Below are 43974 nucleotides of genomic sequence, written 5' to 3'. Positions count from 1 at the left end.
GATATTTTTATATTATCTTACAAAACATCATAAATTTGTTAAGAAATCCTTTTTTGTTTCATAAAAAGTATTATTTTTTTTGGTGCGGTAAAAATAATTTATACATTCGCAGAGTATTTATTGAAAAACACAAACAAAATGACTAATAACCGTTTTTATTTTAGCAACTCTTTTTATTTCTTCTTTAGTAGAAGTAAGGATTGTGCTATGGTTATTTGAGAAAATTAAAAGACAAATAAAACTAATATACAATCCTGATGCAAATCAGGATTTTTTTTTGAATATATGACAACGAAAATTGCAATACAAGGTATTAAAGGATCTTTTCACCATCAGGTAGTGAAGGAGTATTTCTCTGAAAACGTGGATATTGATGAGTGTTTATCTTTTGAAGAATTAATTGACAGTCTGCTTTCCGGAAAATCAGAGCAGGGAGTAATGGCTATCGAAAATTCGATTGCGGGACCAATTATTCCAAATTATGCCTTGATTGATAAGAATAATATTCACATTATCGGAGAGCATTATTTGAATATTCACCAAAATTTAATGGCTTTAAAAGGTCAGAAAATTGAGGACATAAAAGAGGTTCATTCGCATCCGATGGCCTTATTGCAGTGTATGGATTTTTTGAAACAATATCCAAATATTAAATTGGTTGAGGATAAAGATACGGCCGAAACAGCAAGAAGAATTCAGGAAAAACAATTGACCGGAATCGCAGCGATCGCAAGTAAAACGGCTTCAGAAATGTACAATTTAGAAATTATCGCTCCTGAAATCCAAACCATCAAAAACAATATGACCCGCTTTGTAATCATTAAAAAGCAGAATTCATTTTTGCCGGAAAATGAAATCAACAGAGCCTCAATTAAATTTGAACTGGATCATAAGAGAGGCAGTCTGGCAGCGGTTTTAAATGTAATGAGTGACTGCAAATTGAATTTGACGAAAATTCAGTCGCTTCCAAAAATTGAAACACCTTGGAAATATGCGTTTTTTGTAGACGTAACCTTTGAGAAATACGAGGATTTTGCAAAAGCCAAATCGTTATTAAACATTATGGCAGAATATTTTAAAGTATTGGGAGAATACAAAAACACAAAACCTTTAAGTGAGTCTTAAAGTTGAAAAGTTGAAAAGTTGAAAATCATAAAGTTAAAAAGAATAATACAACAAATTAAAAAGTTTAAATGAGCTTAAAGCATACAGCTTAAAGCCTAAAACCCAAAAAAATGATCACAACAGCAAAACGATTAGATACAGTTGAAGAATACTACTTCTCCTCAAAATTGAGAGAAGTTCGTCAACTGCAATCTGAAGGGAAACCTATCATCAATATGGGCATCGGAAGCCCTGATTTGAGTCCGTCTAAAGCAGTAATTGAAGCGGTAGCCACAGCAATTCAGGAGGAAAACGGGCATGGCTATCAAAGCTATCAGGGATTGCCGGAATTGAGAAAAGGAATGGCTGATTTTTATCAGAATCAGTTTGGTGTTGTGTTGAATCCGAACAATGAGATTTTACCGTTGATGGGTTCGAAAGAAGGAATTATGCACATTTCGTTAGCATTTTTAAATGAAGGCGATCAGGTTTTAATTCCGAATCCGGGTTACCCAACTTATACTTCGGTAACCAATTTGGTTGGAGCAGTTCCGGTTTATTATGATTTGAAAGAGGCTAACTCCTGGGAACCTGATTTTGAAGCTTTAGAGAAATTAGAGCTGGAGAAAGTAAAACTGATGTGGCTGGGTTATCCTCACATGCCTACGGGTGCAAGAGGAAGCTTGACGTTATTTGAAAAACTGGTTGCTTTTGCTAAAAAACACAACATACTATTGGTTAACGATAATCCGTATAGTTTTGTTTTGAATGATAATCCAATGAGTTTGCTGCAGGTTGAAGGCGCAAAGGATGTAGCTTTAGAATTGAATTCATTGAGTAAAACATTTAATATGGCCGGCTGGAGAGTGGGGATGGTTTTAGGGAAACCTGAAATTATTGATGCTGTTTTGAAAGTAAAAAGCAATATGGACAGCGGTATGTTTTACGGAATTCAGAAAGGCGCTGTAGCAGCTTTAAATTGTGATAAAAGTTGGTTCTATGATCAGAATGTAATTTACAGACGTCGTAGAGAATTAACGGAAAAATTAGCAGAGAAATTAGGCTGCGAAGTTTATAAAGAAGGTGTAGGTTTATTTGTCTGGGCAAAACTTCCGGAAGGAATAGCGTCAGCAGAGAAGTTTATTGATGAAATATTATACGAGAAACACATTTTTATCACGCCGGGAACTATTTTCGGAAGCAACGGTGAAGGATACATCAGATTCTCATTGTGTGTAAAAGAAGAAAAAGTACAAGAAGCAATAGAGCGATTTTAGGGATTAAGATTTTAGAATCAAGAATCAAGATTTTTATCCAGATGTCAGGCTTAGTGAAGTCGAAGCCCACGTTCTAATTGGAGCGACCTTCGACTTCGTTCAGGGAGACAAATAAGATCAAAAATTGGAAATTAAAAAAATAGTATGAAAATATACGTAATAGGAATAGGATTAATTGGCGGTTCGATGGTGTTGGACATCAAGGACCAACATCCAAATGCAGCTGTTTTTGGAATTGACAGTAACGAAAAACACCTGCAGGAAGCAATTGATTTAGGAGTTATTGATCAGGAAGGACATTTTGAAGATTTGTCAGGAGCTGATTTTGTAATTGTTTCGGTTCCTGTAGATGTGGCGCTAACGGTTTTACCAAAAGTATTGGATTTAGTGGGAGACAAAACAATTGTTTTTGAAGTTGGGTCGACTAAAAAACCAATTTGCGATGCAGTAGCGAGTCATCCGAAACGAAGAAATTTTATTGCTACACATCCAATTGCAGGTACAGAGTTCTCAGGGCCTTCGGCGGCGATAAGAGGGTTGTTTAAAGGGAAAACGAATATTATTTGTGAGGTGGAAAAAACCACTTTTAAATTGCAGGAAAAGGCATTGAAGCTTTTCAGCGAAATAGGAATGAGGATTCGATACATGGATCCGGTTTCGCACGACAAACATATTGCTTATGTGTCGCATTTATCTCACATCAGCTCATTTATGCTTGGGAAAACGGTAATGAACAAAGAAAAAGACGAACAGGATATTTTTGATATGGCGGGAAGCGGATTTGAAAGTACAGTGCGTCTGGCCAAAAGTTCTCCCGCGATGTGGACACCCATTTTTGAGCAGAATAAAGAATACGTTCTCGAAACTTTAGAAGCATACATTTCAAATCTCAGTCGGTTTAGGGATTTGCTGAAAGAAGAAGATTATAGCGCCATTTTTGAAGAAATGGAAAGCACCAATAAAATTAAAGAAATACTAAACGGATTAACAATTAAAAAATAAACTATAACAAAGATGGAAAATAAGAAAGAAATGAGAAAGTGGTTAGAAGATTTCAATTTAAATCACCCACTTGTGATAGCAGGACCATGCAGCGCAGAAACAGAAGATCAGGTATTGAAGATTGCACGTGAGTTGAAAGATTCAAAAGTTAGCGTATTCAGAGCGGGGATCTGGAAACCAAGAACGCGTCCGGGAGGATTTGAAGGTGTTGGAGAAATTGGTTTGAAATGGTTACAAAAAGCGAAAGCTGAAACCGGTTTATTAATGGGAACTGAAGTAGCAACTGCAGCACACTGTAAATTGGCTTTAGAACACGATATCGACGTTTTATGGGTGGGTGCCCGCACAACGGCAAACCCTTTTGCAGTTCAGGAAATTGCAGATACTTTGAAAGGAACAGATAAAATCGTTTTGGTTAAAAACCCGGTAAACCCTGATTTAGCTTTATGGTTAGGTGGTGTAGAGCGTTTGCACATGGCCGGAATCGAAAAATTAGGGGTGATTCACAGAGGATTTTCGACTTACGAAAAAACAAAATACAGAAACATTCCGGAATGGCAAATTGCAATCGAATTGCAAAATAAATTCCCTGATTTACCATTAATCATCGATCCGTCTCATATTACAGGAAACCGTAACATGATTTTCGAAGTGACTCAGGAAGCTTTGGATTTGAATTACGATGGTATGATTATCGAAACGCATTACGATCCGGACAATGCCTGGAGTGATGCCGCTCAACAAGTAACTCCGGATGCTTTGAAACAAATCATAAAAGATTTGACCATCAGAAAAACAGATGATACTACAGACGAGTACAACCAAAAAATGAAGAAATTAAGAGCAAACATTGACGTTTTGGATGCTAACTTATTAGAGTTGCTTGGAAAACGTATGAAAGTTGCTGATGAAATTGGACAGGTGAAAAAAGATGCAAACGTTGCGATTCTTCAAAACAATCGTTGGAATGAAATCTTAGGAAAAATGATTCTGGAAGGAGAGAAAAAAGGACTTACCGAAGAATTTGTTTTGAGAATGTTTAAAGCAATTCACCAGGAAAGTATTGGTCATCAGGAAAAAGTTTTCAATGCATAATTTTTTCTAAACGCATAAGTGATATAAGTGAATTGAAGCTTTTTAAACGTTGTTCTACGATTTTCTTATGTCACAATTTTAAAAACAGATTGTTTTTTTATATTAAATCTCCTTTGCTTTTGGGCTTTGGAGATTTTTTTTTGAAATAAATAGTATCTTCCCAACCTTTTGATGTTTTTTGTTCTCTATAAAAGTATAAACCTAAATTTTCGTATCATGAAGTCAAAATTGTTTTCGTCTGTGCCGGGCATTTTTCGGATGAATTTGCATGTATTGTTTTTCTTCTTTTTGCTTATTGGAATAGAAAGTTTCGCACAAAGTCCTGAACTAACGGTTAAAGGAGAGGATGCTGAAAAAGTGAGAATGAACAAACTTTTCGTCAATGTAAAAGTGGTAGGAAACATTGCTTATACTACTGTCGAAATGCACTTTTTTAATTCAGGAACCCGTCAGATGGAGGCAGAACTTATTTTTCCGTTACCGGAAAATGTTTCGGTTTCCAGATATGCTATTGATATTAGCGGAAAAATACGCGAAGCAGTTCCGGTTAATAAAAATAAAGGGAAACAGGTTTTTGAAGCGATTGAACATCGTCGTGTTGACCCGGGATTACTGGAGAAAGTAGATGGAAATAATTTTAGAACCAGAATTTATCCGTTACTGCCAAATGGAGAACGAACCGTGATTATTGGTTACGAAGAAGAACTTTCGGCTTTTGATAAAGACAATCTGGTGTATCAATTGATGAGTCGTTTTCCAAAAAAAACAGACCAGTTTGAAATTAATGTATCAGTTTTAGGAGCTTCAACGGCACCAACAGTTACTGAGAATTCAGGAAATGAGATTACTTTTTCAAAATGGAACCAATCTTTTCAGGCTTCGATCAAAAAAGAAAACTATCAGCCTGCAGAAAAAATAGTTTTTAAAATTCCATTACAGCAAAATCTTCCAAGTGTATTGATGCAGGATGTTGGAGGCCAACATTATTTTTACGGGAATACTTTTGTAGAAGGGAATAAAACAGCGAAAAAGACACCGGCTTCGATTGGTTTAATTTGGGATAACTCGCTTAGCTGTCAGAACAGAGATTTAAAAAAGGAACTGGATTTGTTAAATGCTTATTTCCAGAAAATACAAAACACAAAAGTTACCTTGTACTTTTTGAATTATACTTTCGAAAAACGAAAAGAGTTTGTAGTTTCTGATGGAAATTGGTCCGAATTAAAAACAGTTTTAGAGAACACAAAATACGATGGCGGAACTCGTTTTTCACAAATCAGTTTTGAAAACCAGGATGAATTTTTATTTTTCACAGATGGATTATCTTCTTTGAGTGAAAATCTTTTACCCAAAACGAAGAGACCTGCTTACATAATTAGCTCTTCAGTTTCTTCAGATTTTGCTTTTCTCAACTTTTCTTCAATGAAAACCGGCGGAAACTTCATCAATTTAAATCAGATAAATGCTGAAGCTGCTTTAGATAAATTGGTAAATACTAATTTAAAGTTTCTTGGAATAAAGGAGAATTTAACGGTAACTGATGTATTTCCGATAGAAGGGACTTCGGTTTCGGGAAATTTTAGTTTTTCGGGGATTTCTTTGAATCCGAAAAATGAGATTACACTTCTTTTTGGTTACGGAAACCAAGTAGTTTTGGAACGAAAAATTACGCTTGAAGCTACTATTCAAGATACCAAAGAAGTAAATATTGAAAAACTTTGGGCGCAGAAAAAAATTGCCAACCTCGATTTTCAATATGACAAAAATGCAGATGAAATCGAGCTTCTGGGCAAGAAATACGGAATCATAACAAAGAATACTTCATTAATTGTTCTGGAAGATATTCGCGATTATATTTCTTATGATATTATGCCGCCAGCAGAATTGCGTGCCGAATTTGACCGAATTAAAAAACAGGAACATGATGCTACACTGGCGCAGCAAAAAAATAATTGGGAAAGTATTGAAAATTATTTTAAGGAATTAAATATTTGGTGGAAAAAGAATGTTCAATACAAAGGGCAGAAAATTGCGTCTAAGTATAAATACAAAAGACAACTTCCGCCGCCTGGTTTAGGTAGAGATGAGGGCACAGTTTATCAAGAGACTATAAAAGGAGATCCTGATGCAGTCTTGACCGTAGATGAACCTGTTGGCGCAGGAACAGCTGCGACAGTAATTGAAGACAACAATGTATATAATACTGCTTCTGCACCAAAAGTAGATCAGGTTAAATTTGTTGCGCCAGTGTTAGCAAAAGCGGAAGAAGTTACTGGGGATATACCAAAAATTACTGAGATAAAAGATAAAAAAGTAGGAAGCGAAGAAATTAATAAAGTTTCAAACAGCGCAGAATTACAAGAAACAGTTGTAGTAGGGTATGGTACTCAAAAAAAACCAGATTTAACAGGTGCTCTTGAAAAAGGCACTTCAAAAAATAAAGATCTTTCAGAAGATTCAAATTTTAATGGAGGTTATTTAGCCGGAGATTCAAAAAAGCCTTTAATTATTGTTGATGGTCAGTTTTATGAGGGTGAATTAACCGATTTAAAGTCAGATGATATCGCTTCGGTAGAGGTGTTGAAAGATCCGTCGAGAATTTCTGCATATGGTAGCAGTGGGGCAAATGGAGTTATTATTGTAACAACGAAAAAGGACTCTTGGAATAGTGGAGTTGTAGAAACAAAAAGTTGGAATCCAGATCGATTGTATTTAAAAGCATTGGCCTCAGCTCCAAAAGAAAAACAATATGATTTGTACTTTGAATTACGAAAAGCACAGGAAAGGAACCCCAGTTTTTATTTTGATGTGGCTCATTTTTTCTACATTCATGGCGATGTAAAAAAAGCGTTGCTGATCCTTAGTAATATTGCTGATTTAGGGTTAGAGAATCACCAGCTTTATAAAACTTTGACTTATACTTTGCGTCAGTGGAAAGATTATAATGATGCAGTATTTACTGCAAAACAAGTCGTGAAATGGAGAGAGCATGAACCACAGAGTCTCAGAGATTATGCGTTAACACTAGAAGATGCAGGAAAATATCAAGAAGCTTTTGATCAATTAATTAAAGCGCTTGAAGTGAATTATTATGGAGAAATGAGTGGCCAGTATGAAGGTGTAGAGGATATTATTCTAATGGATGTTAATCGAATGATAACAGAACATTCTGGCATAAAAACGGGTAAGCTTGATAAAAAGTACCTTGCAAAAATGCCGGTTGATATTAGAGTTATTATGAACTGGAACCAAATGGATGTTGATTTGGATTTACATGTAATTGAGCCAACAAATGAAGAATGTTATTACAGCCATACTTCTACACAAATTGGAGGAAGATTTTCTAAAGATTTTACAGAAGGTTATGGGCCGGAGCAATATATAATTCGAAATGCAATAAAGGGGAAATATAAAATTAAAACCGATTATTTTGGAGAAACTGAATTAACTGAAAATGGTCCGGCAACATTAATGGTCGAAATTTATATTACAAGAGCGGGAAAAACGTCCAGAACTTTAAAAACGATTCAGTTAGGGAAAATCAAAGAAAATGAAATTTTAGCCGAAATTATCTGGTAAATCTTTCAATTTAAGAGTAAGTCTTTATTTTTAAAAGGTGAAGTTGCGTTGTTCAATTCTAAAAACGTAATTTTGCCTTTTATTTTTTGGTTCAAAGCATAATCTAGAATCTAAAATCAGCAATCTAAAATTAAAGAATGACAGGACTCGTATATAAATCTACAGGAAGTTGGTACACTGTAAAATCAGAAAAGGGTGATTTTATAGAATGCCGTATGAAAGGGAAGTTTAGGATGAAGGGTATTAAGAGTACCAATCCAATTGCTGTAGGTGATATTGTTGATTATGAATTGGAGCAAACTTCAGATGCGGTAACCGGAACGATTTTTAATATTCACGAAAGAAAAAACTATATCGTTCGTAAATCGGTTAATTTATCCAAACAGATTCATATCATTGCATCCAATATAGATCAGGTTTTTTTACTGATTACGATTAATAATCCGCCAACAACAACGAGTTTCATAGATCGTTTTTTAGTTACAGCCGAAGCGTATGGAATTGAGGCTGTTTTGATTTTTAATAAAATCGATACTTTGGATGAAAGTACTTTGGATGAACAGCTTTACCTGCAGCACATTTATCAGGAAATAGGATATAAGTGCCTGCGTATTTCTTCTACAGAGAATAAAGGTGTGGATAAACTAAAAGAAATGATGGTGGGTAGAGTGAGTATGTTTTCCGGGCATTCCGGTGTTGGAAAATCGACATTGGTCAATGCGATGGAGCCAAGTTTGCATCTTAAAACTACTGTAATTTCAGAACAAAGCAAACAAGGACAGCACACCACTACTTTTGCCGAAATGTACGATCTGTCTTTTAATGCGCAGATTATCGATACTCCGGGAATAAAAGGTTTCGGAATTGTTGATATGGAACCTTCAGAAATAAGCGGTTATTTTCCGGAATTCTTCCGATTAAAAGATCAGTGCAAGTTTAACAACTGTTTACATAAAGAAGAACCACACTGTGCCATTAAAGCCGCTTTGGAAAAAGATGAAATCGCCTGGTCCCGCTATAACAGTTACCTCAAAATTTTGGAAGGAGACGAAGAGCATTACCGCACGGATACTTATGGTGATGATCGTGCAGCGAGTGATGAAACGAGAAAATAAATTCAGTTAAAAGGGCGATGTTTAAAAAGTTTCGAAAGGGCTTTTTTACACTTTTTGACTTTCAACTTTAAGACTTACATAAATGAGAATAGTACTGCAAAGAGTTTCAGAAGCATCCGTAACAATCGATCAGAAAAAAGTTGCAGATATTCAGAAAGGTTTATTGGTTTTAGTGGGAATAGAAGAAGCCGATACGCAGGAAGATATTGATTGGCTGGTGGGTAAGATTGTCAAAATGAGAATTTTTGGAGATGAGAATGACGTTATGAACTGTTCAATTCAGGATATCGACGGAGATATTATCGTAGTGAGTCAGTTTACACTTCATGCTTCTACCAAAAAAGGGAATCGTCCTTCTTATATAAAAGCAGCAAAACCAGACTTCGCAATACCCATGTATGAGAATTTTCTAAAATCCCTAGAAAAAGAATTCACTAAAAAAATACAGGCAGGAATTTTCGGTGCCGATATGAAAGTTAGCCTGGTAAATGACGGACCCGTAACTATTTTAATAGACAGCAAAAACAGAGATTAAAAAAATATTAGACAAATGTTAAGGATTTCTAAAAATAATATATATTTGGCGAAATTACTTACTAAATGAGAAGCCTGGTTGTTACGTTATTTTTTTGCCTGTTTACCCTTATTTCTTCCGCTCAAAAAAGCGAATATGCTGTGGCTGCAATTGCCGACAGTCTTAAAGAAAATGCCAATGCAGTAGTTCGTCTAAATCAGACTGATATTACAATTTCTTCGCAACGTAGTATGACTATAAAAACGCAACGAATCGTTACGGTACTAAATGAAAAAGGTTCGAATGCGGTAAATGCTTATGAAGATTATGGTAAAAATTCGTCAGTTAATAGTATTGAAGCTATTATTTATGACGCTTTTGGAAATGAAATAAAAAAAGTCAAAAGAAAAGATTTTAAAGATCAAAGCGCAGTTGATGGCGGTACACTTATTTCTGATAATAGATATCTTTTTTTAGAATATACCCCAATTTCGTACCCATACACTGTAGTTTATAATAGTGAAACACAAACTTCTACAACTGCTTTTATTCCAACGTGGATGCCATTAGAGGGATATTATATTAGTGTTGAAAAGAATGTTTTGAACATTAAATATCCAGCTAGCTTAGGTTTTAGGAAAAAAGAATATCAATTTTTAGATTTTAATATAAAAAAGATCGTCGACAGTGAGACTCAACTTTCGTACGTTGCAGCAGCTATTTTGGCACAAAAATCAGAAGATTATAGCCCGAGTTTTAATGAAATATATCCTAGTCTTTTAATGGGACTTGAATATTTTAATCTTGAAGGGGTTGATGGGAACGCCAAGACTTGGAAAGAATTTGGTAAATGGTGGGGAGATAAAATTTTATTTGGTACTGAAGATATTCCAGAGGAAACGAAAGTAAAAATGAAAGCTTTGGTTGGGAATGAGAAAGATGCCATTGAGATAGCAAAAATAATTTATAAGTATCTTCAACAAAAAGTTAGGTATGTTGCTATTCATGAGGGAATAGGAGGTTGGAAACCAATGCTTGCTAAAGATGTTGATCGATTAGGCTATGGTGACTGTAAGGCTTTGACTAATTATACTAAAGCATTATTGAAATGCGTAGGTGTAGAATCTTATTATACAAAACTGTATGGCGACTCATATAAAATGGATATTAGATCAGATTTTGTATCTCAACAAGGAAACCATATTATTTTAGCAATTCCCACAGGTGATAGTTATACTTGGTTAGAATGTACGAGTCAGGACAATCCTTTCGGGTATCAGGGAACTTTTACGGATGACAGAGATGTATTAGTTATTAAACCTGAGGGTGGTGAAATTGTGCGAACAAAAGTGTATGCAGATGAAGGCAACACTCAAAATGAAAAAGGTACTTATACAATAGATGAAAACGGACATTTTTCCGGTTCCGTTTTAATACATTCAGAAGGTTCTCAATACGCTTCGAAAACACGGATTGAGCATTTACAGCCAACCGAAAAAGAAGCCCACTACAAAGAATATTGGGACAATATCAACAACCTGAAATTGGGTAAAATGGCTTTGACTAATAACAAAGAGGCGATACGTTTTACCGAAGATGTCCAGCTTAGTGCTTTAAATTATGCAACAGTCTCAGGGAATAAACTAATTTTTGCTGTTGATGCATTTAATCAAAGTGCCACGAACGTAAAGAGAATCCGAAACAGAAAAAATTCATTTCAAATTCAGCGCGGGTATTTAGATACTGATGAAATTGAGGTTAGTTTACCTGCAGGTTTTGCGATTGAATTTTTGCCCTCAAATTTCGAATTAAATGGAAAGTTCGGAGCATACAAAACCGAAATTATCAAAAAAGAGAATAATAAATTACTCTACAAACGTTCGCTGTTTTTAAATAAAGGGAAATACTCCAACAAAGAATACGATGACTATCGTCTTTTTATGGAGCAGATAGCCAAAAATGATAATGCCAAAATTATATTAACCAAGAACTAACCAAAATGAAACCAATCAAATTTTTAAGTTTTTTAATTGTGCTGCTGGGCATGTTTAAAGTTTCAGCACAAGAGTTTAAATTAGGGAAAGTATCTGTTGCAGAACTAGAGGAAAAAGTACACCCTAAAGATTCATCAGCAGTAGCTGCTATTCTGTATAAAAAAGGGAATGCCAGTATACAGTATGATTCAAATGAAGGTTTTATTACCGTTACAGAAGTTGAAATCAGAATTAAAATTTATAAAAAGGCAGGATACGAGTGGGCTAATCAAAAAGTATGGTACGGTAATGAGAGTGGCTTTAAAGAAAAGGTAACATTTAGTGATGCTGTTACTTACAATTTGGTTGGAGGGAAAATCGAAAAGACAAAACTGAAGAGCGATGGAGTGTTTGATGAAGTAGTCAATAAATACAGGTCACAAAAAAAGATTACAATGCCTAATGTTAAAGAAGGTTCTGTTATTGAATTTCGATATGTTTTAAGATGTCCGAGTGATCGACTTATCAGGGAGTGGGAATTTCAAAACAGTATTCCTGTGAATTATTCCGAGTTTAGCACCTATATTCCGGAGTATTATGTCTTTAATTCAAGACAGAAAGGATATATCTTTCCTAAACTAACAGTAGAAAAAGGTTTAAAGACGATTACTCTCACAAGTAAAGAAAGAAGTGAAGGGATGAACAGTACGACAACATTTTCTACAGATAAAATTAATTACACTGAAACAAGAACAACTTATGTAGCAAAAGATTTTCCGGCTATGAAAGAGGAAGCTTTTGTAAATAATATTGATAATTACGTATCCAGCATTCAGCATGAATTATCAATGACAAAACATCTAAATGCACAATTAAAAATGTATTCGACAGATTGGAATTCTGTGGTCAAAACCATTTACGAATATGATGATTTTGGTCCTGAATTAAATAAAACTGGATATTTTGAAGAAGATTTAAAGGCAATACTGGCAGGAAAAAACACTCCGGAGGACAAAATTTTAACCATTTTAAATTACGTAAAGGCTAATGTAAAGTGGAATGACTATAACGGGTACAATTGTGACAGTGGTGTTAAGAAAGCCTATAAAGAAAAGTCAGGAAACATTGCCGATATTAATTTGATGTTAACTGCTATGTTGCGCTACGCAGGATTAACCGCAAATCCGGTTTTAGTGAGTACACGTTCTAACGGGATTTCTCTTTTTCCAAACAGAACTGCTTTTAATTATGTTATTGCGGCAGTTGAAACACCAGAGGGGAATATCCTTTTAGATGCTTCAGATAAGTATTCAACCCCTAATGTTTTACCATTTAGAGCTCTAAACTGGTACGGTCGATTGATTCGAAAAGACGGAAGTTCTGAAGAAGTAGATTTGATGCCTAAAAAATCGTCGAATGACATTGTGTTTATGAATTATAGCGTTGATCCTGATGGTAAAATCACAGGAAAAACCAGAAGACAATGTACGGATTACAATGCTGTGATCACCAGACATAATATTTCTAGTCTCAAAGAAGAGGAATATCTGGAAAAATTGGAAAACCAAAACAATAAAATTGAAATTAGTGAGTACTCCAAAACCAATGAAAAGGATATTCTATTGCCTATTGTTGAATCGTACTCTTTTACAGGGAATAATTTATGTGAAGTAATTGGTGGTAAAATATATGTGAGCCCTATGTTGTTTTTTGCAAATAAGGAAAACCCATTCAAACAGGAAGTGAGAGAATATCCGGTAGATTTTGGTTTCCCGTTTACTGATAAATACAATATTACGCTTAAAATTCCTGAAGGATTCGCAGTAGAAACACTACCTGCACCAGCAATTTTCAATATGGAAGAGAATTTAGGAACTTTTAAGTTTAACATTGCAGCAAACGATAATCTTTTACAAATCACAGTGCAGCACCAGATTAATGATGCAATTGTATCTACTGAAAAATATGAAATGCTAAAAGAATATTACAAAGGGATGATCGCTAAAGAAACAGAGAAAATTGTTTTAAAGAGAATCTAGCGGTATTAAAAGATTAGAATTATTTTTGTTGAAAAATAGAACTATGGATTTGAAAAATGCACAACTGGATGTAGATACCTGGATTAAAGAACACGGCGTTCGTTATTTTAACGAATTAACCAATATGGCACAGCTTACCGAAGAAGTAGGTGAAGTTGCCCGTATTATTGCCCGCAGGTATGGAGAACAGTCAGAGAAAGAAAGCGATAAAAATAAAGATTTAGGAGAAGAACTGGCCGATGTTGTTTTTGTAGTACTTTGTCTGGCCAATCAAACCGGAATAGATTTACAAGCTGCTTTTGATAAAAAAATGGATTTGAAATCAGTTCGGGACAAGGATCGTCATAAAAACAACGATAAATTAAAATAATGTGATAAGTCCCGGTAAAGTTTTGGAGTGTCCTTTATTTAAAATAGATTTGCAAAAATGCTATAATATTTACCCTATAATGAATTTACTACTCCAAACCACTCAACATAATTTACAAGGACAAATTGCAGTAACCGGATCAAAAAGCGAAACCAATCGTTTGTTGTTATTAAAAGCACTGTTCCCAAATATTACTTTAGCCAATACTTCCAACTCCGATGACAGTGAGGTAATGCAAAAAGCACTAATTGGCCATGACGAAATCATAGACATTCATCATGCGGGAACGGCGATGCGTTTTTTAACAGCCTATTTTGCAGTAAACGAAGGACGCGAAGTAGTCATGACTGGTTCCAGCAGAATGCAGGAGCGCCCAATAAAGATTCTGGTAGAAGCTTTAGAACAATTGGGAGTCGAGATTTCCTATGAAAAAGAAGAGGGTTATCCGCCAATTCGAATCAAAGGAAAAAAAGTAACCGCTTCAAAAGTAACTTTGGCAGCCAACGTGAGCAGTCAGTACATTTCGGCACTTTTATTAGTGGCACCAAAACTGGAGAATGGCTTAGAATTGACTTTAGAAGGTGAAATCACTTCGGTTCCATACATCAAAATGACTTTGGCTTTGCTAAACGATTTAGATATTCAGACCAGTTTTGAAGGTAATGTGATTAAAGTATATCCAAAAACAGAAGTCGCTTCTAAAGAAATGGTAGTAGAATCGGATTGGAGTTCGGCTTCGTACTTCTTTAGTTTAGTAGCTTTGGCAGATACTGCTTCTATAACGTTGAGCAGTTACAAAGAAAACAGCTTACAAGGAGATTCTGAATTGGTATCACTTTATGAAAAATTAGGAGTGAAAACTACTTTTCAGAACAATCAAATGACTTTGGTAAAACAAGAGAATTTTAAGTTTGAAAATGTAAATTTTGAATTGAACAATACTCCGGATATTGCGCAAACGATTGTTGTGACTTGTCTGGGATTAGGTATAGGATGTCATTTAACAGGTCTTCATACTTTAAAAATTAAAGAAACAGACCGATTGGAAGCATTACGAGTTGAGCTTACAAAATTAGGAGCTGCCATTTCAGTAACCAATGACAGTTTGACTTTGGTGGCATCAGAAAATATTAAGCACAATGTGAAGATTGCAACCTACAATGACCACCGCATGGCAATGGCATTTGCACCCTTGGCTTTAAAAGTACCAATTGTTATTGAAGATGCGGGAGTAGTTTCAAAATCGTACCCTGATTTCTGGAATGATTTGAAAGCATTAGACTTTGAAATTGTCGAAACACTATAAAAAATAGAAGCTCGTTTAAGAGCTGAACATAGTTCAATAACCTCCGATTCAAACCGGAGGTTTTTTTGTGGATTTATTTTTGATTTTGATCAGGAAAAGCAACAGCAATTTTTCAGGAGTTCGGATTAAATGAACTTTGGTTTCCTCTAAAGTTAAAAAAAAGCTAAAACTTTCATTTTTAAGGAACTCTAAGGGGCAGTAAACCAAAGGCTTTTGAAAATAAACAGCAAAACACTTGACAACGCCTATCTCACAATCGTATATTTGCACACGATTTACAATTTTAGATAAAAAAATCTAAAATCTACACTCTAAAATCAGCAATGTCAATATGAAATTATCACATTTTCAATTCAACTTACCAAAAGAACTTTTAGCGGAATTTCCAGCAGAGAATAGAGACGAGTCTCGTTTAATGGTAATTGATCGTCAAAAACAAACTATAGAGCACAAAATGTTCAAAGATGTTATCAATTATTTTGATGACGGAGACGTTTTGATCCTTAACAATACTAAAGTTTTTCCGGCACGTTTGTACGGAAACAAAGAAAAAACAGGAGCAAGAATTGAAGTTTTTTTATTAAGAGAATTAAACTCAGAGCAGCGTCTATGGGACGTTTTGGTTGATCCGGCCCGTAAAATCAGAATTGGTAACAAGCTTTATTTTGGCGACGACGATTCGTTAGTGGCTGAGGTAATCGACAACACCACTTCACGTGGTAGAACTTTACGTTTCTTATACGATGGATCTTACGAAGAATTCAGAAATAAATTGACAGAACTTGGAGAAACTCCGATTCCTAAATACATCAACAGAGAAGTAACGGCTGAAGATGCTGAAAGATACCAGACCATTTATGCAAAAGAAGAAGGAGCTGTAGCGGCACCAACGGCAGGTTTACACTTCTCGAAACACCTTTTGAAGAAATTAGAAATTAAAGGAGTAAATTTTGCAGAAGTAACACTTCACGTAGGTTTAGGAACTTTTAACCCGGTTGAGGTTGAAGATTTGTCCAAACACAAAATGGATTCTGAAGAATTGATCATCAGACAAGAAGCTTGTGATATCGTAAATGCTGCAAAAGCAGGTAGAAAACGTATCTGTGCTGTTGGAACAACTTCAATGCGTGCCATCGAAAGTTCAGTTTCCTCTCAAAATACTTTAAACCCTTATGAAGGCTGGACCAATAAATTTATTTTCCCTCCTCACGATTTTAGTATTGCCAATTGTATGATTACAAACTTCCACACGCCAAAATCAACATTATTAATGATGATTTCTGCTTTCTGTGGTCATGATTTAATGAAAAGAGCTTACGAAGAAGCGATCAAAGAAGAATACAAATTCTATTCTTACGGAGATGCAATGTTAATTCTTTAATTAGAATTTATCTTATAGACAGACCCGACAGGTTTTTAAACTTGTCGGGTTTTCTATTTTATAATGGTTTTAAGTTTCAGGTTTCAGGTTTCAAGTTTCAAGTTTCAAGTTTCAAGTTTCAGGTTTCAAGTTTCAAGTTTCATGTTTCAGGTTTCATGTTTCAAGTTTCAGGTTTCAGGTTTCAGGTTTCAAGTTTCAAGTTTCAGGTTTTAGGTTCTGTTGGTAACTTGAAACCTGAAACTTGAAACAAAATAAACAATTTTTGTTATTTTTACGATTCAAAACAAACGCAATGACTTTTCAAAATACACGCGAATTCGCGAAACAACTCGATTCAGAGGACATCTTAAATCACTATCAGGACCAATTTATATTTCCAAAAGTTAATGATAAAAAAGTGATTTATTTCACCGGAAATTCTTTAGGATTACAGCCAAAACGTACCAAAGCTTATATTGATGAAGTAATGAACGATTGGGCAGATCTTGCCGTAGAAGGTCACTTTTATGCCGAAAAACCATGGTGGGATTATCAGGGAAGATTCGCCGAACCCCTGAGTAAAATAGTGGGAGCTTTACCTTCTGAAGTAACGGTAATGAATACTTTGACTGTAAATCTTCATTTGTTAATGGTTTCTTTTTATCAGCCAACAGCAACCCGTTACAAAATCATCTGTGAGGAAAAAGCATTTCCTTCAGATCAATATATGTTTCAGAGTCAGGTACATTTTCATGGTTATAAAACAGAAGATGCGATTGTAGAAATTAAACGCCGTGAAGGAGAACATAATATTCGTCTTGAAGATATTTTGGCCAAAATCGAAGAAGTCGGAGAGGAATTGGCTTTAGTGTTAATAGGAGGAGTAAATTATTATACCGGGCAGGTTTTCGATATGAAAACAATTACTGCCGCAGGTCAAAAAGCAGGAGCAAAAGTGGGCTGGGATCTGGCACATGCAGCCGGAAACATTAAACTGGAACTTCACGATTGGAATGTAGATTTTGCTGCCTGGTGCAGTTATAAATATATGAACTCAGGACCGGGGAATGCTTCAGGCTGTTTTGTACATGAAAAACATCACAACAATCCGGACTTACCAAGATTTGCCGGATGGTGGGGGCATAACAAGGAACGTCGTTTTAAAATGGAGCCTAATTTTGATCCGGTTCATGGAGCAGACGGTTGGCAAATTAGTAATTTACCAATACTTACCTTAGCACCTTATTTGGCTTCCGTTGAAATGTTTGCTGAGGTTGGAATGGATACCCTGATCGTAAAAAGAGATAAAATTACCGCTTATTTAGAGTTTATACTACAGGAAATTGATAAAGAGGTAAAAGGCAATTTTGAGATTATAACACCTTCAAATCTTAGTGAAAGAGCTTCTCAGCTTTCTGTTTTTCTACATGGAGAAGGAAGGAGCTTATTTGATTACCTGATGAAAAATGGCGTGATAACAGATTGGCGTGAACCCAATGTAATCCGTCTGGCACCCGTTCCATTGTATTGTTCGTATGAAGACATGTATGATTTTGGTCAGATTCTTAAAAAAGGAATTTTAGGAGCATAAGTCAAAGTATAATCCCATGCAGATTCAAATAGATGGAAGTAGTTTTTTAAAATCATTATAATCTTTATAAGCTGTGGCGGAACAGAACCTTCAAATTCTATAAGTTTTCTGCAAAATCCTGTAAGCTTTCAGAAAAAAGTTCTTCTTTACTTTGTAGTGTAATAATTTTTTAAACTACAATCTCATGAAAGCTTTATATATTTTTATAGCTGCGGTTTTTCTTGTTTCTTGCCAGAATCAAGGAAAAGAGGATATCAATAAAGCAAAACAAGCTAGTATTGATTCGATGAAAGTTGAAATTAGTAAACAAAGAGTTATTGATTCAATGAGAACGGAAATGGCAAAAATCAGAGAAGAGCAAAAGGTAGAGGCACAACAAAAGTTAGAAACACAAAAAGTAGTAGTGGTCAATCACAAAGCTGACGGAACCTCGACTGCAACACAAACCACTCCCAAAAAGAAAGGCTGGAGTTCAGCAGCCAAAGGAGCTGTAATAGGTGCCGGAGTAGGAGCAGTGACAGGAGCCATTGTTAGCAAGAGAAAAGGGGAAGGTGCAATAATAGGCGGTTTAGCCGGAGCAGGTGTTGGAGCCGGAACCGGAGCTATTATCGATGGCAGCAAAAAGAAAAAAGAGTAAACTGGAAAAACAGTTTTAAAATAAAACCGCCGATTTAAATTTTAAATCGGCGGTTTCTTTATACCAACTCACAAGTTGGAACTTGAATTGTAGCCAGTTCCAGTTTGTAAAAATCGAATTGGTATTTGATTTTTTCGGGATCTTCCTGAAAATAGAAAGAAGACGCAAACAAATTTTCATAATAGGCAATTCCTTCTAAGAGATTAGCTTTAAAAACAGTCCATTTCTTTAATTGGGCATTGGTGATTTCTCCCGAAATATTATTTATTTCATTCCTAAAATAGTCGATATACATTTTTAATTCCTTTACAAACAGATTAGGCCTGTTATTAGCCCTCAGGATGGAATTATTCCCATAAATATGTGCCAGCATATCAGACAAAGAAACTTCTTGGTCAAAATAGGCCATATTAGGGCCCGGACAGATAACAACTCCCTGTGCCTGACCTTTTATCTGGATATCATTTTCTAAATAGGACGCATTGGCCAATCCGACACATAAACAGGCTTTTTCGGTGATCGAAAACTGTTCTCTCTCATAAGCTTCCTTCGAAAGACTATTTTTTTTAGCAGCCAATTCTTCCAGTTTAATGTCCTGGAATTTTTTCGACGCTGTACAAATTCCATGTGGATCATATTCCTTACTCAAGGCCAGGAATTTTTTCGGGCAGGAACTTCCTGCTTTATTTTGCTCGATTCTTTTTTGCTTTAAAGCCTCATTTGTAGTGCCTTTTAAAGTATTAAACGGAACTCCTAATGGAGAAATGTGGCTCAGATACAAGTCTTTTTCTTTGGCATCCATTAATAATTTGCGAGTCGCCGGGTCTACAGAAGTCGCTTCGGGAACCAGTAAAAAAGGTGATCCCCATCCTACAGAGTCTACTTCGTAATTTTGCAATAAAAAATCGTGTTCTTCGGCAGTACCTACGCCTCCCTGAACCGTAATTTTCAAAGGCAATGGTACTTCAGGGACATGAACTTGTTTTTGCTGTAATACTTTTGTCATCAATTCATGTGCAGACTGAATGAGCTGATTCTTTTTCTGTTTGAATTCTTCTAAAATCGGACCTAGTAAAAGGCCTTCAGTGGCAAAAGCATGTCCGCCGCAGTTTAGTCCTGATTCTATGCGGTATTCAGAAACCCACAGGCCTTTTTTGGCTAGAAAATTTCCCTGTATCATAGCCGATCTGAAATCGCTGACTTTTAGAATAATTCTCTTTTTAAGTTCGTTTTTACTATTGGGAAAGAAATCCGTAAAATTTTCGAAATAGCTGTACAATCTTGGATTCATTCCGGCAGAAAGTACCACTGAAGATTCAAGATCACTATTAGCGAAACCTCGCAAAGCGGCATGAGCATCATTAAATTCAATGGGAAGCTGTTCGTTTTTTTCAAAATTATCTTTGTCGATTTTGGTCATAATGTTCACGTCAATACAACCGGGTGAAAGATGAGATTCGATATAGTTTTGAATGTTTTCCTTAAAAGAAATCCCGTCCTCCAATAAATTCTGAAACCCCTTTTTGATGTCGGAAGTATTCGGTAACATTGTAATATAATTTTCTACCGCAGTCTTACTTTCGATTAATTCCGTTTTAAAATTTTCAAATTTCTCTTTCACAATTTTATCGACCAAATTGAGATACGAGGTAATGCGCTGTGCCCTGTAGTCCTGAAATTTTTGACTGATCTCCTCGTAGGGAAAATTAAATTTAGTACTGTAAAAATTACGCATCTTCTCAATTAGATCATCATCAGCGATAGAAACTACAGATGAAATACCAAATTGTGCCACTCGAATTGGACTGTCGATTGTATATGCGAGACCCATTACAGGGATATGGAAAGTGTGTATCGATGGTTTTGCCATTTGTTTTTAAATTAAAATAAAAGCAAAGGTTGGGAAAATAAAATTCAAAAAACCTGATAAATATCAGGTTTGCAGTTTGTTATTCTTCAACTGCATTCGGAATGTTATTTTAAAGTAGAAAGTTAATCCATTAATTTTTAAAAGATTTTACTGCGATCAAAAAGACGCCTATTATAAAAGGAGCAAAAAAAATCTGTAAAATCTGCGTGAAACAAAAAACCACTCCCAAACATAGTTGATTTTAAATACATAAATTTAGACTTTTAAAAGCGATGTTTCTTAAAGTATTTTAAATTTAAGGGACATCATTACAAAAACATTGATCCTTATACGTTTCATAAATATGAGAAAAATTAAAAAAATTCTGTTGGTTTTATTGGTATTGATTGTTATTCTTGGGATTGGTCTTTGTGCCTACATTTTTCATCTGAAGCCTAAATACGAAGGTGAAGTACAACTCAAAAACCTCCAGAAAGAAACCACGGTGTATTTTGATGATTTTGGAGTGCCTCATATTTATGCCGATTCTGAAAAAGACGCGATGACAGCACTTGGTTATGTTCATGCGCAGGAACGATTATGGCAAATGGAATTACTTCGAAGAATTGCACCCGGACGATTATCAGAAATCTTTGGATCGGTTGCACTAAAAAATGATAAATTTTTCTCCGGAATCGGTATAGAAGAAGCTTCAGCAAAAGCCATAGCAAAATTAGATCCGAACAGTCAGAGTTATAAAATGACCATGGCTTATCTGGACGGGATAAATCAGTACATGGAAGAGGGAGTAACGCCGATTGAGTTTACCCTGGTAGGAGTGAAAAAAGAAAAATTTACCATAAAAGACGTGTATAATATTTTTGGTTATATGTCTTTTAGTTTTGCAATGGCGCAAAAAACAGATCCTTTGTTAACTTTTATTCGTGATAAATACGGCGTTGCATATTTAAAAGATTTAGGGATCGAGGGAGAGTTTAATACGACCAGGATCAAAAACTCAAAAGAGAATATCGAAGAATATACCACCATTTCAAAGTCGGTAGCGGCATTGCTGGAGAATTCGCTTATTCCTCCTTTTGTGGGAAGTAACAGCTGGGTTGCCGGTCCTACTAAAACGAAAAGCGGAAAAGTGATTTTTGCAAATGATCCGCACATTAGCTTTTCACAGCCAGGAACCTGGTATGAAGCACATTTGGTAACACCGGATTTCGAATTGTACGGCTGTTATCTGGCCGGAACGCCGTATCCGCTATTGGCGCACAATCGCAATTATGCTTACGGACTGACGATGTTCGAGAATGATGATATCGATTTTTATCAGGAAAAAAATAAAGAGGGTGATTCTAATCAATATCAGACACCAACAGGTTTTGCGACTTATACGGCGATTAAAAAAACGATAAAAGTAAAAGATACGTCAGATGTTGTTCTGACGGTTAAATCAAGCCGTCACGGGCCTATCATGAATGATGTGCTGGATCGCTTAGGAAAAAAGAATCCTATTGCAATGTCGTGGGTGTATACACAACAGCCCATCCAGATTTTAGATGCCGTTTATGGACTTTCGCATGCTAAAAATAAAGACGATTTCAGAAAAGCAGTTTCGCTTGTAGCGGCACCGGGTTTGAATGTGATGTATGGTGATGCTAAAGGAAATGTGGCATGGTGGGCAACCGGAGCACTTTATAAACATGATAAAGGAGTGAATACCTTTTTTATTTTGGATGGTGCCAGCGGTAAAGACGATATTAAAGAACATTTAGATTTTTCGAAGAATCCTTCTGCCGAGAATCCAAAATGGGGTTATGTGTATTCTGCCAACAATCAGCCTGAGGCTATCGATGGCTTTTTATATCCGGGATATTATTTGCCGGAGGATCGTGCCAAAAGAATTTCAGGTTTAATGGAGGCAAAATCAGATTGGGACAAAGAAGCCATCAGTAAGATGATTTTTGATAATACGTCACTGGTTTCACCGGGAGTGGTGCAACGTTTAATTTCGACTGTAGCCGGAAGTTCGCTTTCAGCAGAAGAAAAAGAAGCGATAAACGCTTTGCAATCATGGAAAGGAACCAATAATACGGAGGATGTTGGACCAACGATTTACAACAAATGGGTTTATCTGTATCTGAAAAATACTTTTGAAGACGAGATGGGAGCCGATAACTTTAGTTTGTATCTTGATACCTCACTGGGGAAACAAATCATTGCAAGACAAATTCAGAATGAAAATTCTGTTTGGTGGGACAACATCAAAACCAAAAATGTAAAAGAAACCAGAAGTGATATTGTTTCGAAATCCTTCCATGAAGCCATAGCGGAACTTCAGGAACAATTTGGAAATCAGGTCGCAGATTGGAACTGGGGTAAAGCACACACCGTAGAACATGAACATCCTTTAGGGAAAATAGCAGCTTTGCGCCGTTTGTTTAATGTAGGGCCATTTGCAGCTCCGGGATCGAATGAAGTAATAAACAATCAGTTTTTCGGATTCAATAAGGAAGGGAAGTATCACGTAAAAGGCGGGCCATCAACCAGAAGAGTAGTGGATTTCTCGGATATCGAAAATAGCTGGAGTATTTTGCCAACAGGACAATCCGGTAACCCGTTTAGTAAACATTATGACGATCAGGCCGAGATGTACAATGCCGGTAAATTCAGAAAGATGAAACTGAACAAAGAAGAGATCATTAAAACATCCACCAAATTAGTTTTGAAACCAAAAGCGAAGTAGTGCTTTTGGTTTCGAGTTTCAGGTTTCGAGTTTCAGGTTTCAGGTTTCAAGTTGCACGTTTCAGGTTTCACTTGTACCTGCCGGGAAATAGTTTTTTTAGTTTTAGGATTACTGGTTTTACCGCAAAGTGAGCAAAGTCTTTTCGCAAAGTTTCTTTTGCGTTTTTATGATTACATCTTTGTCAAAGTGTAAGCTTTGACAAAGATTGGAACCTCAGAACCTCAGAACCTCAGAACCTCAGAACCTCAGAACCTCAGAACCTCAGAACCTCAGAACCTCAGAACCTCAGAACCTATTTATACCTTCCCCGAACAATATCATTTGCAAATATTTCGAGGTTATAACCCAGTGCATCGTTGGTGACCATGACATTGGTTGTTTGATAGACAGTATCTTTCTGATAGGTTTTTAAAAGTGTTTCCAATTCTATTTCATTATAAAAAGCAAACATATTATAAACAGCATCCCGGAAGTTTTTGTAGTTGATACTCTCCGTTATTTCAATCGTTTTTTGATCGTTCCATTTTTCTTTAAGGGCAGCTTCACTAATAGTTGCCAGACAAAAATCGGTCACATAATTTTTATAATGGGCAGCCTCGACAATTTTATCAATGATAATTTTGTTTTGCTGACTGGGCATCGGGACGGTCTTGGTTGAGGTTTGAGCACTAGCGATAAGCGGAATAAACAGGCATAGTACGAGTACTAAAAGAGTTTGTGTCTTTAATTTTTTCATAGGTTAATAAAAACAGTTCACAACAGTTCTTGTTGTAAATCATGTTGATTTGAGGGTTTACTATTGTTTTTTTTGGGCAGCGCTAAAATAGTATTTTTAATATTTAATTGCCGAATGTGACTGTTAGAAATTGTAACAAAAAAAACTCCGCTAAAATTGATTTCAAATCAATTTTAGCGGAGTTTTTAAAGAGGTTTGTTAAGAATTATTTCGTTTTGTTTTTTGAAATTTCTTCTAAGACCTTTTTTCCGTTTTCATTGGAAGGATCCAGTTCAACTGATTTGGAATAATTTGCAATCGCAAGCTTTTTATCCCCATCAGCCAGATAGGCCTCTCCTAAACTATCATAGACATTTCCAGATTTTGGAAAAGTCTCCGCATTAATTTTAAAAACTTCAATAGCTTCTTTCTTTTTTCCGCTTTGCAGCAATTGATAGCCGGCTTCGTTCATATCGTTTTCTTTAATAACAAAAGTGGGATCATTCTTTAGTTTTTTATAAGTATCAATCCCGGCTGTGACACCTTTTGTAGAGAAAATATCCAATAAATCAATTGCCAATGATTTTCTGGCAGGTTTATAAGGCTGGTTGTATAAAATAGCACGAATAGCAGTGTTCATTTCACCCAAAACAGTATTACCTGTATTGTTAAGTAACACCACTAGAATTTTATCGGCAGGAACGCGTGAAATGAGCGTGTTAAATCCGTTAATTCCTCCACCGTGCTCCGTAACTTTCAGTTTATCTTTGCTGCCATTATTAGCCTCTGAAATAAACCATCCGTAACTGTAAAAATCACCCCAGGCTTTTACATACGGTTTAAAAAGAGACTCCATAGATTTTTCTGAAAGCAATTTAGTCGTATAAAGTGCCTGATCCCATAAATATAAATCTTCGACAGTAGAATACAAAGATCCCGCGGCATATGGGATACTCATGTCAATGAAAGAAGAATTGACAAAATTTTTGCCTTGTTTTTCATAACCCGCTGCTCTGTTTTTAAGGATCACTTCACTATGATCAAAGCCTGTGTTTGCCATTTTTAAAGGAGTAAGAATAGTTTCCTGCAAATATTGTTCGTAGGTTTTGCCGGTAACTTTTTCGATAATATACCCCAAGAGGAAATATCCGGAATTACTGTAGTTGAATTTTTCACCCGGTTTAAATTCCAGAGGAAGTTTATTAAATGTTTTTACAAAGTCTTCCGGAGTATAAGGATTGCGGCTTTTATCTCTAAGAAAATTTGGTGTAGCAGTATAATTTGGAATTCCTGAAGAATGTGTTAGTAAATGATGAAGCGTTATTTTGTCGCCGGTTTCTTTAGGGTAATCCGGTAAGTAAGTAGTGATAGGGACGTCTAGTTTTAGTTTTCCGTCATCGACTAATTTTAAGATTAAAAAAGCGGTAAATTGTTTGGTGATCGAGCCTAATCTGAATTTGGTATTAGGCTGATTCGGAATATCCCATTCCATATTGGCTGAGCCAAATCCTTTTTTAAAAATTACCTTTCCATTTTCGGCAACCAGTGCCGAACCATTAAATTGGCCATATTGATGGTAGGTACTTAATAATTGGTCAATTTGTTTTCCTTTGTCCTGTGCGGAAGTAATGTTCAAAGCGAAAAACAGTAGAATAACACTAAGAACAACTAGTTTGATTGGTTTCTGCATATTGATTGATGATTAAGGTTAGTAAATCAGTGATTGATTTTTGATTTGATGATTGAAACTCTTTAATCTGTTCAGGATTATGTCGTTGTCTTTGGTTAGACGACGAATTTTCAATTATGTTTCAGGATCAATACTTTTTTATCTTTTTCTTAACACTCTAGCAGGAGAGCATAGGCCGAGAACTGCCAGGAACTACTATATATACGCCTATGCTCATAACTAACAAATTTCTTTTGAACCAATAATAGGTTTATGCAAATAGAACTTTACTTAACAACAACACAATAAGAATACATAATTTTACCATAGATTTCCGAATAATGATTTTGTACACATCACTTTTTTGAATTGAGATTTACTTGGTTTCAATCTCGATTATTTGCTTCCCTTTTTCACCCATATAATGGGTAAGGATTTTTTCGTAAACCTTATATCCATCATCAACATTGGTAAAAATAATCAGACCTTGTTTGGTTTTTGGAAGTAACAGAAAAATCGTCTGAACCCCATTGTCAGCACCGCCATGAGACAAAGCAAAATCGTCATTCCCTAAATCATAAATCTCAAAGCCTAAACCAAAATATTTATTCTTTTTAGTTTGAACCTGATGTGCTGTCATGTCTTCATAAACTTTTTGACTCAAACCGTCACTGTTCATCACGCTGCATAGAAATGTCCCGTAATCTTCAAGGGTTGTGAGCAAGTCATCGGCTGCACTTGCCGTTTTATTTTTGGTAGGCTCGTAAGCATTCCCTTTATTGTCATAACCGATGGCACATCTTGAAACATCGGTTATGGCATTCCATGTAAATTTGGTATCATTCATTTTTAACGGTTTAAGAATTAATTCATCCGCTAATTGATCCAATGATTTGTGAAACTTTTTTTCCAGAGCTTTTCGCAAATATTCCATGCCTTCTCCTGAGTATTGGTATTTTGTTCCGGGTTTGAATTTGAAATCCAGTTTACCGGATTCGTTCATATACCTCCAATTCGGAAAACCGGTTTGGTGACTTAAGACAATTCTCGTCGTTAATAATTTAGTATTCGCATCATTTGCGATATCCGGATCTGTCCAGTATTTGTAAAGTGGTTCGTCGAGATTCCATTTTCCGGAACTTACTAATTTTAAAGCGACCATTGCAGTAATTGGCTTAGTCAGAGAAGCCACATTCCAAATCGTATTGTAGGGTGCTGCAACTCCTTTTTTAAGTTCACCAAAGACTTTTACTTCTTGTAGTTTTCCCTCATTGATCACACCAATACCCAGTGCTGGAACATTATTCTGAACCAGCCATTTTTTAATGGCTTCATCGTTGTCAAAAATATCCGATTTGGTACCCGCTGTATTGGCCTCCTGATGATCGTAGCTTAGAGATCTTTTAAGTTTCCAATCACCATTTTCTAAAATCCATAGGTGAGTAAATCGCGCAGTACTGCCAAATTTTTCTTTGGCATCTGCAAAAGATTCGTTTTTGCCTATTGATTTTTCGTAGAATTGGTGAATTCCCATTTGTATAGCGCCATACAATACGCCTTTGTTATAGAGGGGGTAAACTTCGGTACTGCCAGGAACCAGGTACCTTCTGGCTTTGTAAGTTTCAACCGATTTGCATAAGCCTTTTTTGAGATTGACTAAAAAAAGTGCCTTATCTGAAGGACCGTCCTTGTCGTGATAAAATTCAAAACCGTCACTGTAAAGATTTTCAAACTGGCTAATGTCGCAGGTATTAAAGCCAATATTAAAAAGAAGGCTGTCTCTTGACATAATCGTTTTGTACAATGCTGAGTTTTTTTCTTCCTGAGAAAATCCGGTTTGGAAGTGGAAAAGTAATATTCCAATTAAAAAAACTTTTAACGGGAAAAGAGATGGATTGATTTTCATTTTATATTAATTTTGATTGATTGATGATTTTGCAATAGTACTGCAATCTAAAACCTAAAAATTGTACAAATGCGAAAATCTTATCTTTTTTTAGAAAGAAAGTACAAACTAGAGTTGAATGTTTTTGGAGTTGTTTTCATGACTCCTTTAAATTGTTTTATAAAATGCGACTGGTCAAAATACTTATTGTAAAGAGCAATCTCTGTCAGACTGAGTTTCTCAGGATTCGAATGTACCATCTGATCTACTGATTTTCTGAACTTCAGAATTTGAATGTATTTTTTAATCGTAAGCCCTGTTGCCGTTTTAAACTTCATCTGCAACAACCGTTGAGAGACTCTTAAAATCCCGCTAATTTCGGAAACTGAGATTTCTTCGTCATGATGTCTGATAATTTCGCAGATTCTTTCGATGGTATTTTTCTCTGAATGTAAAGCAGACAATTTTTCAAAATAAACATTTATAGCCTGCAATAAATTTTCAGCAACAGCATCAGTTTGTATTTTAAAGGGAAGCTCTTCGGGAGTAATCCTGATAATCGAATCGCTAAAATGGCTCAAATCATATTGCGGATACATCGAAAGCGTCCAGGGCTGCAATTGAATGATGGTTACTTTGGTTTTAGGTCTTATGTTGACCAAAACCTTGTTCGTCATTTGCGAACAAAAGTAAAAGCCTTCGTTCATTTCATATTTTCGCTTACTAGTGTGAACTTCTATGTGGGTTCCGCTAACAATAGCAAGATTAAAACAGCCGTTGGGTAAGACAAGCTTATTTTCAACTGTTGTTTCACCATTGCCATTATCCAGACACCAGATTTTGGTAACAAACCGCTCGCTTTTTTCGCTTACATAATGTTCTGAATAGAGGTTCATTTTGAGATTATGTTTTGATGAGTTGTGACCTACGATTTTTCGACGGTACAATACAGTAAATAATTTTGAATTCTTTCTAAAAGTCTTTTTTCTAAATAAGCGTTACCGCCTTTAAGTGTATTTAGTATTTGTACCGCTTGTTTATGATATTCTCTTATCTTTTCCACACTCCAGTTTTCTGGTGGAACCTGTAAATTAGTTATTCTGTCAGCTAATTTCACAGCCCATACCTCTTTTGATAATGCTTTAATTCGGGCCAGACTGTCGGTCATTCTTTCTTCTTTAGGTATTTTAGAATTCTTGGTTAGTGCCAGGACGGCCTGAGCAATTTCTTCATCAAATTCCGCTGCAAGTTCTTCAAATGTAGTTGCTGTATCTTCAAGAATATCGTGGAGTAATGCAATTTGAATTGCAAATGCAGTATTAAAAGATGTTGTGTTTTGCGAAGCAAATAGAATCTCCATGGTTACATTGCTTAAATGAACAACATACGGTAAATTGGTTCCGGGAATTACTTGATTTTGATCGGCATGTCTTTTGGCAGCAAATTTTAGGGTTCTTTGATAGATCGTCTGCAATTCAGTCATAGAAGAGGTACTTTAGAATAAGCTAAAGTACCATTTTTCTATCACAATAATTGAGGCGCTTTTCTTATATAAATTCAGGGAAGTAATTCGTTTTAACTGCTTGCCAGTCTTCGGGAATAATACTGTAATAAACGTCATCTTTGCTTTTTCCTTCCGAATCGATATAGTTATTTCTAAAAAGACCTTCTTTAGTTGCTCCTAGTTTTTCAATCGCCCGTTGTGACTTTTTGTTTTCAAGATCAGCACTCAATTGTATTCTTCTAAATTGAATGACTTCAAATCCAAAATTTAACAATTCAAATTTACAGGCTTTGTTTAAACCGGTTCCCTGAAATTTTTCCCCGTACCAGGTCCAGCCAATTTCACACTTCTGACTAGCATGATTCAGGTAACCGTATCTGGTACTTCCTGCAACCCGATTGGTCGTTTTATCAATGATTAAAAAAGGATAACAAAGCCCGGCGGCTTTTTGCTGTAAAGTATTTTGAATGTAATTTTTAAAATCTTTTTCATTGCGAACATACATACCCATGTATTTCCAGATCCCATCATCAAAAATGATTTCTCTGAGTTCTGTATTTCTTTCGCTCTCAAACGGAATTAATAGTACTTTTTCGTTTTCCAGAATAATTTCTGATTGTAAAATTGTGCTGTCCATGATGGGGATATATATTAAGGTAAAACCGAAAGCGAATGTAAGAGTTTAATTTTTTCAGATAAATTGAATAAAATAACATTTTGTTATATTTTTGAATTAACTCTGAATTTTGGCAAAAATCGAAACGGTTGTGAGTCGGTACAGTAAATAATTTATTTATTTTAAAGCTTATGTACAATTATTACTTATTTTTACGATCTTATATTTAGATTTTTCTTGATGCAAACTCCACTAAAAATTGCTGTTGTTGGTTCCGGATTAGTAGGATCACTCTTGTCGATTTATCTTAAAAAAGCAGGTCATACCGTTCATGTTTATGATCGTAGTCCTGATATCCGTAAAATTAATTTCTCAGGCCGTTCTATAAATCTGGCAATGTCAAACCGGGGCTGGAAAACGCTTGATGGTGTTGGTGTTGGAGATGCCGTTCGGGAAATCGCTATCCCAATGGACAAACGTGCCATTCACTTGGTTGATAAACTCAATTTTCAGAACTACGGTCAGGAAGGCGAGTCCATTTATTCCATTTCCAGAGGAACTTTAAACCGGAAAATGATTGATCTTGCAGAAGAAGCCGGTGCAGAATTTCTTTTCGAACAAAAAATCTGGGACGTAACGTTAAATGATGCTACGTTACATATAGGTGAAACCGAAAGAGGAGAGTGGGAAGAGAAAAAATACGATATGGTTTTTGGTGCCGATGGTGCTTTCTCGAGAATACGACACCGAATGCAGCGTCAGAACATGTTCAATTATTCCCAGGAATTTTTGAATATGGGGTACAAAGAACTAAACATTCCGGCAAATGCAGACGCTTCACATAAACTAGACAAGAACTCTTTTCATATATGGCCTCGTGGCGAGTACATGTTAATCGCACTCCCTAATCTCGATGGAAGTTTTACTTGTACTTTGTTTATGCCTTTTGAAGGCGAAAATTCATTTGCATCGCTTAAAGATCGTAAAATGGTTGAAGACTTCTTTTTGAAGAATTTCCCCGACTCGATCGAAGTAATCCCGAAACTAGCCGAAGATTTCTTTAAAAATCCAACCAGTACTTTGGTAACCATGAAATGTTTTCCGTGGACATACGAAGATAAAATTGCTTTAATCGGAGATGCTTGTCATGCAATTGTTCCCTTTTACGGACAAGGTATGAATGCGGGTTTTGAAGATATTACCATTTTAAGTGAAATGATCGCAAAGTATGGAGACGACTGGAAGAAAATCTTCTCGGAGTATCAAATTTCACGTAAACCGAATGCCGATGCTATTGCCGAATTGTCTTATCGAAATTTCATGGAGATGAGTACCAAAACGGCCGATGAAAAATTCTTATTGCAAAAGAAAATCGAAAAAGCATTCTCAGACAAACATCCTGATAAATGGATTCCACTTTACAGTCGTGTAACTTTTAGTGATCGCCCGTATTCCGAAGCCCTGGCAATTGGCGATTTTCAAAATGTAATTATGGAACAAGTTTTACGAATAGAAAATATTGAAAACATCTGGAACAGTCCGGAAGTAGAAAATAAGATTCTGGAATTATTGCAAAAATAGATCGATTACAATAGCAATATCAAAAAACAATATCAAAAAGCAATGTCAAAAGTCAATTTAAAATTAGTATTGACATTGCAATTGATTTTTGATATTGACATTGGCATTGCCATTGATTTTTGATAAGTTATTTCTTGAATATTTTTGATAAAACTCCAAAAACACCTCTTATAAAGGTAGCGCTGGTAACCACTTTTAAAACCGATTTGCCAACTACACTTGCTGTACTTGGTTCAGATTTAGATGATTTTGTCGGTGTTTCTTCTTCCTGTTCTGCAGCCGCCTGAGTGGCGTCTTCAATTTTCTTATTCAGAATTTCATAGGCGCTCTCCCGATCAATTTCTTCAAGGTATTTTTTTACGAGTTTCGATTTAGTATTGATTCCTTCAATTTCATCAGCAGTTAAAACATCCATTCGACTCATAGGCGCGCGCATCATAGTCGCTACAAGTGGAGTAGGGACTCCCTTTTCATTTAATGCCGTTACCAAAGCCTCTCCAATTCCTAAACTGGTTAGTAACTCATCTGTCTTATAATAAGGAGAAGTTGGATAATTGTCTGCTGTTTTTTTAATCGCCTGACGGTCATTGGCAGTAAAAGCCCTTAGCGCATGCTGAATTTTCAAACCCAATTGTGCCAATACACCACTCGGGACATCCATTGGATTCTGAGTTACAAAATAAATCCCAACTCCTTTAGAACGTATTAGTTTTACAATCGTTTCAATTTGTTCCAGAAGAGCCTTGCTGGCTTCATTAAAAATCAAATGTGCTTCATCAATAAAAATAACCAGCTCAGGTTGCACAACATCTCCTTTTTCCGGCATTTGCTGATAAATCTCTGCCAATAAACTCAGCATAAAAGTCGAGAACAATTTAGGTTTGTCCTGAATATCCGTCAAACGAATAATGTTTACGTAACCCTTACCGTTTTCATCAATTCGCATTAAATCATCAATTTCAAACGAAAGTTCACCAAAGAACAAGTCACCGCCTTGCTGCTCTAATTCTATGATTTTTCTCAGAATCGTTCCTGTGGTTGCGGTTGAAATTTTACCATAATTGGCAGATATTTCATCTTTGCCTTCCTCGGTAATATAATTGAGGACCTTTTTTATATCCTTTAAATCTAAAAGCGGCATTTTATTATCATCGCAATATTTAAAGATAACGGCAACCACACCTGCCTGAGTATCATTCAGGTCTAATATTCGGGAAAACAATACCGGTCCGAACTCCGAAACAGTAGCTCTTAAGCGAACTCCGTTTTGTTTAGAAAGTGACATTAATTCAACAGGAAAAGAAGCTATATTATAAGGTATGTTTATTTTAGCATGACGTTCCGTTATAAAACCTTCTTCTTTACCCTCTTTAGCAATTCCACTAAAGTCACCTTTAATATCCATCATCAAAACAGGAACTCCCACATTTGAAAGCTGCTCAGAGAAAACCTGTATCGTTTTGGTTTTTCCGGTTCCCGTTGCCCCTGCGATCAGCCCGTGGCGGTTTAATGTTTTTAAAGGGATTTTGACATGAGCTTCTCCAAGTGGTTCTCCGTCCAGAATGGCACTTCCGAGAACAATACTGTCGCCCTTTGTAGAATAGCCATTGTTGATATCCTGAATGAAATTGTCTTTTTTATTCATGTTTTTATTTGTAATTTAGATGATTATAAGAGGTTTGCTAGGTTTATTAACATTTTAGGCTGTTTTTCTTTAGTAGGAAAAAACTTTTTTGGGTTAAAAAAAATATAAAAAACAATTTCGCAACTTTTTAAGAAGATATCAATGGAATGTTTGAATATTTACTAAAACGTTGTAATTTTCCCATTATTAGCCCTTATTTTTGTTTTATCTAAAAAATGATATCGGCAATTTAATGAGATATTTTTTAAATTGACGTTAAATTTCCTTCAATTAAATTAAAAAAAGTTTTTTTATTTAAACTAAACGTATAAATTTGCTCCTCTACAAGTTAAATATAACTAAAAAATAAAATTATTTAAAACTATTAAAATTAAAAAAAATGGCAAACGTTAAAGTTAAAAAAGAAAGCACTTCAAACGGAGGAGGAATGATCACTGGAATCATTATTGTAGCGTGTATTTTAGTTGGGGTGTTTATTTGGAAAGTAATCATGGGAGATGCAGCTAACTTTGAAGGTGGAAATCCAGAAACTGGTCACCCTATCAATACATTAGGACAGGTTTATAAAGGAGGTTTTATCGTACCAGTATTATTAGGTATGTTTTTAATGGTTGTTGTTTTTTCTATTGAAAGATTTATTGTTATCGGTAAAGCTGCTGGTAAAGCTAACTTAGATACATTTATGAAAAATGTACAAGGAAGTATTAAAGAAGGAAACATCGAGGCTGCTATTGCTTCATGTGACAAACAACAAGGTTCAGTTGCAAATGCAATTAAATCTGCTTTGATTAAATATCAAGATGTTAAAAAAGAAGGTTTCAACAGTGAAGAAGCTTCAGAAGTAATCCACAAAGAAATCGAAGAGGCAACTTCATTAGAAATGCCAATGTTAGAAAAAAACATGACTATTATCTCTACTTTAGTATCATTAGGAACTTTAGGAGGATTATTAGGAACAGTATCTGGTATGATTAAAGCGTTTGGTGCGTTAGCTTCTGCTGGAACTCCAGACCAGGCTGCTCTTGCAACAGGTATTTCTGAGGCACTTATCAACACTGCAACAGGTATCTCTACTTCAATCTTAGCGATCGTTTCTTACAACTTCTTTACTGCTAAAATTGATGATTTAACTTACTCTATCGATGAGGCTGGTACTACAATCGTAAATACTTACAGAAGATTCAGAGGAAGTTTGAAACAATAATTAATTTTTGATATTATATAATTAATTATTTATCAAAATAAAATAAAAGAGAATGGCTAAAATAAAAATGAAAAAAAAGTCAACATCGACAGATATGACTGCCATGTGTGATGTTGCGTTCCTTTTGCTTACGTTCTTTATTTTGACCGCTACTGCTAAGGTGCCAGAAGCACTTCCTGTAGACATGCCTTCTTCTACTGTTCAAAGTAAATTACCAGATTCTGATTTGGCAATTATTACGATAGGTAAAGGAGCAGACGGAAAAAGCAAAGTGTTTTTTGATATCAAAGGAAGAGAGATTCGTAAAAGAACTCTTGAAGGAATGGGAGCTAAATTTGGTGTGACTTTCTCAGAAGATGATAAAACTAAATTTGCCTTAATGGATGACTTCGGTGTACCAGTAGCAAATTTGAAACAAATTATCGCTATGAAAGCTGCGGATAGAGTGAAAGCTGATCAACCTGGAATTCCAATTGATTCTTTAGACAATCAATTAAAAGAATGGCTTTTGGTTTCAAGAAGAGCCGCAATTGACCTTGATGATAAAGAATTGCAGATTGCGATCAAAGGTGACGCTAAAGAGCAGTATCCACAAATCAAAAAGATTATGGATATTTTACAAGATCAAAAAATCAATTCCTTTAACTTAGTTACAGGTATGAGAGGAAAAGACTTTTAATTAAAAAAGATACACTAAAATGGCTGAATTAAATACCGGCGACGGTGGTGGCGGAAAAGGTGGTAAAGTAAGAAGTAAAAAGCAAAACTCGAAAGTCGATTTAACGGCGATGGTAGATTTGGCATTCTTATTGATCACATTCTTTATGTTAACCACATCGTTGTCAAAACCTCAATCGATGGATTTGTCTTTACCAGATAAAGATCCAGACGATAAGACACCTCCAGTTAAAGTTGATGAGAATCGTACAATGACTGTTATGATGGGGGAAAACAATAAAATGGTATATTATATGGGATTATTGGCAACACCTAAGGTTGGGCCTAAAGATATTGCATATGGTAAGGATGGTATTCGTAAGGAGTTATTGAAGCAAAAGAAAGAAGTATTAGCTTATTCTGCTGCTTTAGGAAAACCTAAGAATGGAATTATAGTTATCATTAAGCCAACTAAAAAAGCAACTTACCGCAATTTAGTTGATATGTTGGATGAGATGGCTATCACTGGAGTAGATACTTATGCTATCGTTCCTGAGTTTTCACCTGAGGAAACAAAATTGATTGATAAACAATAAGGGTTGTCTTTTTTTGAACCTCCTAATAATCAAGAAAAATGAAATTAGATATAATTAAAAATCAGTGGCTTGATATCGTATTCGAAGGGCGTAATAAGATATATGGTGCATATGAGTTAAGAAAATCGAACGGTAAGACGACTGTAAAGTCTCTTATTATTGGATCGGTTATTTTTAGCTTTGCTGTAGCGGCTCCTCTTATTGCAAGCTTACTTCCAGATTCTAGTGAAGAAGATGTGAATAATGATATCAAGATAGCGACAGTAAAATTACCTCCTAAAAAAGAGGAAGTAAAGCCAAACCAACCGCCACCACCACCACCACCACCAAAAGTGGATCAGGTGAAGTTCGTGAAACCGGTCGTTGCTAAGGCAAATGAAGTTACTGAAGATCCTCCGAAAATTGAGGAACTTAAAGATAAAAAAGTTGGTAACGAAACCATCAAAGGAGATCCGGATGCAGTTTTAACTGTTGATGAGCCAGTTGGTAAAGGACCAGTTACAGAGATCATTGCAGAAGATAACAACGTTTATAATACTGCAGGTATCGAAGTAAAACCAGATTTCCCTGGAGGAATTGAGAAATTCTACAAATTCGTAGGAAACAATTACAAGACTCCGGAAGAAGAAGGTTTAAAAGGTAAAGTTTATGTTACTTTTGTAGTTGAAAAAGACGGTTCATTAACCGACATTAAAGTTTTAAGGGATATCGGTTACGGTACAGGAGCAGAAGCAATTCGTGTTCTTAAAAAGTGTCCAAAATGGACTCCCGGCGAGCAAAATGGTAAAAAAGTTAGGGTACTTTACTCTCTGCCTATTACTATTCAATCTGCAGAATAATGTTAAAAGGTATACTTAATAATATTCAGAAGAAATCGCTCAAAGAGCGATTTCTTCTTGTTTTAGGAATACTGTTCTTTTTAATATATCTTGTACTCGGTTTAATGATCATGTTTTGGGAGAAACTTCCGCTAAATATGGAGCAAAAGTATAGATATGCTTTTGGAGGATTATTGATAGTGTATTCGGCCATTCGTTTTTTGAGATTAATTAATTCAAACGCAGAATAATTATGTTAAAGTATAGTAAGATTGCAGGCTTGGTTGTTTTTGTTTTTTTGTTTGCCATGTGCAACCAAAAAAGTAAAAACGATAAGGAAACAATTTTAAAAGGAGCAATCGATATTACTGTCGATGAAACTGTAAAACCTATTGTGGACGATCAGGTTGCTGTCTTTGAAGGAACTTACTACGATGCAAAGATTACGGTAAAACCTAAGTCAGAAGCTGAGCTTATAAATGATTTGCTCAATCAGAAAGCTGCAGTAGTGGTGACAACAAGAGATTTGACTAAAGAAGAATTGGCTAAATTCGAAAAAAGTAAAATAAAACCCAGAGTTACCCCTTTTGCGACAGATGCAATAGCTTTTATTTCGAACAAAGGCAATAATGATACATTAATAGCGTTGAAAACGGTAATCGATTTTATGCAGGGCAAACCTGATGCAAGAATTAAAGGACTGGTGTTTGACAATCCAAATTCAAGTACCGTACGTTATATGAAAGAATTGGCTAAAGTTAATGATGTTCCTGTAAAAGGAGTGTTTTCTTTTAAAACGAACGATGAAGTTATTAAATTTGTATCTGAGAATGATGGTATGATTGGGGTAGTTGGTGTAAACTGGCTTTCTCAACCGTCACCAAAAATGGCAGAAGTGCTTAAGAGAATAAATGTGATGAGTGTTAAGGGATTAAACAGTAATCAATATTACAGCCCAACTCAGAATGATCTTGCAGAAGTGAAATACCCTTTGGCACGTGATTTGTTTATCATAAATTGCCAGGGTTATTCTGGCTTAGGAATGGGATTTGCATCCTTTATTGCCGGCGATATTGGACAGAGGATAGTTTTGAAATCAGGGTTGTTACCGGTTAGAACTCCTGGAAGAAAGCTTAAAATAAGGAATCAAATAGTAAAAGATAAAGAATAAATTAATTACAATTAGAGATGAATAAATTTAAAATTTTTAGTCTTGCCTTAGTTGCTTCAGCTACTGTAGTAAAAGCGCAAGATATCAAAGAAGCTAAAAAAGCAATCGATGCTGAGCAATTTCAAAAAGCAAAGTCATTGCTAAAATCAATCATCAAAGCAAAGCCTTCTGATGGAGAAGCTAATTTTGTTTTAGGTAATGTGTATTTAAATCAGGCAATCATTGATTCTGCTAAAATTTATTATGCAAATGGTTTACAGGCATCAGATAAGAAAAACTTAAATTATATTGGATTAGGTCAGTTAGATCTTGATGCGAAGAATGCTGCTGCAGCTCAGGCAAATTTTGCTTTAGCTACAAAAGATATGAAACGTAAAGATGTAGAGGAATTTATTTACATTGGTAGAGCTTACATGAATTCTTCTACACCTGATTATACAAATGCTATAGCTGTTTTGAAGCGTGCGTTGGTAATTGATCCTCAAAATGCAACGGCACTTTTAGCTATTGGTGATGCATACTACGGAGCGAACAATCAAAACGATGCTTACAAGGCATACCGTGATGCGTTTACAGCTGATCCAACACTTTTAAGAGCAAAAATGCAACTAGGAGTTTTATTAAAAGGGGCTAAATCTTATGATGAAGCAATTAAATCTTTTAATGAAGTTATTGCTTTGAGTGCTAATTATGGTCCGGTTTACAGAGAGTTAGCGGAGACTTATTATAAATGGGGAAGAAATAAACCATCTACTTCTAAAGTTAACATGCAAAATGCAATTACAAACTACGAGAAGTACTTAAATCTTACGGATTACTCTTTAGACTCTAAAATGCGTCACGCAGATTTCTTGATCTTGGTTAAAGATTACAAAAGTTTAGAGACTGTTGCAAACAAAATGATTGCTGAGGATAAGGTAAATCCTAGAATTTTCAGATATTTAGGTTATGCTGCTTTTGAGAATGGAAATGTTGATGTAGCAATCAAATCTATTGAAGATTATATCAAAGTGCCTTCTAACAAAGTAATTGGTAGAGATTATTTGTATTTAGGTTTGTCTAAGATTAAAAAAGGAACCGCAGCTGACGGAACTGTTGATCAGACTTCTTTTGATGCTGGTGTAGCTGATATCAAAAAAGCGATCGAACTAGAGCCTTTGGTGGTTGAGGAATTATCTGATTTAGGAAAAGCTTTGTTCGGGAAAAAACAATTTGCTCAGGCTGCTACTGTTTTAGAGCTTGGAACAACGAACAAAGAGTCTAAAAACTACTTAGATGATAATATTTACTACGGTATTTCTCTTTATTATGCTAACGCAAATAAAACAAATGGAGCTGCAGATGCTGTAGCTTTAGGAAAAGCGGATGTTGCTTTTGACAGAATCTTAGAAGCTTCTCCAACTTATAATGAGGCTTACTTGTACAAAGGTAGAATCAACAACTTGTTAGAAAAAGATGATTTAATCATTAAAAACTACGAAGAGTACGTAACAAGAATTACGGCAAAAGGTGCTGAAGAATTGGCTAAGCCGGCTACAGTTAAAAAAGTTGTAGAAGCTTACAATAGTATCGGTGCTAGTTATGCAAATACTGATAAAGCAAAAGCAATTGAATATTTCAATAAGAGTTTAGCTTTAGATCCTGCAAATGCTTACGCTGCACAATCTGTAAAAGCTTTGAAATAATATAAATTTACAGTCAAATATAAAGCCGGTAGTTTCTTTAAACTATCGGTTTTTTTTGTTCCGTATTTAATTGACTATCTTTGCACTTTAAAATCGAATAATGTTATCAAAAGAAATACAATTAGAAGTAAATAAAGGAGCGATGTTGCCTTTGATGGAAGAATTTTATACCATTCAGGGAGAAGGTTTTCATACCGGGACTGCTGCTTACTTTATACGAATTGGAGGCTGCGATGTGGGTTGTCACTGGTGTGATGTGAAGGAAAGTTGGAATGCTGAGTTACATCCGCCAACTAGTATTGATTTAATTGTAAATAATGCATCAAGTCTGGCTGATACTGTTGTGATTACAGGTGGTGAGCCTTTAACTTGGGATATGAGTTTATTGACTCAACAGTTGAAGGATAAAAACATGAAAGTTCATATCGAGACCTCGGGAGCTTATCCGTTATCGGGTACTTGGGACTGGATTTGTCTTTCGCCTAAAAAAAATAAGCTGCCTACTCAAACGGTGTATGACAACGCACATGAGTTGAAAGTAATTATCTATAACAAACACGATTTTATTTTTGCAGAAGAACAAGCCGAGCTGGTAAATGACAACGCAATTTTGTTCCTTCAGCCAGAATGGAGCAAAAAAGAAGAAATGACGCCTCTGATTGTGGACTATGTGATGAACAACCCAAAATGGAGAGTTTCGCTTCAAACGCATAAATATTTAAATATTCCTTAAGGGGTATAAACAAAAAATCTCTTCAATTGAAGAGATTTTTTGTTTCTGGTAAATAGTATACACTGTGTAAAAAAGAAACATCAGATTTAGATCCAATTTTTAGTGTTCTTTAAATTTGTTATATGGGCCAGATGATGGCTGCTGTGCCAGGCATACATTCCAATGATTTGTTTGATTAGATATTCAGAGTTGTTTTCGGGATGAATAAATGATTTGTTTAAATCTTGTGGACTTAGATTTTTCATGATATAAGCCAGTCTGTAATGTAATCCTTCCAGTAATTGTAAGGTTGGTTGGATGGGCATGGTTAGATTGTCCTGTAATTCCGACCATAGTTTTTCATCATAAGCTTTTATTACAGGATTATTTTCAGTCAAAGCCCATTTTATTCTGATATAACAGTTCATGTGACTTTCGGCGCAATGATGAATTACTTGACGTACAGTCCACCCGTCCGGACGATAAGGAGTGTCTAGTTGTTCGTCGGTTAAATGAATTGTTTCTTTTTTTAATCTTTCAGGAAAAGATGCAATGATGGCGATACTATCAGAAATGTACTCCGAGGTATAATCTGTTGGGGTTTTAAACTTTCCGATTGGATATTTTAGTATTTCTAAATCTGTTTCGTTCATGTTTTGGTGTTTTATAAAGAAAGTTTAGCTAAATAATCGTAGTGGTCGCCTTCCAGGATAAGTTCACATTTTAATCCATTTGCATTAGCAGCATTTTGAAGAGTATTGTAGTCAAGGTATAACCAGTCGAAGGGTTCTTCTTTCTCGCCTTTATAAGAAATGTTGAACACAAGCTCTCCGTAATAATCATTATGAGATGGGATCCATTTTCCGCCATCTTCGTCTTCGTCAAACATGTAGATAATGTCTGAGCTGTCGAGTAAAATTTGTCCGCCCGGGTTGAGAAGTGTTTTTAGTTTAGAAAGATACTTGTTGCAATTGTCTAGTTTGCCAAAAATTCCGACTCCATTCATTAGTAAAATGATCGTATCGAATTTTTCCCCTTCAAAATCCAGGATATTTTTGACTATGGCATTTTTGACTCCGCGAAGCTTACAGGTTTCGATTGCATTTTTTGAAATGTCAATTGAAACAAGCTCCAGATTTCTGTCATTTTGTAAAGATAAGCTATGGCTTCCTGCTCCGCAGCCTACGTCCAGAGTTTTTCCGAAGGCTAATTGCAGTGCTTTTTGTTCGAGTTTAGGCATTTCATTGTACGAACGGAATAAATAATCCACACTCATTTCATCTTCTTCAGAAATCGAAGTTTCAGTGATAATATTCTCAGGTGAATTATGGGTTTGGAAATCGTACATGGCTTTCCCGAAAAGATCTTTCATTGTATTTTAGTTCAAAGTTTAAGGTTACAAGTTTAAAGTTGTTTAATTTTGCAGTTCAACTTTAAATCTTAAACTTGAAGCAAATTTTAAATAACTTAAATAAGTTAGCCAAAGATAAGCATATCGAAAACAAAAAGTATTTTGATAAGCTTAAAAAGAAACAGCCAAAGAATTTGGATTATGTGATGCAGGATTTGCATGACACCGAATTTAAAAAAACAGACTGCTTACAATGCGCGAATTGCTGCAAAACTACCGGCCCTTTGTTTACTTTGGCTGATATCGAAAGGATTTCGAAATCATTCCGACAAAAGCCGCAGCAATTTATCGAACAATATCTCAGAATTGATGAGGACAAAGATTATGTTTTAAAAAGTGTTCCTTGTACTTTTTTGGATAATGAGAATTATTGTATGATTTATGATGTTCGTCCGAAAGCATGCAGAGAATTTCCACATACAGATCGTAAAAAGTTTCATCAGATAGCGGACTTAACATTGAAGAATGTTGCTATTTGTCCTGCAGCATATAATATAGTGGAGGAAATGAAGAAAAAGCTTCCTTTGTAACCTTCTAAACATTTGATAATTGTTCTTAGAAGCAATTCATTTTTGCTTTTTAAAATGTACTTTTGATTCGAATGAACCGGAAACGGATGTAATTAATAATTTCAAGACAACATAAAATTTGAGTTTAGAATATTTCATAGCTAAAAGGCTAATTACTGCAAAAGATTTTAAGAGCAGTATTTCGGCGCCTATTATTAAAATTGCTATTTCGGCCATTGCTATTGGTATGATAATGATGATCGTTTCTGTTGCGACAGGGATTGGTCTTCAGAAAAAAATAAGGGATAAAGTTTCAGCTTTTAACGGGCAGATTATAATTTCAAACTACGATAATAACAATTCTGATGTTACTTTAATTCCTATTTCTAAAAAACAGGAGTTTTATCCTGAATTTAAATCAGTTCCTGAGGTGAGTCATATTCAGGCAATCGCTAGTAAAGCTGGAATTATCAGGACAGAGAATTCTTTTGAAGGTATAATCTTCAAAGGAGTCGGAGCGGATTACGACTGGAAAAATATAGAAGAGTATTTGGTGGAAGGAAGGTTACCTGATTTTTCAGCTGCTTTAAACGAAGATGTTCTGATTTCAAAATTCCTTGCAGATCGGCTTCATCTTAAAGTAGGTGATAATTTTAATACTTTTTTTATCAAAGAAGAACAAGGGAAAATGCCTAATAGCCGCCGATTCAGGATAGCGGGTGTTTTTAGTTCCGGTTTTCAGGATTTTGACGCCACCTATATATTGGGGGATATTAGACATATTCAAAGAATTAATAAATGGAGTCCCAATCAGGTTGGTGCTTTTGAGGTATTCATCAATGACTTTGATGCTATTAAAACAACGGGAGAAAAAATCTACGATCAAACATCGTCTAATCTGGATACCAAAACAATAATAGAGAAGTATAGTTATATATTTGATTGGTTGCAGCTTTTCGATTTTAATATCATAGTAATATTAGGGGTAATGATATTGGTGGCTACCATTAACATGGTTGTGGCGCTATTGGTTTTGATTTTGGAGCGCACTCAGATGATTGGGATTTTAAAAGCACTGGGAGCCAATAACTGGATGGTTCGTAAAGTGTTTTTATATAACGCGTTCTATTTGATTGTGCGGGGATTGTTTTGGGGGAATTTAATTGGTATTGCTTTGTTGTTAATTCAGCAGCAGTTTGGAGTGATTCGCTTAAATCCTGAAAATTACTATGTAAATCAGGCTCCGGTCTATTTTAATATTTGGCATATTGTTTTATTGAATTTGCTTACGGTTGGAGTTTGTTTTGTAGTACTGTTGATTCCTTCCTATATAATCACAAAGATTTCTCCGGTTAAAGCTATTCGTTTCGAGTAATTGTATTGTTCTGGAGTGTATATACAACCCTACAGGTTTTAAAACCTGTAGGGTTTGTTTTTTTACTACCTATATATAAGGAGTAATTCTGTCCAGCTGAGCGAAAATGCAAGAAAAGTAGTTTCTGTCCGGCTGAGCGAAGTCGAAGCTTGGTATTTGAGATTCTATACTATAATAGTAGTGTAGTTTTTGTCGAGCTGAGCGAAGTCGAAGCCTTTATCCGCTACTATCGGGGCTAGGGCATGGATTTTCAAAGGAAAGATCGGCCATAAAACAAAAACCTCGCGCGTTTGCGTCATTGCGAGATTAGTAAAAACCCAGTAAAAATGGGGCTTTGTATCTAAGAGTTTCATTTGAGAGAAGAAAAATCTTTCAAGCCTGAAAATAGTTTAATTTGTAAAAGAGGTGTTATCAGACTGTTAAGAAAAAGTTTTAAAAAAGATTAAAAATAAGTTTAGAAAAAGCTTGTGAAAGCGGATAAAGTGACTACTTTTGCACCCGCAACAGCGATAAACGTTCACCGAAATACTGACAAGCAAACGAATTAAGATGAAAAGAAATTTTCAAAAAAAGATTCGAAAAAGCTTGCGAGATTCGAAAACGGGTATTACATTTGCACCCCGCAAAACATGGGAAGTTCATTGAAAGATTGGTA

Annotated in this window: 36 protein-coding genes; 26 read left to right on the top strand and 10 right to left on the bottom strand. The window is 35.4% G+C overall.

Going from position 1 to position 43974, the window contains the following annotated elements:
- Window positions 1-285: 285 nt before the first annotated feature.
- The 14 genes from JO950_RS10365 (at window position 286) to JO950_RS10300 (ending at window position 18962) form a co-directional block, all read left to right on the top strand.
- Window positions 286-1125, top strand: coding sequence for a prephenate dehydratase (locus tag JO950_RS10365; protein WP_202702568.1), 840 nt, complete (start codon window positions 286-288; stop codon window positions 1123-1125).
- A 110-nt stretch (window positions 1126-1235) separates the two neighbouring features.
- A complete protein-coding gene (locus tag JO950_RS10360; protein WP_202702567.1) occupies window positions 1236-2381 on the top strand; it encodes a pyridoxal phosphate-dependent aminotransferase in 1146 nt (381 codons plus the stop codon).
- A gap of 144 nt (window positions 2382-2525) precedes the next feature.
- A complete protein-coding gene (locus tag JO950_RS10355; protein ID WP_017496172.1) occupies window positions 2526-3383 on the top strand; it encodes a prephenate dehydrogenase in 858 nt (285 codons plus the stop codon).
- A 12-nt stretch (window positions 3384-3395) separates the two neighbouring features.
- The gene (locus JO950_RS10350; RefSeq protein WP_070906531.1) at window positions 3396-4478 is read left to right on the top strand and encodes a bifunctional 3-deoxy-7-phosphoheptulonate synthase/chorismate mutase type II; all 1083 of its coding nucleotides are present in this window, start codon (window positions 3396-3398) and stop codon (window positions 4476-4478) included.
- Between the two features lie 216 nt (window positions 4479-4694).
- Window positions 4695-8057: a VIT domain-containing protein gene (locus JO950_RS10345; protein WP_237732332.1), complete on the top strand. Its 3363-nt coding sequence runs from the start codon at window positions 4695-4697 to the stop codon at window positions 8055-8057.
- A 137-nt stretch (window positions 8058-8194) separates the two neighbouring features.
- The gene (gene rsgA, locus JO950_RS10340) at window positions 8195-9172 is read left to right on the top strand and encodes a ribosome small subunit-dependent GTPase A (protein WP_202702566.1); all 978 of its coding nucleotides are present in this window, start codon (window positions 8195-8197) and stop codon (window positions 9170-9172) included.
- 82 nt (window positions 9173-9254) lie between these two features.
- Window positions 9255-9707, top strand: a complete 453-nt coding sequence (dtd, locus tag JO950_RS10335; protein WP_202702565.1) for a D-aminoacyl-tRNA deacylase — start codon at window positions 9255-9257, stop codon at window positions 9705-9707.
- Between the two features lie 65 nt (window positions 9708-9772).
- The gene (locus JO950_RS10330; RefSeq protein WP_202702564.1) at window positions 9773-11680 is read left to right on the top strand and encodes a DUF3857 domain-containing protein; all 1908 of its coding nucleotides are present in this window, start codon (window positions 9773-9775) and stop codon (window positions 11678-11680) included.
- A 5-nt stretch (window positions 11681-11685) separates the two neighbouring features.
- Entirely contained in the window at window positions 11686-13698 is a 2013-nt protein-coding gene (locus JO950_RS10325) for a DUF3857 domain-containing protein (protein ID WP_202702563.1), read from the top strand.
- 43 nt (window positions 13699-13741) lie between these two features.
- Complete coding sequence (locus JO950_RS10320; protein WP_012022600.1) at window positions 13742-14068, top strand: nucleotide pyrophosphohydrolase; 327 nt, start codon at window positions 13742-13744, stop codon at window positions 14066-14068.
- Window positions 14069-14147: 79 nt separating this feature from the next.
- The gene (aroA, locus tag JO950_RS10315) at window positions 14148-15374 is read left to right on the top strand and encodes a 3-phosphoshikimate 1-carboxyvinyltransferase (RefSeq protein WP_202702562.1); all 1227 of its coding nucleotides are present in this window, start codon (window positions 14148-14150) and stop codon (window positions 15372-15374) included.
- Window positions 15375-15705: 331 nt separating this feature from the next.
- The gene (gene queA, locus JO950_RS10310) at window positions 15706-16755 is read left to right on the top strand and encodes a tRNA preQ1(34) S-adenosylmethionine ribosyltransferase-isomerase QueA (protein ID WP_173965934.1); all 1050 of its coding nucleotides are present in this window, start codon (window positions 15706-15708) and stop codon (window positions 16753-16755) included.
- A gap of 292 nt (window positions 16756-17047) precedes the next feature.
- The gene (kynU, locus tag JO950_RS10305) at window positions 17048-18325 is read left to right on the top strand and encodes a kynureninase (RefSeq protein ID WP_202702561.1); all 1278 of its coding nucleotides are present in this window, start codon (window positions 17048-17050) and stop codon (window positions 18323-18325) included.
- A 184-nt stretch (window positions 18326-18509) separates the two neighbouring features.
- Window positions 18510-18962: a glycine zipper family protein gene (locus JO950_RS10300; RefSeq protein ID WP_202702560.1), complete on the top strand. Its 453-nt coding sequence runs from the start codon at window positions 18510-18512 to the stop codon at window positions 18960-18962.
- Window positions 18963-19020: 58 nt separating this feature from the next.
- Here JO950_RS10300 and JO950_RS10295 read toward each other — a convergent pair whose 3' ends face one another.
- Window positions 19021-20832, bottom strand: coding sequence for a hypothetical protein (locus tag JO950_RS10295; RefSeq protein WP_202702559.1), 1812 nt, complete (start codon window positions 20830-20832; stop codon window positions 19021-19023).
- 343 nt (window positions 20833-21175) lie between these two features.
- Here JO950_RS10295 and JO950_RS10290 point away from each other — a divergent pair, with 343 nt between their 5' ends.
- Window positions 21176-23566, top strand: a complete 2391-nt coding sequence (locus JO950_RS10290) for a penicillin acylase family protein (protein ID WP_202702558.1) — start codon at window positions 21176-21178, stop codon at window positions 23564-23566.
- Between the two features lie 292 nt (window positions 23567-23858).
- On the opposite strand, the gene JO950_RS10285 is transcribed toward JO950_RS10290, so the two are convergent.
- From JO950_RS10285 to JO950_RS10260, 6 genes are all read right to left on the bottom strand, one after another.
- Entirely contained in the window at window positions 23859-24302 is a 444-nt protein-coding gene (locus JO950_RS10285) for a hypothetical protein (RefSeq protein WP_202702557.1), read from the bottom strand.
- 205 nt (window positions 24303-24507) lie between these two features.
- On the bottom strand, window positions 24508-25971 hold the full coding sequence (locus JO950_RS10280; protein WP_202702556.1) for a serine hydrolase domain-containing protein: 1464 nt from the start codon (window positions 25969-25971) through the stop codon (window positions 24508-24510).
- Between the two features lie 355 nt (window positions 25972-26326).
- Window positions 26327-27856: a serine hydrolase gene (locus tag JO950_RS10275; protein WP_202702555.1), complete on the bottom strand. Its 1530-nt coding sequence runs from the start codon at window positions 27854-27856 to the stop codon at window positions 26327-26329.
- 80 nt (window positions 27857-27936) lie between these two features.
- Window positions 27937-28731, bottom strand: a complete 795-nt coding sequence (locus tag JO950_RS10270) for an AraC family transcriptional regulator (RefSeq protein ID WP_202702554.1) — start codon at window positions 28729-28731, stop codon at window positions 27937-27939.
- Window positions 28732-28760: 29 nt separating this feature from the next.
- On the bottom strand, window positions 28761-29318 hold the full coding sequence (locus JO950_RS10265) for an HD domain-containing protein (protein WP_202702553.1): 558 nt from the start codon (window positions 29316-29318) through the stop codon (window positions 28761-28763).
- A 64-nt stretch (window positions 29319-29382) separates the two neighbouring features.
- Entirely contained in the window at window positions 29383-29976 is a 594-nt protein-coding gene (locus JO950_RS10260; protein WP_202702552.1) for a GNAT family N-acetyltransferase, read from the bottom strand.
- A 219-nt stretch (window positions 29977-30195) separates the two neighbouring features.
- Between JO950_RS10260 and JO950_RS10255 the strand changes: the two genes are divergently transcribed.
- Window positions 30196-31536 carry an NAD(P)/FAD-dependent oxidoreductase gene (locus tag JO950_RS10255; protein ID WP_202702551.1) on the top strand — a complete coding sequence of 447 codons (1341 nt, stop codon included), beginning with the start codon at window positions 30196-30198 and terminating at the stop codon, window positions 31534-31536.
- A gap of 127 nt (window positions 31537-31663) precedes the next feature.
- Here the strand turns inward: JO950_RS10255 and JO950_RS10250 are convergent, their stop codons facing one another.
- Window positions 31664-33181 carry a helicase HerA-like domain-containing protein gene (locus JO950_RS10250; protein ID WP_202702550.1) on the bottom strand — a complete coding sequence of 506 codons (1518 nt, stop codon included), beginning with the start codon at window positions 33179-33181 and terminating at the stop codon, window positions 31664-31666.
- A 379-nt stretch (window positions 33182-33560) separates the two neighbouring features.
- Between JO950_RS10250 and JO950_RS10245 the strand changes: the two genes are divergently transcribed.
- The 8 genes from JO950_RS10245 (at window position 33561) to JO950_RS10215 (ending at window position 40045) form a co-directional block, all read left to right on the top strand.
- Window positions 33561-34385 carry a MotA/TolQ/ExbB proton channel family protein gene (locus JO950_RS10245; protein WP_017496148.1) on the top strand — a complete coding sequence of 275 codons (825 nt, stop codon included), beginning with the start codon at window positions 33561-33563 and terminating at the stop codon, window positions 34383-34385.
- A gap of 52 nt (window positions 34386-34437) precedes the next feature.
- On the top strand, window positions 34438-35064 hold the full coding sequence (locus JO950_RS10240) for a biopolymer transporter ExbD (protein ID WP_017496147.1): 627 nt from the start codon (window positions 34438-34440) through the stop codon (window positions 35062-35064).
- Between the two features lie 19 nt (window positions 35065-35083).
- On the top strand, window positions 35084-35638 hold the full coding sequence (locus JO950_RS10235; protein WP_070906549.1) for a biopolymer transporter ExbD: 555 nt from the start codon (window positions 35084-35086) through the stop codon (window positions 35636-35638).
- Window positions 35639-35676: 38 nt separating this feature from the next.
- Window positions 35677-36477, top strand: coding sequence for an energy transducer TonB (locus tag JO950_RS10230; protein ID WP_202702549.1), 801 nt, complete (start codon window positions 35677-35679; stop codon window positions 36475-36477).
- Window positions 36477-36707: a hypothetical protein gene (locus JO950_RS22270; protein WP_017496144.1), complete on the top strand. Its 231-nt coding sequence runs from the start codon at window positions 36477-36479 to the stop codon at window positions 36705-36707. Before JO950_RS10230 ends, JO950_RS22270 begins: the two co-directional genes overlap by 1 nt.
- Before the next feature lie 2 nt (window positions 36708-36709).
- On the top strand, window positions 36710-37627 hold the full coding sequence (locus JO950_RS10225) for a PstS family phosphate ABC transporter substrate-binding protein (RefSeq protein ID WP_202702548.1): 918 nt from the start codon (window positions 36710-36712) through the stop codon (window positions 37625-37627).
- Between the two features lie 17 nt (window positions 37628-37644).
- The gene (locus JO950_RS10220) at window positions 37645-39312 is read left to right on the top strand and encodes a tetratricopeptide repeat protein (protein ID WP_202702547.1); all 1668 of its coding nucleotides are present in this window, start codon (window positions 37645-37647) and stop codon (window positions 39310-39312) included.
- 100 nt (window positions 39313-39412) lie between these two features.
- Complete coding sequence (locus JO950_RS10215; RefSeq protein WP_202702546.1) at window positions 39413-40045, top strand: 7-carboxy-7-deazaguanine synthase QueE; 633 nt, start codon at window positions 39413-39415, stop codon at window positions 40043-40045.
- Between the two features lie 86 nt (window positions 40046-40131).
- Here JO950_RS10215 and JO950_RS10210 read toward each other — a convergent pair whose 3' ends face one another.
- Together JO950_RS10210 and JO950_RS10205 are read right to left on the bottom strand one after the other, a co-directional pair.
- Complete coding sequence (locus tag JO950_RS10210; protein ID WP_202702545.1) at window positions 40132-40677, bottom strand: YfiT family bacillithiol transferase; 546 nt, start codon at window positions 40675-40677, stop codon at window positions 40132-40134.
- Window positions 40678-40688: 11 nt separating this feature from the next.
- Window positions 40689-41396, bottom strand: coding sequence for a bifunctional 2-polyprenyl-6-hydroxyphenol methylase/3-demethylubiquinol 3-O-methyltransferase UbiG (locus JO950_RS10205; RefSeq protein ID WP_202702544.1), 708 nt, complete (start codon window positions 41394-41396; stop codon window positions 40689-40691).
- A 74-nt stretch (window positions 41397-41470) separates the two neighbouring features.
- Here JO950_RS10205 and JO950_RS10200 point away from each other — a divergent pair, with 74 nt between their 5' ends.
- A complete protein-coding gene (locus JO950_RS10200; RefSeq protein WP_202702543.1) occupies window positions 41471-41965 on the top strand; it encodes a YkgJ family cysteine cluster protein in 495 nt (164 codons plus the stop codon).
- A gap of 118 nt (window positions 41966-42083) precedes the next feature.
- Window positions 42084-43319, top strand: a complete 1236-nt coding sequence (locus tag JO950_RS10195) for an ABC transporter permease (protein ID WP_202702542.1) — start codon at window positions 42084-42086, stop codon at window positions 43317-43319.
- Window positions 43320-43974 lie beyond the last annotated feature (655 nt).

The sequence above is a fragment of the Flavobacterium sp. UGB4466 genome (assembly GCF_903469665.1).
Lineage (GTDB): Bacteria > Bacteroidota > Bacteroidia > Flavobacteriales > Flavobacteriaceae > Flavobacterium > Flavobacterium lipolyticum.
Note: the sequence above shows the minus strand (reverse complement) of the source record. Positions and strands in the feature narration are given on the sequence as shown.

Bases quoted from the DNA above. Each gene is read 5' to 3' on its own strand.
- JO950_RS10365 (WP_202702568.1), top strand. From the start codon at position 286: ATGACAACGAAAATTGCAATACAAGGTATTAAAGGATCTTTTCACCAT.
- JO950_RS10360 (WP_202702567.1), top strand. From the start codon at position 1,236: ATGATCACAACAGCAAAACGATTAGATACAGTTGAAGAATACTACTTC.
- JO950_RS10355 (WP_017496172.1), top strand. From the start codon at position 2,526: ATGAAAATATACGTAATAGGAATAGGATTAATTGGCGGTTCGATGGTG.
- JO950_RS10350 (WP_070906531.1), top strand. From the start codon at position 3,396: ATGGAAAATAAGAAAGAAATGAGAAAGTGGTTAGAAGATTTCAATTTA.
- JO950_RS10345 (WP_237732332.1), top strand. From the start codon at position 4,695: ATGAAGTCAAAATTGTTTTCGTCTGTGCCGGGCATTTTTCGGATGAAT.
- rsgA (WP_202702566.1), top strand. From the start codon at position 8,195: ATGACAGGACTCGTATATAAATCTACAGGAAGTTGGTACACTGTAAAA.
- dtd (WP_202702565.1), top strand. From the start codon at position 9,255: ATGAGAATAGTACTGCAAAGAGTTTCAGAAGCATCCGTAACAATCGAT.
- JO950_RS10330 (WP_202702564.1), top strand. From the start codon at position 9,773: ATGAGAAGCCTGGTTGTTACGTTATTTTTTTGCCTGTTTACCCTTATT.
- JO950_RS10325 (WP_202702563.1), top strand. From the start codon at position 11,686: ATGAAACCAATCAAATTTTTAAGTTTTTTAATTGTGCTGCTGGGCATG.
- JO950_RS10320 (WP_012022600.1), top strand. From the start codon at position 13,742: ATGGATTTGAAAAATGCACAACTGGATGTAGATACCTGGATTAAAGAA.
- aroA (WP_202702562.1), top strand. From the start codon at position 14,148: ATGAATTTACTACTCCAAACCACTCAACATAATTTACAAGGACAAATT.
- queA (WP_173965934.1), top strand. From the start codon at position 15,706: ATGAAATTATCACATTTTCAATTCAACTTACCAAAAGAACTTTTAGCG.
- kynU (WP_202702561.1), top strand. From the start codon at position 17,048: ATGACTTTTCAAAATACACGCGAATTCGCGAAACAACTCGATTCAGAG.
- JO950_RS10300 (WP_202702560.1), top strand. From the start codon at position 18,510: ATGAAAGCTTTATATATTTTTATAGCTGCGGTTTTTCTTGTTTCTTGC.
- JO950_RS10295 (WP_202702559.1), bottom strand. From the start codon at position 20,832: ATGGCAAAACCATCGATACACACTTTCCATATCCCTGTAATGGGTCTC.
- JO950_RS10290 (WP_202702558.1), top strand. From the start codon at position 21,176: ATGAGAAAAATTAAAAAAATTCTGTTGGTTTTATTGGTATTGATTGTT.
- JO950_RS10285 (WP_202702557.1), bottom strand. From the start codon at position 24,302: ATGAAAAAATTAAAGACACAAACTCTTTTAGTACTCGTACTATGCCTG.
- JO950_RS10280 (WP_202702556.1), bottom strand. From the start codon at position 25,971: ATGCAGAAACCAATCAAACTAGTTGTTCTTAGTGTTATTCTACTGTTT.
- JO950_RS10275 (WP_202702555.1), bottom strand. From the start codon at position 27,856: ATGAAAATCAATCCATCTCTTTTCCCGTTAAAAGTTTTTTTAATTGGA.
- JO950_RS10270 (WP_202702554.1), bottom strand. From the start codon at position 28,731: ATGAACCTCTATTCAGAACATTATGTAAGCGAAAAAAGCGAGCGGTTT.
- JO950_RS10265 (WP_202702553.1), bottom strand. From the start codon at position 29,318: ATGACTGAATTGCAGACGATCTATCAAAGAACCCTAAAATTTGCTGCC.
- JO950_RS10260 (WP_202702552.1), bottom strand. From the start codon at position 29,976: ATGGACAGCACAATTTTACAATCAGAAATTATTCTGGAAAACGAAAAA.
- JO950_RS10255 (WP_202702551.1), top strand. From the start codon at position 30,196: ATGCAAACTCCACTAAAAATTGCTGTTGTTGGTTCCGGATTAGTAGGA.
- JO950_RS10250 (WP_202702550.1), bottom strand. From the start codon at position 33,181: ATGAATAAAAAAGACAATTTCATTCAGGATATCAACAATGGCTATTCT.
- JO950_RS10245 (WP_017496148.1), top strand. From the start codon at position 33,561: ATGGCAAACGTTAAAGTTAAAAAAGAAAGCACTTCAAACGGAGGAGGA.
- JO950_RS10240 (WP_017496147.1), top strand. From the start codon at position 34,438: ATGGCTAAAATAAAAATGAAAAAAAAGTCAACATCGACAGATATGACT.
- JO950_RS10235 (WP_070906549.1), top strand. From the start codon at position 35,084: ATGGCTGAATTAAATACCGGCGACGGTGGTGGCGGAAAAGGTGGTAAA.
- JO950_RS10230 (WP_202702549.1), top strand. From the start codon at position 35,677: ATGAAATTAGATATAATTAAAAATCAGTGGCTTGATATCGTATTCGAA.
- JO950_RS22270 (WP_017496144.1), top strand. From the start codon at position 36,477: ATGTTAAAAGGTATACTTAATAATATTCAGAAGAAATCGCTCAAAGAG.
- JO950_RS10225 (WP_202702548.1), top strand. From the start codon at position 36,710: ATGTTAAAGTATAGTAAGATTGCAGGCTTGGTTGTTTTTGTTTTTTTG.
- JO950_RS10220 (WP_202702547.1), top strand. From the start codon at position 37,645: ATGAATAAATTTAAAATTTTTAGTCTTGCCTTAGTTGCTTCAGCTACT.
- JO950_RS10215 (WP_202702546.1), top strand. From the start codon at position 39,413: ATGTTATCAAAAGAAATACAATTAGAAGTAAATAAAGGAGCGATGTTG.
- JO950_RS10210 (WP_202702545.1), bottom strand. From the start codon at position 40,677: ATGAACGAAACAGATTTAGAAATACTAAAATATCCAATCGGAAAGTTT.
- JO950_RS10205 (WP_202702544.1), bottom strand. From the start codon at position 41,396: ATGAAAGATCTTTTCGGGAAAGCCATGTACGATTTCCAAACCCATAAT.